The sequence below is a fragment of the Janthinobacterium pasteuri genome (genome assembly GCF_051380775.1).
GTDB lineage: Bacteria > Pseudomonadota > Gammaproteobacteria > Burkholderiales > Burkholderiaceae_D > Janthinobacterium.
This window is the reverse complement of record NZ_JBNYXS010000013.1, coordinates 1-56,658: the sequence shown is the minus strand read 5'-3', so window position 1 is coordinate 56,658 and position 56,658 is coordinate 1. Positions and strand designations below refer to the sequence as shown.

Genomic DNA, 56,658 nt, shown 5'->3' with positions numbered 1-56,658 from the left:
CTCGACTTCATTCGGGCCCGTTTGCGCGCCGATGACTTGTGCCTCGGCATCGCGCAAGCCTTCCAGGCGCGTATGCAGGCGGTTCAGGGCGCTGTCCAGGTCTTCGTGGGCGGCGGCCAGCAGCTGGCGCGCCAGATGGTCGGGCACGGGGCGGGCCGTGCTGTTTTCCAGCGGCATGGCGCGGCGGCGGAAATGCCCGGCAGTATGGCGCTTGCGCAGGAACGATTCGAATAAGCGGGTGAAGAGATTCATGGCTCTTCCTTTCACGGCGAGGTGTTGACGGGCGGCGCAGCCGCAGGCAAGACTTGCGTGCCGCCAAGACACAATAGTGCTGGCGGGCAATCCGGGTCAGTAGCCGGTCGCGATCGGAAAGAGGGGGAGGCGCGCGGCCAGACTGGCCGCGCGAGACACCGCACCTTGCTCAGCAAGGCACGGAAGAAAGGAAGTTCCGCGTTGCTTGCTGTTTAGCTGCCGAGGCAATCACCGATACAAGATCGGCTACTGTCACTAGAACAAGTACCCACGTGGGACTCCGTAAATGAATAATGGGGGCATCTTATGCACGTGCTGCAAGAGTGTCAACTGAAGAAATCTTAGGTTTCCAAAGTGTAATGTGGGTGCGGGCGGACATGCTAGTGGGGGCCGGAAGCGGCCCTTCGCGTTGCTGTGACAATGTGTGATTCTTTCTGCTTGGCAATCCGTTATGCTCGGGTACGCTGATGGGCTGGCAATAGCCATGGTGAACACCATGCAGATACAGAAAAACACATGACTATGGAATTCATCGTTGGGGCAGTCATAGCAGGACTTGTTGTCATGTTCTTTGTCGGCAAGTATTTTTCTAAAAAACTGCCCAAAGAAACACACTTCGAATGTGCCCGTTGCGGCACGGTTGCACGCCATACCGATCGCACCATCGACGCCTGGCGTAACAACAAAACCACATTCTTTTGCCAGTCCTGTCATATCAAATGGGTACGTGCCAGGGCGCCACGCGAGCGTGCGCGTAGCGCTTCTCCTGCCGGTTCAAGATCTGGATGCCTTGGCGTTGTTGTGCTGTTTGCCGTCGTTCCGCTTGCTGGCTTTCTACTGATGCACGCGTATGCCTGACCCATTTTTGGCGTGGTGCGCCTTGTCAAATACCCCTCGTTCCCTGCAAGCTTCCACGATGTTGCTGCTCAGTACGTCTGGAAACCGGCGGATGACTGTTTTGCGGCGAGCACTATTGGCATCGACGGACGTCTGTCAGCCTGTTGTGTTGAAAATGTTGAACGGGAGGAATTTCCGGAGGTCTTGGATATCCAATCAGCCAGTGATCGATCACTGGCGACGCTACTCGCCAGTCCAGGCTGGCAGGGTTTCTATCTAAAGGTCAAGGTACCCGAGTTTTTCCACACTATAAGGCGGTAGCTGCCCTCGACAGCAGTTGGCCAAAAGCCGACGCTCGCCGTGGCCGCAAACAACTTGTAGTCGGATAGAGGTTTGAAGATGCGAAAACCATGCAGTATATGCAGTCGAAAACTGGACCAGAAAGATGACCCTCTATCAGTTGACTGTGGTGGCGACTGTCGGGGCTGCATCGGTGAAATTGAAGCAGACATGGGCGACGAGTATTCGTTAACCAAGGTCAGGGAGGAGTTTGCGAAAGGACTCCGCCCACGAAGGGTTGATACGAGCTCCAATTTATCATCAGAGGTTAAGATATAACAAGACGGCAACCGGCCACAACCAGTCGTTCATCTAGCAGTATCGATTCGACTTCTGATCAGAACGCCTCCCGCCAATGCGATTTATCCTGAAATGAAAGCAACCATGCCCGGCATAGCAATTGAAATCAATGGCAGTCACTTCATAACAATCGACCTTGCGGGAATGGATGTCGTAGATGTATCTGTGCATGGTGCGCTCGATCAGGCGCAGAAAGCAGTGCTGGATGCAAGCGGTGGCATTTACTCTGATGGGGGATGCGGCCATTTGATTTGGGTCGCCGAACAGTCAATTTTGCCCGGCGAAGCGTTGAGCGTGAAGCTGATCGAGGCATGCGGCATTACCGCACGTGGCCGGACAATTCAAGAGCTATACCCGGATGACGAGCCGGTCTCCCAGACAGATTTCACAATAAGTGAGGAAATGGCTGCAGAAATACGGGCCCGTCCACGACTGCATGAGGCATTTTCCGTGGAGGCCGCGACCTCAAATGGCCAGCTGGCGGCAGCGATCAGTAATGAGCTCAATACGAGTTTCACCTTTGGCGTCTTATGGGATTTCACACGCCCAAATCAGGCACGCGTTCGTCTAACTACGCATTGCATTGACGACGTGCTTGCACGCAAGGCGGGCACCAACTACTTAGAAGCCGTTCTTTCGCTCGGCGACAGCGCCTCGTTCTCTCTGAATTCATAAGGGTGCTTGCAAGCGAATGTCCGCTATGGGGCGGAACCTGCCGACGACTGCACCGGCCAAAAGCAGACCTATTGCAAGGCTACGCCTTAACTCGTCGTGTAGTCTGACATCGCATTCTCATTGTTCGTTGTTCGACTTCAGAGATAATCATCAGTAACCCCAGATTCAGCATCCTCCAAACGTAGCAAGAAAGGATTCAATGCGCCGTCTCGTCACCTTAATTCCCCTGATGTTTTGCACACCTATGGCCATTGCTGCCGTACCACTGAATATTCACGTTCCACCTAATGTGCAAGCGTGCACTCGTGCGCAACCATGTCCAGTTGCAATCCTTAGCCCAGGATATGGGCTTTCCGGTTCAGACTACTCATTCGTCACACAGAATCTCAACCGAATGGGTTACTTGGTTGTCGCGTTGCAAGATAGCTCTGGCGGCATAAAGTTAGATCGAGACGCGCCGATTACGAAGCAACTAAAGGCGATGGCCCGCGTAGCTTCACGGTCGATTTCCACCGTGATCGACGGGACCGCAGTACGCTATCCTCAGTTCGATTGGCGACACTTGCTTCTCGTCGGGCACTCGCTCGGTGGCGACAGTTCGGCTCAGTTTGCCGCTGACAACCCGAGCCGCGTATCCAGCATTATCAGCCTCGACAGCCGTCGGGTCGCGTTGCCCCGCTCAGCTGGCATCCACGTCCTGACAATTCGTGCCAGTGACACCACTGCCGACCGCGGTGTACTGCCGAATGAGGAAGAGCGCAGCCACTACGGTACATGCGTGGTCCACATCAAAGGCTCGCGCCACAAGGATATGCAAGATGCTGGTAGTGAACAATTGAAGGCCAAAATTGTATCCGCCATCGATACTTTCCTCGCTCCAGCGCAGCACCCTAAATACGCTTGCGACCGAGACTCAAAGCTCGAATAATATTCAGGCGATCATTTTGATATTGCAAAGTCCGCTATGGGGCGCAAGCGGAACATCCCATGCGAAAAATCCGCCAGCAAGCCGTACCACATTTGAATATGGCAAACCGGTGCTTTTGAAGAGTCGATAGCGGCTTGTGTCAGACCTGTTTGCCGTTCAGCGTGTGGCTGCAGCCTATACCGCATCAGGCCGATTCTGCCGCCATCGCCAGCGAATCGGAGAGGATATGCCACAAGGCCGCGTGACGCTGCTGCAGGGCGGCGCCGCCCGCGTAGATCAGTTCCACGTGCAGGCTGTCGACGATGCCCAGGTAGGCTTGCGCATACAGGTCGATGCGTTGCGGCGCCAGGGTGGGCGCCAGGCGGCCCAGGCTGGCCACGTAGTGTTGCTGCAGCTGTGCCAGCAAGGATTCATAGCCTGTGCCGACTTCGATGCGCAGGCTGGCGGGCGGCAAATACGCCGTGCGCAGCAAGAAGCGCAAATGGGCCGAATCGCCGTAGCGCTGGGCCATGCGGTCGCAGTACAGGGCGCCGGCCAGTTGCCCTCCGGGTGCCGTCATTGCCGCCTCGTCGGTGAAGCAGGCATCCATGAAGGCTTGCTCTTCGGCCAGCGCGTCGGCAAACACGTCCAGAAACAGGGCGTCCTTGCCGGCGAAGTGGGAATACAGCGAGGCCTTGCGCATGCCTGCCTGTTCGGCGATGTCGCTGAGGGACGAGGCATCGTAGCCGTGTTCTGAAAAGTGCACGACGGCGACGGCACAGATGTTATCGGCCGAGGCCGAGCGTTTTTTCATCATTGAGGTGGTTGTGGGTGAGGCGTCAGTGCGCCCCCAGGCGGGTGGCGGGTGCCGGATGGACGCGCGCAGTTGCCAGGGTCAGCCATGATACCAGCAGGCCGGCCACGGTCAAGAACAGCAGCCAGGGCATTGGCCCCCATTCGGACAGACTGGCCGCCAGCGGCGTGGCCAGCGACGACAAGGTCATCTGGATGGCGCCCAGCAGCGCGGCCGTGGAGCCGAGCGCGCGCTGTTGTGAACCCATGGCCATGGCCATCAGCGCCGCTTCGGCGATGCCCAGGCCAAACAGGGCCACGAACATGCCGGGCACGACGGCGATGATGCCGAAGCCCGCCCAGGCGCCGAGAAGGGCCAATCCCGCGCCGCCCAGCATGGCCACGCTGCCCGCCACGCAGAGGCGCGCCACGCCGTGCTGTTCCACCAGGCGGCCGCTGGCCATGGCGCCAAGCAGCACAGCCACGCCCGTGGAACCGAACACCAGGCCGAAGCTGCTGGCGGACAGGCCGAAATCGCGCTGGTACACGAGCGACGCGCCGCCAATATACGCAAACAGGAAAAAGAAAGTGGCGGACAGGGCCAGCGCGGGCAGCAGGAAGGCGCGGTCCAGCGCGATGCGCGCATACGTGCGGTGCAGGCCGCGCGGCGAGACGCGGCGTGCGGGCGGCAAAGTTTCCGGCAGGAACAGCGCGCTATTGAGCAGGGTCAAGGCGCCCAGCGCGGCCAGGGCCAGCATCACGGCGCGCCAGCCGTAATGGGCATCGAGCAAGCCGCCCACGGCGGGCGCCAGCACGGGCGCCAGTCCCACGATGGTCATCAACAGGGCAAACAGCTGCGCCGCTTTAACCCCATCTGCCACGTCGCGCACCATGCTCATCACCACGACCAGGGTCAGCGCCGCGCCCAGGCCCTGCAGCAACCGCGCCAGCAGCAGGGTGGTCAATTGATCCGCCTGCGCCGCCCACACGGCGGCAAGAATGTAGACGGCGATGCCGGCCAGCAGCGGACGGCGCCGGCCCAGCATGTCCGTCAGCGGACCGCACAGCAACTGCCCTGCGCCCAGGGCCAGCAGGAAGACGGTCAGGCTCAGCTGGACATTCGCATACGAGGTGTGCAGTTCGCGCGCCATGGCAGGCATCGAGGCCAGATACATGTCGATGCCTGCCGGACCGAGCACGGCCACCAGGGCCAGGGAGGCCGCCAGCCCAAGACTGGCGGCGGGGAGAGTGGTTTGTAGCTGCATTGCGATTCCTTCGTGTCATCAAAAAATCGGGGCATGGACGCCGCCGTGTTTTTTATTGTACACTCACTGCCTACCGGTAGGTAGCCTGTTCAATAATGTGAAAAGGATGAGAGTAATGAAAAAAGAAACAATGACGGGAGAACTGGCATGACAGAAGTGGGAATTTCGCTCAGCGGCGTGGCCGTGGCGTTGCTGTTTGCCGCGTGGAGTTCACACCGCGCCCGCTGCGAGCGGCGCGACGTCGTGTGCCTGACGATACTGGGCACCGTGCTGGGGCTGCCGGGCGCCGTCTTGCTGGCGTTGTAGGGCACCCATGAAAAAACGGCAGACCTTGCGGCCTGCCGTTCTGTATTCCTCTTGCCCGGCTAGCCGGGCAAATCAGGTTTACTCTTCTTCATACGAACTGATCGGAGCGCAGCCGCAGAACAGGTTGCGGTCGCCGTACACGTTGTCGGCGCGGCCCACTGGTGGCCAGTATTTGCGCTGGCGCAAGGAAGCGACGGGGTAGGCCGCGATTTCACGGCTGTACTTGCGTTCCCAGTTGTCCGACATCAATACCTGTGCCGTGTGCGGCGCGTTCTTCAACGGGTTGTCGTCGTGGTCGAATTCACCGCTGGCGACCTTGGCGATTTCCGCGCGGATGGCGATCATGGCGTCGATGAAACGGTCGATTTCCACTTTCGATTCGCTTTCCGTCGGCTCGATCATCAGCGTGCCCGGCACGGGGAAGCTCATGGTCGGCGCATGGAAACCGAAGTCCATCAAACGCTTGGCCACGTCTTCGTTGCTGATGCCGGTGGCGTCCGTGATCGGGCGCAGGTCCAGGATGCACTCGTGCGCGACCAGACCGTCGTGGCCCGAGTACAGCACGGGGTAGTGCGGTGCCAGGCGACGCGCGATGTAGTTCGCTGCCAGAATCGCCGTCTCGGTCGCTGCGGTTAATCCCTCTGCGCCCATCATGGCAATGTACATCCACGAAATCGGCAGGATGCTGGCCGAGCCGAATGGCGCGGCGCTGACGGCACCGATGCCAGCGGCATCGCGCTGATAGCCGCTCGAACGCTGGTTCGGCAGGAATTTCGCCAGGTGGGCGCCCACGCCGATCGGGCCCACGCCTGGTCCGCCACCGCCGTGCGGGATGCAGAAGGTCTTGTGCAGGTTCAGGTGCGAGACGTCGCCGCCAAACGAGCCGGGAGCGGCCACGCCGACCAGCGCGTTCATGTTGGCGCCGTCGATGTAGACCTGGCCGCCGTGCGAGTGGATGATCTCGCACAGTTCCTGGATGCCTTCTTCAAATACGCCATGGGTGGATGGGTAAGTGACCATCACGCAAGCCAGGTTGGCGCTGTGCTTTTCCGCTTTCGCTTTCAGGTCGGCCAGGTCCACGTTGCCGTTGGCGTCGCAGCTGGTAACGACGACCTGCATGCCGACCATGTTGGCCGATGCGGGGTTGGTGCCGTGCGCCGACGATGGAATCAAACAGATGTTGCGGTGGCCTTCGCCGCGCGACTCGTGATATGCCTTGATCACCAGCAGACCCGCGTATTCACCCTGCGAGCCGGCGTTCGGCTGCAGCGAGACGGCGGCGTAGCCCGTCAGTGCGCACAGCATTTCTTCCAGCTGCGCGATCATTTCGCGGTAGCCCACGGTTTGCGCATCCGGCGCGAACGGGTGGATGTTCGAGAATTCGGGCCAGGTGACGGGAATCATTTCGCTCGTCGCGTTCAGCTTCATGGTGCACGAGCCGAGCGGGATCATGGTGCGGTCCAGCGCCAGGTCCTTGTCGGCCAGGCTGCGCAGGTAGCGCAGCATTTCGTGTTCCGAATGGTAGCTGTTGAAGACGGGGTGGGTCAGGTAGGCGCTGGTGCGCTCCAGCTGCGCCGGCAGCGCGCTGGTCACGTTTGCTTCCACGCTGTCCAGGTCCGGCGCGGCAGGCGCGTTGGCCAGGCCGTGCGCGAACACCTTCCACAGCAGCGCGATATCGTCGCGCGTGGTGGTTTCATCGAGCGACACGCCGACATGGGTGGCGTCGATCTTGCGCAGGTTGACGCCGTGCTGCGTGGCCGTTGCGTGCAGTTGCGCCGCATCGGCGACGTTGATGGTCAGGGTGTCGAAGTAGCTCGCGTTGACGACGCCATAGCCGAGGGTCTTCAGATTGGCGGCCAGCACGCCCGTGTAGCGGTGCACGCGCCGGGCGATCTGCAGCAGGCCGGCAGGGCCGTGGTAGACGGCGTACATCGAGGCCATCACGGCCAGCAGCACTTGCGCCGTGCAGATGTTGGACGTCGCTTTTTCGCGGCGGATATGCTGTTCGCGCGTTTGCAGGGCCAGGCGATACGCCTTGTTGCCTTGCGCATCGACGGTCACGCCCACCAGGCGGCCCGACATATTGCGCTTGAATTCATCGCGCGTGGACAAATAGCCGGCGTGCGGGCCGCCGAAACCGAGCGGCACGCCGAAGCGCTGGCTGTTGCCGACAACGACGTCGGCGCCCCATTCGCCTGGAGGCGTCAGCATGGTCAGGGCCAGCAGGTCGGCCGCGACGATGACCATGGCGCCATTCGCGTGCAGTTTTTCCACGCCGGCGCGGTAGTCGCGCACGACACCGTTCACGCCAGGGTATTGCAGCAACACGCCGAAGCAGGCGTCCAGCGACTCGATTTCCGCCGGATCGAAAGTGCGCACCTCGATGCCGATCGGCTGGGCGCGCGTCTGCACCACTTCCAGCGTTTGCGGCAGCACGTCATTGGCGACATACAGCACGTTCGACTTCGACTTGCCCACGCGCTGGATCAGGGTCATCGCTTCGGCGGCGGCCGTGCCTTCGTCCAGCATCGAGGCGTTCGAGATGCCCATGCCGGTGAGGTCCGTGATCACTTGCTGGAAGTTCAGGATAGCTTCCAGGCGACCTTGCGAAATCTCGGGCTGGTAAGGCGTGTAGGCCGTGTACCAGGCGGGATTTTCAAAGATGTTGCGCAACACGACGCCTGGCGTAAACGTGTTGTAGTAGCCCTGGCCGATCAGGGATTTCAATACCTGGTTCTTGCCGGCGATGGCTTTCAGGCGCGACAGCGCTTCCTGTTCCGGCATCGGCTGCGAGTAGGCGCCCAATGGCAGGGCGCCCTTGTTGCGGATGTTGGCCGGCACCAGGGCGTCGATCAGCGCGGCGCGCGATGGATAGCCGAGGGTCGCCAGCATGGCTTGCTGTTCGGTGGAAGAAGGGCCGATGTGGCGGGCGATGAAGGCATCGCGTGCTTCGAGTTGGGTCAGGCTGGTGCGGGTCATGATATAGAGGCCAAAAAAGACTGAAAAACCGGGAGGCGGCGCGCGGGCGCTGCTGTAATTTATTGCAACCAAAGCAAACGGGCCGCAAACGCGGCCCGTGAGTCAAACGCGATCAGGCGCTGGTGGTGGCGCCATAGGCGGCAGCGTCGAGCAAGCCGTCCAGGGCCGACACGTCGGCTGGCTTGATCTTGAACAGCCAGTTGGCGTAGGCGTCGGCGTTGATCGACTCAGGCGAGTTGACCACGTCATCGTTGACGGCCACGACTTCGCCGGCGATCGGCGCATAGATGTCGCTCGCTGCCTTGACCGATTCCACCACGGCGGCGTCGTCGCCGGCGCCATAGGTATTGCCTACGCTTGGCAGCTCGACGAAGACGATGTCGCCCAGGGCGTCCTGCGCGTACTCGGTGATGCCGACGGTGATGGTGCCGTCGCCTTCAAGGCGTACCCATTCGTGGGAAGCGGTGTACTTCAGGTCTGCAGGAATGTTCATGTGTGGCTCCAGATAGTAAGTGTTCGTTATAAATTATGTTTGTTCGGTCTTGCGGGCGGTGGCTCTCTATCGCTAATCGCTTACGCAACCAGGATTTTACCGTTACGCACGAAAGGCAGCTTGACGACAGAGGCGGCCAGTTGCTTGCCGCGGATTTCCACGTGTACGGTGTCGCCCACAGCTACGCCGTTGGGTACGCGTGCCAGGGCAATCGCTTCCTGCATGGTCGGGCTGAAGGTGCCGCTGGTGATTTCGCCCGTGGCTTCGTTGCCGGCGATGATGACTTTTTGATGGGCGCGCAGCACGCCGCCTTTTTCGCGCAGGATCAGGCCCACGAATTGAAAGTTCTGGCCTTTGGCCAGCAGGGCGGCCTTGCCGATGAAGTCACGTTCGCTGACCAGATCGATGGTCCACGCCAGGCCCGCGTCGAGCGGGTTGACGGTTTCATCCATGTCCTGGCCGTACAAGTTCATGCCCGCTTCCAGGCGCAGGGTGTCGCGCGCGCCCAGGCCGGCCGGCTTGACACCGGCAGCGATCAGGGCGTTCCACAGGGCTTCCACCTGGGTCGCGGCCACGCCGATTTCAAAACCATCTTCGCCCGTGTAGCCGGTGCGCGCCAGCATGACTTCGCCGAATGGCGTGTCCTTGACGATGACGACATTGAACGGCTTGATGGCTTCGGACGCGGCTTGCGTCTGCGGCAGCACTTGCCATACCTTGGCGCGCGCGTTCGGGCCTTGCACGGCCACCAGGGCCATGGCGTCATTGCCGTCGCGGCGCTCGGTAATCGTCAGGCCGCTGTTGGTGGCTGTATTTTGCTGCTGCATCCACGCCACGTCTTTTTCCGCCGTGCCCGCGTTGACGACCAGGCGGAACCAGTTTTCGTTGAAGAAGTAGACGATCAGGTCATCGATGACGGTACCTTCGGCATTCAACATGCACGAATACAGTGCCTTGCCCGATACTTGCAGCTTGTCGACGTTATTGGCCAGCAGACCGCGCAAAAAGGCGCGCACGTTCGGGCCTTCGATATCGACCACGCACATATGGGACACGTCGAACATGCCGGCATCGCTGCGCACGGCGTTGTGTTCTTCGATTTGCGAGCCGTAGTTGACGGGCATGTCCCAGCCGCCGAAATCGACCATGCGGGCGCCGAGGGCACGGTGGGCGTTGTTGAGTGGGGTCGCTTTGAGCGTCATGGATTCCTCGGGACGAAGGTAAAGGGGAAGTTAACAGAACACACAGAGCCAAACACGGCTTTCCGGCGTGATCACTGACCCCCCTGTCCTTTGTACCTGAGAGATTACGGGGGCTTGCCCCGCGCGCCCCTTCGGTGGGTCGCCGGCAATCGCCGCGGCCGCTCTCCAGAGTTGAGCTAAAAATGTTGCGTAAGCAATATCTTCAGTCCGCCTGATCGGTCCTTTTGCCTGAGAGTTTTTGGGTAGTGCCCCTTCGGCGGCAACGCTGGGTTGCCCTCTCCCGATCAAGTGGGAGGAATATATGCCAGCAGGGTCTTTCTGTCAATCTGAAAAGACGTTGCCAAATTGCTGCAAAAGCCGCAGTTTGCGGGGCTGGACGGCGCTGCGCTCCAGCGCAAGAGGGCGCCGTGCCGTGCGCGAATGCGCTATGATGAAATTCTGGCTTTCTTGCGGGTGGCTGCCATGAACACGACACAGAGCGGGACACAACACGAGACACAAAACAACACCGAGCAGCACGGTTATTTCACTCTCTCGGGCGACGTCAACAGCGACATGGTGCGGCGCGTCTTCAACGCCGTCGCCGACATCACGGAAGACAAGCTCACCACCGCGCACATTTTGATCCAGTCTAACGGCGGCTATGTCAGCGATGGCATTTGTCTGTACAACTTCCTCAGCAAGTTGCCGTTCGATATCATTACCTACAACGCAGGCGCCGTGGCGTCCATCGCCGTTACCCTGTTTCTGTCGGGGCGGCACCGCCACGCCAGCGACACGGCCCGCTTCATGGTGCACAAATCGCATGCGACAGCTTCGCCCGGTTCGCGGCCCGATGCGCTCAGCATCATCGTCGAGGGCTTGCGCGCCGACGACATGCGTACCGAGCGCATCCTGCGCGCCCACGTCAACCTGACGCAAGAGCAATGGCAGGTGCATGCGTATTCCGACTTGCACCTGACGGCCGACCAGGCGCTGGAAGTGGGCATGATCGAATCGATCCGCGATTTCGCGCCACCCAAGGGCAAGCGCCTGACGAATATCTGACGCGCGCCAGGTGCTGGTCAGGCGGATAGTTTTAGCGCGAAAATTTTGTAATCGAATGTAATTCTTCGCTGCAGCACAGCAAAAGCCGCGCGGAACAGGCCAGAGTCGTGGCATAGTGCACGCTGATCATGAAATAAGTGCAGGCGCGATGACTTGGTGGAATGGGATTTCTTTTGCGGCCGATATGTCCGTCATGGGGCCGGCTGGGGTGGCGATTGCCCTGTGGCTGCTCGTCTCGCGCCAGTGGCGCCTGGTGCTCAGCTGGAGCCTGTGGTACGGCGGCGGCCTGGCTCTCGTGGTGCTGTCGAAGCTGGCTTTCATGAGCTGGGGCGTGGGCAGCAGCGCGCTTGATTTTACCGGTTTCAGCGGCCACGCCATGCGCGCCGGCGCCGTGTTTCCCGTCCTGATGTATGTGTTGCTGCAGCGCGCCGAACCGCGCTGGCGCCATGCCGGTGTTCTCGTGGGTGTGGCGTTTGCCGTGCTGGTGGCCATTTCGCGTGTCGTCGTGCAGGCGCACAGCGTGTCGGAGGCGGTCAGCGGCGGCGTGCTGGGCCTGGCGCTGGCGCTGGGCTTCATGTGGAATGCACGCGGCGCCGTGAATTTCGCCGTCAGCCATGCGCTGGCCTTGGCCAGCCTGGTGCTGATGGTGGCGCTGAGCTTCAAGGCCGAGCCCATGCCGACCGAGCAGTGGCTGCAAAAACTGGCCATGGTGCTGTCCGGTCATGAGCGCGTTTTTTCCCGTGAAGACTGGAAACTGGCGCAAGATGGCCACCGAGCCCCTTGAGATGGCGCTGGCCAGCACTTGATGCTGCTGTTTTTTGGCCAGAAAAGCATCGGGAAATGGTATGATGAACCACTTTTTTGCGGTGAGCGGCCAGGCTGTCATCGCAATGGTGCATCTGAACTGAATATGAACCGGGTTCACCGATCTCAACCGCCAGCATAGGCCAGGAACTCTAAAACACGTGCGTCTCTCTTCCATCAAGTTGTCGGGATTTAAGTCTTTCGTCGATCCCACCAATTTCCAGGTGCCAGGCCAGCTCGTGGGCGTGGTCGGGCCGAATGGCTGCGGCAAGTCGAATATCATCGATGCCGTGCGCTGGGTGCTGGGCGAATCGAAAGCGTCCGAACTGCGCGGCGAGTCGATGCAGGACGTCATCTTCAACGGTTCCACCCACCGCAAGCCCGCCGGGCGCGCTTCCGTGGAACTGGTGTTCGACAATAACGACGGCAAAGCGTCCGGCCAGTGGGGCCAGTACGCCGAGATCGCCGTCAAGCGCACCCTGACGCGCGACGGCACTTCCACCTATTACATCAACGGCCAGCCCGTGCGCCGGCGCGACATCCAGGATATTTTCCTCGGTACGGGCCTTGGCCCGCGCGCCTACGCCATCATCGGCCAGGGCATGATTTCGCGCATCATCGAATCGCGCCCCGAAGAATTGCGCGTCTTCCTGGAAGAAGCGGCCGGCGTGTCGAAATACAAGGAACGCCGCCGCGAGACGGAAAACCGTCTGCAGGATACGCGCGAGAATTTGCTGCGCGTGGAAGACATCTTGCGCGAACTCAATGCCAACCTGGAAAAGCTGGAAGCGCAGGCGGCCGTGGCCACGCGTTTCCACGCCTTGCAGGCGGACCAGGAAGAAAAACAGAAACTGTTGTGGCTGCTGCGCAAGAACGAGGCGCAAAACGAGCAGACGCGCTATTTCCGCGAAGTGGAACAGGCGCAGACAGACCTGGAAGAACAGACGGCCAAGCTGCGCAACGTGGAACTGACCCTGGAGCAGATGCGCCAGGCGCACTTTGCCGTGGGCGACCGTTTGCATACGGCGCAGGGCCATCTGTACCAGACGAATGCGGAAATCGGCAGCCTGGAAGCGCAGATCAAGTTCGTCATCGAATCGCGCGCCCGCCTGCAGGCGCAGCTAGCCACCTTGACGGCCCAGCGCGACCAGTGGAACAGCCAAGGCAGCGAATACCAGGAACAGATCGAAGAGGCAGAATTCCACCTTGAAGAGCTGGCTGCGAAGGTCGAGCAATCGCAAATGATGGCCGAACAGAAGGGCGAGCAATTGCCTGAACTGGACGCCGCCTGGCGCGCCGCGCAAAACAAGAGCACGGAATCGCGCGCCCGGATTATGCAGGCCCAGCAGCAGCTGGAACTGGAATCGGCGCACCAGCGCAATGCTTCGAACATCCTGGCCAGCCTGTTGACGCGCCGCGAGCGCTTGCAGCAGGAAAAGAACAGCCTGAGCTTGCCCGACAGCAGCCACCTGGAAAACCTGAAACTGCAGCTGGAAGAAAAGCAGCAAGCGCTGGAAGAACAAGGTTTCTACCTGGAAGAGGCGCTGGAGCAGCAACCCAAGCTGGAGCAGGAAAGGATGGAGGCGCAGGCGCAGGTCAATGCCGAGACGGCCGCCAACGCGCAGCTGGAGGCGCGTCTTTCCGCTTTGAAACAATTGCAGGAACGCGTACAGACGCAGGGCAAGGTCCAGCCGTGGCTGAAAAAGCACGAACTCGATACTTTGCCGCGCCTGTGGCAAAAGCTGCAGATCGAAGCGGGCTGGGAAGCGGCCATGGAATCGATCCTGCGCGAGCGCACGTCGGCCCTGCAACTGTCGAATATTGACTGGGCCAAGGCTTTCTTTGCCGACGCGCCGCCAGCCAAACTGGCCCTGTACGCGCCGTCCACCGTGGCGCCGCTGCCCCTGCCGGAAGTGGCGGGCCTCAAGCCGTTTTTGAATTTGTTGAAACTCAACGATCCTGGCTTGCGCGGCTTGCTGCAGGATTGGCTGTACAACGCCTACGCGGTGGAAGACGCGGCCGAGGCGCTGGCCGAGCGTAGCAAGTTGCCGCCGGGCGGCTATTTCGTCACGCGCGCGGGCCATGTGGTCACGGCGTCCAGCGTGCGCTTTTATGCGGCCGATTCGGAGCAGGAAGGCATGCTGGGGCGCCAGCAGGAAATCGAGAATATCGGCAAACAGTTGCGCGCACAGCAATTGCTGGCCGAAGAGGCGCGCGCCCGTTCCGTGCGGGCCGATGCCGCCGTGGGAACTTTGACGCGCAACCTGTCGGATTTGCGCCTGCGCATACAGCAACTGACGTCGTCCGTGCATACTTTGCAACTGGACGTGGTGAAACTGTCGGAAGTGGAAGCGCGCTTCAACCAGCGCAGCACGCAGATCGGCGCGGACCTGGCCGAGATCGCCGCGCAGGAAGCGGAACAGATGCAGACCAAGCTGGAATCGGAAGAAAAATTCGAACAGCTGGACATGGAACTGGGCAACTTGCAGGAAGCGCACGAAGACGGCCATACCGATTTCTTGCAGAAGGAACAGCGCCTGGCCGAGGCACGCGAAGCCTTGCGCGACCTGGAGCGTGCCGCCAAGGATACGGAATACGCGGAAAAAGCCCACCGCGCGAAGATCGAGGAATTGCGCCGCAACATCGCCACGGCCAGTACGCAGGCCCAGCAAGTGACTGCCAGCCTGCAGGCGGGCGAACTGGAACTGGCCAACCTGGAAAGCGGCGCGGCCGCCGACGGTTTGCAGGACTTGCTCGAGCGCCGCACCACGCAGGAGCGGGCGCTGGCGGATGCGCGCCATGAACTGGACCAGATCACGCAGCAGCTGCGCCTGTCCGAAGATGCGCGCACGCAATCGGAGCGCAGCTTGCAGCCGCAGCGCGACAAGATCATGGAAATGCAGCTCAAGGAACAGGCCGCGCGCCTGAACCAGGAGCAATTTGCCCAGCAATTGCTGGAATCGGGCGCCGATGAAGCTGTCTTGAGCGAAAAGTTACACCCGGACATGCGACCATCGTATCTGCAGGGCGAAGTGACGCGTTTGACGAATGCCATCACGGCGCTGGGCGCCGTCAACCTGGCCGCGCTGGACGAACTGGCGCAGGCGTCCGAGCGCAAGAATTTCCTCGATGCCCAGAATGCCGACTTGACGGAAGCGATCAATACGCTGGAAGACGCGATCCACAAGATCGACAAGGAAACGCGGGACTTGCTGCAAGATACGTTCGACAAGGTCAATCACCACTTTTCCGAGCTGTTCCCCATCCTGTTTGGCGGCGGCCAGGCCAAGCTGACCATGACGGGCGACGAGATTCTCGATTCCGGTGTACAAGTCATGGCGCAGCCTCCCGGCAAGAAAAATGCCACCATCCACCTGTTGTCCGGTGGAGAGAAGGCGCTGACCGCGACCGCATTGGTGTTTTCCATGTTCCGCCTGAATCCGGCGCCGTTCTGCCTGCTCGACGAAGTCGATGCACCGCTGGACGATTCGAACACGGAACGCTTCTGCCGCATGGTCAAGCGCATGTCCGACCAGACCCAATTCCTTTTCATTTCGCATAACAAGATTGCGATGGAAATGGCCCATCAATTGATCGGTGTGACGATGCAGGAGCAGGGCGTATCGCGCATCGTGGCGGTGGACATGGAGTCCGCCGCAAATTTTGCTACCGAGGCACAAGCAGCATGACAGACTTACAAATTACCTTGTTCGGCGCCGGCGGCGTCTTTATCGTCGGCGTTTTCTCGTACAACAAATGGCAGGAATACAAGGCCAAGAAAAGCGTGGAGCGGGCCTTTTCCACTGACCACGACGACGTGCTGATGCGCGAGGGCGACGCCCCTGCGGCGGATGTTCAGGAACCCGTCTTGCGCCAGGAACCGCGCTTTGATGCCGCGCCCGCCGCCAAGGCCGAACCGTCGTTCGGCGCGCCGCCGACGGCACCCGTGTGCGACGCCCCCGTGCATGCGGAACCGTCGCTGGGGGATGCCCCTGCTGAGCCAGTCTCTGCACCAGCGGCCGAGCCCGTGCAAGAAGTCAGCGCCGCCAGCGAGCAGGCGACCAGTCTGGTCGACCCGCTGATCGATTGCCTGCTGCCCCTGTCGCTGGAAGCGCCCGTGCGTGGCGACAAGATTCTGCCCGTGTTGCAAACCCTGCGCCTGGTGGGTAACAAGCCCGTGCACTTCATCGGCTTGCACGTGAATGGCGATTGGGAACCGATCACGCATGGCGGTGTCTATACCAAGATGCAGGGCGGCGTGCAGCTGGCCAGCCGCAGCACGGCCTTGAATGAACTGGAATACTCGGAACTGGTCACGCGGCTGCGCGGCGTGGCGGACGAGATCGGCGCCGAGCCGGAAGTGCCCGACATGATGGAAGTGATGGCCGAGGCGCGCAATCTGCACCGCTTCGTTGCCGGCCACGATGCCCAGCTAGGCGTGAACCTGCACACGAACGGTGCACCGTGGGCTATTTCCACCTTGCTCTTCGCCTTGGAAAAGCAGGGTTTTGACGTGCGTCCGGACGGCCGTTTCGTCATGCCGGACGGCGATGGCAGTTATCTGTTCTCGCTGTCGACGAATGTCACCCTGGCCGAGGAAACCACGCCCCGCTTGACCCTGCTGCTGGACGTGCCATGCGTGGCGCCCGCGCGCGACGGTTTTGGCGCCATGGTCGCCTGTGCCAAAGCGCTGGTGGGCCGCCTCGACGCCACTATCGTCGACGATTACAACCAGGCCCTGTCGGACGCGGCGCTGGCCGAGATCGCCGGCCAGGTGCAAGAGTTTTACCAGGAAATGGACGCGGCCGACATTCCCGCCGGTTCCACCCGCGCCCTGCGTTTATTTAGCTGAAGAATCCCGCAACAATGACTGATCCGATCAACCAGGACGCCGCCCAGCGCGTCCTGGCACTCACTGCCGAACTCAATCGGCATCTGCACGCCTACCACGTGCTCGACAATCCCACCATTCCCGACGCCGAGTACGACAAGCTGTTCGTCGAACTGCAGGCGCTGGAAGCGGCCCATCCTGACTTGCGCACGCCCGATTCGCCTACCTTGCGCGTGGGCGCGGCGCCCTTGCCGCAATTCGAGCAAGTCACGCACACGGTGCCGATGTTGTCGCTGAATAATGGTTTCACCGATGACGATATTGCCAACTTTGACCGCCGCGTGCGTGAAGGCCTGGACCTTGACGGTGCAGAAGTCGACTATGCTGCCGAAGTGAAATTCGATGGCCTGGCCATCAACCTGCGCTATGAAAACGGCCTGTTCGTGCAGGCGGCCACGCGCGGCGATGGCGCCACCGGGGAAGACGTGACGGCGAATATCCGCACCATCGCCGGCATCCCGCTGCGCCTGCAGGGCGACAGGATTCCGGCCGTGCTCGATGTGCGCGGCGAAGTGATGATGTTCAAGGCCGATTTTGCCCGCCTGAACGAACGCCAGCGCGAAGCAGGGCACAAGGAATTCGCCAATCCCCGCAATGCGGCGGCCGGCAGCCTGCGCCAGCTCGATTCGCGCATCACGGCGCAGCGCAAGCTGCGTTTCTATGCGTATGGCATCGGTACCCTCGATGGCGCCGCCATGCCGGCCTCGCATTCGGCCTTGCTGGACTGGTACGACACCCTGGGCATACCCGTGTCGAAGGAGCGCAGGGTGGTGCAGGGCGCGCAGGGCTTGCTCGATTACTACGCCGATATCGGCACGCGCCGCCCCGCTTTGCCCTATGAAATCGACGGCGTGGTCTACAAGGTGAACGCGACGCAAGACCAGCAGGAGCTGGGCTTTGTGTCGCGCGCGCCGCGTTTTGCGCTGGCGCACAAGTTCCCCGCCGAAGAGGCGCTGACGGTGGTGCTGGGCATCGACATCCAGGTGGGTCGCACGGGCGCCATGACGCCCGTGGCGCGTCTGGCGCCCGTGTCCGTCGGCGGCGTGACGGTGACCAATGCCACCTTGCACAATGAAGACGAAGTGCTGCGCAAGGATGTGCGCGTGGGCGATACCGTCGTCGTGCGCCGCGCCGGCGACGTGATTCCCGAAGTGCTGTCCGTGGTGCTGGAAAAACGGCCCGAACCGGCGCCGCTGCCGTTCAAGATGCTGGAGCGCTGCCCGGTCTGCGACTCGCACGTGGTGCGCGAAGAAGGCGAAGCGATTGCCCGCTGCTCGGGCGGCCTGTTCTGTTCGGCCCAGCGCAAGGAAGCGTTCCGACACTTTGCCGGGCGGCGCATGATGGATATCGAGGGGTTGGGCGAACGTTATATCGATACCCTGGTCGAACTGGAATACGTGCATGGCCTGGCCGACCTGTACAGCCTGACCCTGGACAAACTGCTGGAAATGAAGCTGCGCGCCGACGAGCGCGATGGTTCCACGCCGGAAACAGTGCAACAAGGCAAGATTCCCACCAAATGGGCGGAAAACTTGCTGGCCGGCATAGAAGCAAGCAAGCGCCCGCCGCTCGAGCGTTTCCTGTTTGCGCTGGGCATCCGCCATGTGGGTGAATCGACGGCCAAGACCCTGGCCGAATGGCTGGGCAGCCTGGACTATGTGCGCCGCGCGCCGGCGGCCTTGCTGCGCGTGCTGCCCGACATTGGCGGCACCGTGGCCGTGTCGATTGCCGATTTCTTTGCCGAAGAAAAGAACCAGCAGGCGCTGCAGGCATTGCTGGATGCAGGCGTCACGCCGCAGGGCGAACACGCACCCAGCGCCAAGCTGCGCTTGCAACTGGAGCAAACCAAGCTGCTCGCGGCGATCGGTATCCCCAAGCTGACGGAACCGCGCAGCAAGCAGTTGGTGGAGCGGGGCGTAACCCTGGCCAGCCTGGCAGCGCAGGGCGCGAGCTTCCACGCCGGCTTGCCCGCCGCCGTGGCTGAATCGCTGGCGCAATGGCTGGCCAATGACGGCAATGTCAAGCTGCTTGCTCAACTGGACGCCTTGCGAAATGAATTGCTGTCACAATTGCCTGAAATGCCAGCCGCTGGTGGCAAGCTGGACGGCAAGACTTTCGTCCTGACGGGCACCTTGCCCAACATGAGCCGCGACGAGGCTGCAGAGCTGATCGAGGCGGCCGGTGGCAAGGTCAGCGGTTCTGTGTCGAAGAAAACCGCTTACGTCGTGGCCGGATCGGACGCCGGCAGCAAACTGGCCAAGGCGCAGGAACTGGGCGTGGCCATACTCGACGAGGCTGGCCTGCTGGCCTTGCTCGCACAGGACTAATCATTAAAATATTATAGAAGACCCATGAAAAAAATCAGAAAAGCAGTCTTTCCCGTCGCCGGCCTGGGCAGCCGCTTCTTGCCTGCGACCAAGGCGCAACCGAAGGAAATGCTGCCCATCGTCGACAAGCCATTGATCCAGTACGCGGTGGAAGAAGCGGTGGCGGCGGGTATCACGGAAATGATCTTCATCACGGGTCGTAACAAGCGCGCCATCGAAGACCATTTCGATACTGCCTATGAGCTGGAATCGGAGCTGGAAGCGGCCGGCAAGCGCCAGTTGCTCGAGATGGTGCAAAACGTTATTCCCAAGCACATCAATTGCATTTACATACGCCAGTCGGCGCCGCTGGGCCTGGGGCATGCCGTGCTGTGCGCCCGTCCCGTGATCGGCGACGAACCGTTTGCCGTCTTGCTGGCCGACGATTTCATGGATGTGGAAGAGGGCGTGCGCCCCGTGCTGGCGCAGATGGCCGATGTCTTTCAGTATGAAAATTGCTCGCTGCTGGCCGTACAGGATGTGCCGCGCGCAGAAACCAAGCAGTACGGTATCGTGTCGGCAAAGAATTATCAACCAGACCTGGAACTGGTCTCGGCTATCGTGGAAAAGCCCGCGCCTGAAGACGCGCCATCGACCCTGGCCGTGGTGGGCCGTTATGTGCTGACCAGCCGTATCTTTAACCACCTGGAAAATATCGGCACGGGCGCCGGCGGCGAAATCCAGTTGACGGACGGCATCGCCGCTCTGATGCGCGAAGAGCGCGTGCTGGCTTACCGCTACCAGGGGCAGCGTTATGATTGCGGCTCCAAGCTTGGGTATCTGAAGGCAACGACGGCGATGGGCATGAAACATCCGGAAACGGGCGCAGCCTTCCGCGCTTATCTGCAAGAACTGCAATTGACACTGGAAGCAAAATGACGGTACGTGAAATTCTGAAGATGGGCGATCCGCGCTTGCTGCGCATGGCCGAGCCAGTGCGTGAATTCGATACGCCCGAATTGCATGCCTTGATCACCGATATGTTCGACACCATGCATGCCGCCAATGGCGCAGGCCTTGCGGCGCCGCAGATCGGCGTCAACCTGCAGTTGGTGATCTACGGCTTCAAGCAGAATCTGCGCTATCCCGATGCGCCGCAAGTGCCGGAAACCGTGTTAATCAACCCTGTGCTGACGCCGCTGTCGGAGCGCAAGGAAGAGGGCTTTGAAGGCTGCCTGTCCGTGCCTGGTATGCGCGGCAGCGTGCCGCGCTGGAGCGAGTTGCACTATGAAGGCGTGGACCAGTTTGGCCAGCCCATCAGCCGCGACTGCGACGGTTTCCATGCGCGGGTGGTACAGCATGAAGTGGATCACTTGCATGGTATTTTGTATCCGATGCGTATCGTTGATTTTACGCAATTCGGTTACACCGAGGTCATGTTCCCGGACCTGGATCCAAACGACGATGACTAATCAGATAACGTCCGGGGTCAGACCCCCGGATGCGTCAGCGCAGAGCTATGTGTTGGCAGTGTTGAGGGTCTGACCCCAGTATTGCGCGAAGCTAAGCTAGCGCACCTTGCGGCTGCTGCCCAGGTTATCCAGCAGCGCCTTCAACTCATCCTGCATGGCATCCGTCAAGTTCAGGAAGCGGCAGCCGATCTGCACCTGCTCGCCCAGCAGGAAGGAGCGGAAGGTGCGCGACAGGCGGATTTCCAGGTCGGCGATCATGACCTTGTCCGGGCCCAGTTCCAGGCGCACGCGCGACAGCTTGCGCCCCACGTACAGGCCAACCGTATCGCGCGGGTGGGCGCGCATGCCGATGCCACCGGCCGAGAAATCATACAGCTGCAGTTCATACGGGCGACCCTCGAGCACGAAGGCTGCCAGGTAGTACACACCCAGCGGTGTTTCCAGGCGCTTCGATTCGCGCCGTTCCAGCACCAGGCAATGGCTGGGGAAGTTCGTCAGGTAGACGTTTGGCCGCTCGGAATAGGCCTCCCATTCGCCATTGATGGTAAATTGCAGCTTGGCACTTTGCACCCACGACACAAACGTGGCGCCGCCTTCGGGCAGGCTGGCACCTTCATTGAGTTCCAGAAGGAATTGCGGCAAGTCGTCGTCGACGGACAATATGCGCGCCATGATGACGTCTTCACCATTCGTCGGGTAGATGGAAATGGCGTCGCCGTTGTCAGCCAGGCTGCACAGGGTTTCGCCGATATCCCACGGATCGCTCATATGGTGCGGCTTGGTGCCTGGCTCCATCGGCTCGGCCACGTCGGCCAGACTGGGCGCGCCTTTGCGCAGGGGGTTGGGGATGGGATCGTTCACGACAGCGTATCTCTTTTGTTCTAATGGGGAATAGTGTATAGGTTTAAGGCAATATTTGCTAAGTAAATCACAATAATTGATTTTATATCACTATATTCGCTTATGTAGCCTGGCATGCCGGGGCGTATGCCATCTTGATGCAGTCGCTTAAAACTGTTCGTCCGCGCTCAGATAGCGCCATTGGCCCGTCGGCAAGTCGCCCAGCTTGACCTTGCCGATGCGCACGCGTTTCAGTCCCAGCACCTTCAGGCCGACAGCTTCACACATGCGGCGGATCTGGCGTTTTTTGCCTTCGCGCAGGGTAAAGCTCAGCTGGTCTTCATTTTGCCAGCGCACCTTGGCCGGCAGCAGCGGCTTGCCGTCGAGCCACAGGCCATGGTTGAGCTTTTTCAGCTCGCTATCGGGCAGGGTGTCGCCCTTGGTGTAACTCACGCGCACCAGGTATTCCTTGTCGATATCGGTATCGTGGCCGATCAGCTGCTTGGCCACGCGCCCATCTTGCGTCAAGACCAGCAAGCCGACGGAATCGATGTCCAGGCGCCCGGCTGCCACCAGGCTGCGCAGTTGGGTCGGGTGAAACTGTTCCGGGCTGCGGTCTTCCGCCCAGCGGTTTTCCGCCTTGATCAGCGCCACGGCGGGGGTGTAGCCGTCTTCAGCCTGGCCGCTGACATAGCCGACGGGTTTGTTGATCAATACGGTGACGCGCTTCGACTGCTCGGCTGCCGCCTGGCGTTCCACGGTAACGCGCTGGCTGGGAGTGACTTTGCTGCCCAGCTCGGACACCACCTTGCCATCCACGCGGACCCAGCCGCGCGCGATCCATTCATCGGCTTCACGGCGCGAGCACAGGCCCAGTTCGGACATGCGTTTGGACAAGCGTAATAATTCTTCGGTCATGTTGTTTCAGTTTCAGTAAGGGTAGGCGCTGCGCGGAGGTTATTACACTTTCAGCGCATCGAGTAAATCGGTTTCCAGCAATATCTGGTTGCGGGCATTATTGAGCGCGGGACCGTCGACGAGGAAGACGTCTTCGACCCGCTCGCCCAGGGTCATGATCTTGGCCGTGTGCAAGTTGATGCGGTACTTGGCCAGCACATTGGCGATTGCATACAGCAGGCCCGTGCGGTCGTTGGCGGCCACCGACAGCAGGTAGTACTGGCCCTTTTCATCGGGCCGCAAATCCACGGTCGGCTGGAAGGGGAAGGTGCGCGACAGCCGCGACAGCCGTCCCTTGCCCGGCGGCGGCAGCGGCGTTTGCGACTGCAGCAGTTCGCCCAGCTCATGCTCGATCAGGCTGATGATGTCGCGGTAGCTCTTGGCAAAGTTCTGCTCGGTGACGAGAAAAGTGTCGAGCGCATAACCATTCCTGGTCGTGTGGATCTTCGCGTCGAGGATGCTGAAATTCTTGCGGTCGAAATAGCTGCAGATGCGCGCGAACAGGTCGGGCTGGTCGGGAATGTACACGGCCACCTGCAAGCCTTCGCCGATGGGCGCCAGACGGCATTTTACCACCGGCAACTTGCTGTCGAGCTTGTCATACAGCGAACGCGTCTGCCAGGCGATGTCGGAGGCGTCGTGGCGCAGGAAATACGCCACGTCCAGCTGCTGCCACAGTTTCAGGTGCGCGTCTGGCGGCAAACCGTACAGGCGCAGGGTGGCCAGCGCTTCCTGCTGGCGGTTTTTCAGCTCGCGGTCAGCCGTGTGCGGCTCGCCGCCCAGCACGCGCAGGGTAATCTTGTACAGGTCTTCCAGCAGCTTGCCCTTCCAGGCATTCCACACTTTCGGGCTGGTGCCGCGGATGTCGGCCACCGTCAGCAGGTACAAACCCGTCAGGTGGCGCTCGTCCTTGACCACTTTCGCAAAGGCCTGGACGACGTCGGGATCGGACAGGTCCTGCTTTTGCGCCACTTGCGACATGGTCAGGTGATTTTCCACCAGGAAAGCGATGAGTTCCGTATCCTCGGCCGACAGGCCGTGGTCCTGGCAGAACTGGGTGGCGTCGGCCACGCCCAGCTTCGAGTGGTCGCCGCCGCGGCCCTTGGCGATGTCGTGGAACAGGGCCGCCACGTACAGCAGCCACGACTGGGAGAAATCGGCCATCAGCTGGCTGCAGAACGGGTATTCGTGCGCGTGTTCGCTCATTGTGAAGCGGCGCATGTTGCGCACCACCATCAAAATATGCTGGTCGACCGTGTACACGTGGAACAGGTCATGCTGCATCTGGCCCACGATGCGGCGGAAGTTCGGCAGGTAGCGCCCCAGGATGCTCATCTCGTTCATGCGCCGCAGCGCGTGGATGATGCCCACGGGCGCCTGCATGATGCGCAGGAAGAGGGCGCGGTTGACGGGGGCCTGGCGGAAGGCGGCGTCGATCTTGAAGCGCGCGTGCCACAGGGCCCGCGTGGCATGCGACGTCATGCCCTTCAGGGCCGGGCGCTCCGTCATCAGCACGAAGATTTCCAGCATGGCTGACGGGTATTGCTCGAACGTATCGTCGGCGCTGATATCGATCAGGCTGTTGACTTCATTGAAGCGTTCGTTGATGGGCACGGCCACATCGTCTTGCGGAAACAGCCGTGCTTCGATATTTTGCAGCAGAATCGTGTTGAGCTGAGTCACCGTCTTGGCGGCCCAGTAATAGCGCTGCATGAGGAATTCGCTGGCGCGGCGCATGTGCGGTCCGCTGCCCGTGGCCTGCAGGCCCAGCGATTCGGCGATTGCCGTCTGCACGTCGAACACCAGGCGGTCTTCGCGCCGGCCCGCATGCAGGTGCAGGCGCACGCGGATATCCTTGAAGGCGCGCTCCTTTTCCATCAGCTGGCGTGCTTCCGTCAGGGTGATCAGGCCGCCTGTGGCGAGGGTGCGCCAGGAATTGGCCAGGCCGGCCGCCTTGGCCACCCACAGGATGACCTGCAGGTCGCGCAGGCCGCCCGGGCTTTCCTTGCAATTCGGTTCCAGGCTGAAGGCCGTGTCTTCGTATTTGGCGTGTCTCTGGCGCATTTCCGCCGTTTTTGCCTGGAAAAACGCCTGCGGGTCCATGGCCGCGTCATAGCGCTGCTGCAATTGCGCGAACAGGTCCGCGTTGCCGCACACGAGGCGCGCTTCGAGCAGGCTGGTTTGCACGGTGATGTCGGCTTTCGATTCGACCATGCATTCCTCGACCGTGCGGATACTGTGGCCGATTTCCAGGCCCAGGTCCCACAGCAGTTGCACCAGTTCCTCGAGTTTTTCCTGCGTCGCCGCGTCCGGCGCCTGCTGCAACAGGATCAGCAGGTCGACATCGGAATACGGAAACAGTTCGCCGCGGCCGTAGCCGCCCACGCCCACCAGGGCCGTGCCGGGCGGCAGTCCCGCTTCCTGCCAGGCGCGCGCCAGCACCCCATCGACGCTGTGGCGTAGGCTGCGCAGCAGTTTTTCAGGCTTGCCGTCGGCCTGGAAGGCCGCAATGACGACCTGGCGGTCGGCTTTCAGTTGCTGTTTCAGCTGTTCCCGAACTTGCTTTTTCATCTGGGCCCTGGGGTGGCGGTGCGTTTGGCTGTGGGGGTGGCGGGATCAGGCTTTGTTCGTGATGAAGTCCGGCGGTGGCGGCATGCCGGGCGAGACGGTCAGCACTTCATAACCGGTTTCCGTCACCAGCACCGTGTGTTCCCATTGCGCCGAATGGCTGCGATCCTTGGTCTTGATGGTCCAGCCATCGTTCATTTCGCGGATCTCGCGGCGGCCGGCGTTGATCATCGGTTCGACCGTGAAGATCATGCCCGCTTCCAGGCGTTCCAGGGTGCCCGGTTTGCCGTAATGCAACACTTGCGGCTCTTCATGGAACACCTTGCCGATGCCGTGGCCGCAGAATTCGCGCACTACGCTGTAGCCCGCCTTTTCCGCGTGCTGCTGGATGGCATGGCCGATGTCGCCCAGGTGGGCGCCCGGCTTGATCTGGTCGATGCCCAGCCACATACATTCATAGGTGATTTCCGACAGGCGCTTGGTCAGGATGGTGGGCGTGCCAACCAGGAACATGCGGCTGTTGTCGCCGTGGTAGCCGTCCTTGATGACGGTGATGTCGAGGTTGACGGTATCGCCGCTCTTGAGCACCTTGTCGCCCGGAATGCCATGGCAGATGACGTCGTTGACGGAGGTGCAGATGGCTTTCGGGTAAGGCGTGTAGCCGGGCGGGCAGTAGTTCAGCGGGGCAGGAATGGTGCCCTGCACGTTGACCATGTATTCGTGGCACAGTCGGTCCAGTTCGCCGGTGGTGACGCCGACCTTGACAAAGGGAGTGATGTAGTCGAGTACTTCGGCGCCGAGCTTGCCGGCAATGCGCATGCCTTCGATGTCGGCGGCGCTATTGATACGGATGGTGGACATGGTGTAATTCGCAATCTGCAAGATAGTCGGCTGAAAAGCACGGGTGAAAAGCACAGACGAGTCCTGCGGTACGGGGAAAAGTCTGCAAATATGTCGAAATTATAAACGAGGTGCCCTGAATCCGCCGCCTCCTTCCTATGGCCGGGCAGGGATTTGTCGGGGAAATGGGGATGCGGCGGCGGCGCGGCTACGCCTTGCACCAGAGTGGTGCATCGGGCGGTTCCGCAGGGCGCGCGATTTGCAGTGCGGACTTGATGTGGCGGTCATTTCGGTGTAGAATCCCGGGTTGCTTGAATTCTCTTTTGAGCAATGCAGTAAAACAGTGTCTTTAATTTATATAAACACGCGAATCCGGTCGACAAGGGTGCCTGTATGGTGACTGATCGGATTCCAGACCCAACCCTGGAGTTAATAATGTCCGTAACAATGCGCGAAATGCTGGAAGCCGGTGTCCACTTTGGTCACCAAACCCGTTTTTGGAATCCAAAAATGGCACCGTTCATCTTCGGCCATCGCAACAAGATCCACATCATCAACCTGGAAAAAACCATGGCGATGTACCAGGACGCAATGAAGCACGTGCGTCAACTGGCTGCAAACCGTGGCACCATCCTGATGGTTGGCACCAAGCGTCAAGCTCGCGAAATCATCGCTGCTGAAGCACAACGCGCTGGCGTGCCTTTCGTTGATCAACGTTGGTTGGGCGGCATGCTGACCAACTTCAAAACGATCAAAACCTCGATCAAGCGTCTGAAAGACATGGAAGTCATGGTTGAAGACGGTTCGATCGAGAAGCTGTCGAAAAAAGAAGCGCTGATGTTCTCCCGTGAAATGATCAAGCTGCAAAAATCGATCGGCGGCATCAAGGACATGGGCGGCATTCCTGACGCAATCTTCGTTGTGGACGTCGGCTACCACAAAGGTGCGATCACCGAAGCAGCTAAACTGGGTATTCCGGTCATCGGCGTTGTCGATACCAACCACTCCCCAGAAGGCGTGAACTTCGTGATTCCAGGTAACGATGACTCCTCGAAAGCCATCATGTTGTACGCTCGCGGTGTTGCTGATGCAATCATCGAAGGCCGTGCAGCTGCCGGTAACGAAGTTGTTGAAATGGTTAAAGCAGCCGCTGGCGACGAATTCGTCGAAGTGAACGAACAGGCTTAATGGCCAGGCTATCGCGAGATAGCCGTTTGTAAGCGCAGCAGTAAGGGAAAAGGGGTGGCAGCAGCTCCCCCTTTTTTTTAACAAAAAAACGATAGGGACCGCTGGCGAGGCATGCATGCCCGGCCGCGACTATCGACTCACCGAATCAGGAGAAACACATGGCAGCGATTACAGCAGCGATGGTAGGCGAATTGCGCGGCAAAACCGACGCACCAATGATGGAATGCAAAAAAGCACTGACCGAAGCCGATGGCGACATGGCACGTGCGGAAGAGATCCTGCGCGTCAAACTGGGCGGCAAGGCATCGAAAGCATCGGCACGCATCACCGCTGAAGGCGTCGTGGCAACCTACATCGCCAATGGCGTAGGCGCCCTGGTCGAAGTGAACTCGGAAACCGACTTCGTTGCGAAAAACGACGATTTCCTGGCGCTGGCCAACAACGCTGCCCGTCTGGTAGCAGAACACAACCCGGCTGACGTAGCTGCCCTGCTGGCCCTGCCACTCGATGGCAAGACCCTGGATGAAGTGCGCGCTGCCCTGATCGGCAAAATCGGCGAAAACATGACCATTCGCCGCTTCCAGCGTTTCGAAACCAGCAGCAAGCTGGCGTCGTACCTGCACGGCTCGCGCATTGGCGTGATCGTCGAATTCGACGGCGCCGATGAGCAAGTCGGCAAAGACGTGGCCATGCACATCGCTGCCATGAAGCCAGTGTCGCTGTCGTCGAACGAAGTTCCTGCGGAACTGATCGAAAAAGAGCGTTCGGTTGCACAGCTGAAAGCTGAAGAAGACGCAGCCAAAGCGGCCGCCGAAGGCAAGCCAGCGCAATCGCCGGAAATCCTGGCCAAACGCCTGGAAGGTTCCGTACAGAAGTTCCTGAAAGAAGTATCGCTGCTGAACCAGGCTTTCGTGAAAAACGACAAGCTGTCGGTTGAGCAAATGCTGAAGGCGGCTAACACCAGCGTCAAAGGCTTTGCCATGTACGTGGTAGGCGAGGGCATCGAGAAGAAGCAAGACGACTTCGCAGCAGAAGTCGCAGCACAGATGGCTGCCTCCCAGGGAGCGTAAGTCAAGCGGGCCGAGAGGCCCGTTTTTTTGGCCCGCCCGCACCTGTCGTGCCGGGCGGCGGCATGGGCAGCCCCGCGCGCCTATCCGGCGCTGCAAGGCGCTGCGCCATGTCATACTCGAATAACCTCATTTATGGAGCCCCAGCTCATGTCAAAACCAGCCTACAAGCGCGTCCTCCTCAAGTTGTCCGGCGAAGCCCTGATGGGCGATGATCCCTACGGCATCAACCGCGCCACGATCGAGCGCATGGTTGCCGATGTGGCCGAGGTGGCGAAGTTGGGTGTGGAACTGGCAATCGTGATTGGCGGCGGCAATATCTTCCGCGGCGTCGCGCCTGGCGCGCAAGGCATGGACCGTGCCACCGCCGACTACATGGGCATGCTTGCCACCGTGATGAATGCACTGGCCCTGGCCGATGCCATGCGTCACGTCGGCATCGTCGCGCGCGTCATGTCGGCCATCGGCATCGAGCAAGTTGTCGAGCCGTACGTCCGTCCGAAAGCCTTGCAATACCTGGAAGAAGGCAAAGTGGTTGTCTTCGCCGCCGGCACCGGCAATCCGTTCTTCACCACCGACACGGCAGCCGCCCTGCGCGGTTCCGAGATCAGTGCCGAGATCGTCCTGAAGGCCACCAAGGTCGACGGCGTCTACACGGCCGATCCGAAGAAGGATCCGAACGCTACCCTGTTCCACACGATTACGTTCGACGACGCCATCGCCAAGCACCTGCAAGTGATGGATGCCACCGCATTCGCCCTGTGCCGCGACCAGAAACTGCCGATCAAGGTGTTTTCGATCACGAAACCAGGCGCCCTCATGCGTGTCATCATGGGCGAAGATGAAGGCACTCTGGTGCACGTATAGAAATAAGGAGCACCGAGAAACCGTCCATGGCTGCGTTGCAGCGCCTCGCCGTACATTAAGTACTGTCTTCGGCGCCGCGCCTTGCCCTGAACGGTTTTCGGCACTCCCGACTGAGCTAGTGTTTTCATCGCAAGCGAAGTAGAAATATTCATTATTATCAAGACAAGGAGTACAGTAATGTCCTTAGCAGACGTTAAAAAGAACACCCAGGAACGCATGACGAAGTCGCTGGAAACACTGCGGGCCGACCTGGCCAAAGTGCGTACCGGTCGCGCCCATACGGGTATCCTGGACCACGTGATGGTCGACTACTACGGTTCGCCGACGGCGCTGACCCAGGTGGCCAACGTGACCCTGATCGACGCGCGCACCATCGGTGTGCAGCCGTACGAAAAAAAGATGGCCAACACCATCGAAAAAGCCATCCGCGACGCCGACCTGGGCTTGAATCCATCGGCGCAGGGCGACCTGATCCGCGTCCCGACGCCGCCGCTGACGGAAGAGCGTCGCAAGGAAATGGTCAAGTTGGTCAAGACCGAAGCGGAAGACGCGAAGATTGCTGTGCGTAACATTCGCCGCGATGCGAACGAGTCGCTGAAGAAACTGGTCAAGGAAAAAGCCTGCTCCGAGGACGATGAGCGCCGCTCGTCGGAAGAAGTACAGAAGCTGACGGACAAGTTTATTGCCGATATCGACAAGATGGTGGTCGACAAAGAAAAAGAAGTGCTGACAGTCTAGTTTTCAGTCCTCTGGCGCTGCCCGGGAAAGCATGGCTTTTCCGGGCAGTGCTATTTGGCGCATAATAGTTATCTTTTATTTTTGGTATTCGTGTTTTCATGATCTATTCGAGTTCGACAACGGCAGTACCTGAGGTGGGCACGGTGCCGCGCCATGTGGCAATCATTATGGATGGCAATGGCCGCTGGGCAACCAAACGCTTCCTGCCGCGCGTGGCTGGCCACGTCAAGGGCGCTGACGCCGTGCGCGGTGTCGTCGAGACCTGCCTCGAACGGGGCGTCGAATATCTGACCCTGTTTGCCTTCAGCTCGGAAAACTGGCGCCGCCCGGAAGAAGAAGTGTCGATGCTGATGCGCCTGTTCGTCACCATGCTGGAACGCGAAGTGGTCAAGATGCATGCCAACGACATCCGCCTGAAGGTGGTGGGCGACCTGTCGCGCTTCAACGACGAGCTGCAAACCCTGATCGCCAATGCCGAACGCAAGACGGCGCGCAACACGCGTCTGACGGTGACGATCTGCGCCAATTACGGCGGCCGCTGGGACATCATGCAGGCAGTCAACAAAATGACGGCCGAGGCTGCCGCCAACGGGCAGCCTGCCGGACAGGCTTACACGGAAGAACAACTGGCGCCGCACCTGGCCATGGCCTATGCGCCCGAGCCTGACCTGTTCATCCGCACGGGCGGCGAGCAGCGCATTTCCAATTTCCTGCTGTGGCAACTGGCGTATACTGAGTTGTTTTTTACCGAGACTTTCTGGCCCGACTTCAATGACGAGTGCCTCGACGCGGCAATCGCGTCTTACCAGCAGCGCGAACGGCGCTTTGGCCGTACCAGCGCGCAATTAACTGAAAAGACAAACTGATGCTGAAAACACGGATAATCACCGCCCTGGTCCTCTTGGCGGTCTTGCTGCCGGTTCTGTATCTGAATTATTTCCCCGCCTTCGCCGTGATCGCCACGGCGTTCTTCGGCGCCGCCGTCTGGGAAAGTTTCCGCATTTTTAAAAATCGCCAGGCGCTCTTGATTGCTGCCGTCTGGACTGCCGCCTTCGCGTATACGTTTTTTGTCGGTAACGGCATGGCGCAGCTCAATTTCTGGTTCGCCCTGTGCGTGGCCATCTGGCTGATCCGTTTCGTGCCCTCGCTGGCGACGGGCTTGCCGCCCACCGAAGGCCTGGGCAATACCTTGCTCAGCCTGGTGTACCCGGTGACCATCGTCGGTTGCTTCGTCGCCATCATCGCCTTGTTCTTGCATAGCCCTTTGTTCCTGCTGTCCGTGATGGCGCTGGTATGGATCGCCGATATCGGCGCCTATTTCTCGGGCAAGGCTTTCGGCAAGCGCAAGCTGGCGCCAAGTATTTCCCCTGGGAAATCCTGGGAAGGTGCCATCGGCGGCGGGATTGCCGTGCTGCTCATCGCCGCCATCAGCATCGTTGCCGCGCCCTCGCTGCCGGTGCTGCAAGACACCTTCGCCGTGCAGCTGCAATTGCGCCGCGGCTGGCTGGTGGCCTTGCTGGTGCTGCTGCTGGTCGTCGCTGCCAGCATCGTCGGCGACCTGTTCGAATCCCAACTGAAGCGCCGCGCCGGCATCAAGGACAGCAGCAACCTGCTGCCTGGCCATGGCGGTGTACTCGACCGTATCGACGCGCTGATCCCGGTCCTGCCATTTGCCGCCCTCGTGGCCAGCTGGCTTTAAGGAAACTCATGCAATACATCACCATCCTTGGCGCGACCGGTTCGATCGGCGTGTCCACCCTGGACGTGCTCGCGCGTCATCCCGAGCAATACAGCGTGTATGCGCTGAGCGCGCATAGCCGCGTGGCCGAACTGGCCGCGCAGTGCCTGCAGTTCCGTCCGCAGCGCGCCGTCGTCGGCACGGCAGACGCCGCCCTTGAACTGACGCGTTTGCTGCGCGGGCAGGGCGTCGCTACGCAAGTCGAGTACGGCGTGGAAGCCCTGTGCGCCATCGCCAGCGCGCCACAAGTGACGGGCGTGATGGCGGCCATCGTCGGCGCGGCCGGCCTGGCGCCCACCCTGGCGGCGGCGCGTGCCGGCAAGAAAGTATTGCTGGCCAACAAAGAAGCGCTGGTCATGTCCGGCCAGCTGTTCATCGATGCCGTACACGATAACGGCGCCGTGTTGCTGCCCATCGACAGCGAGCATAACGCCATCTTCCAATGCATGCCGCATGCGCATGGCCGCACGCCAGGTGCCGCAGGCGTGGCGAAAATCGTGCTGACGGCTTCCGGTGGCCCTTTCCTCACGCGCGACGTCGAGACGCTCGACACGGTCACGCCGGACCAGGCGTGCAAGCATCCGACCTGGGCCATGGGACGCAAGATTTCCGTCGATTCGGCCACCATGATGAACAAGGGCCTGGAAGTGATCGAGGCCCACTGGCTGTTCGGCGCGCCGGCCGAGCAGATCGAGGTGCTGATTCATCCGCAAAGCGTGATCCATTCGATGGTGTCGTATATCGACGGTTCCGTGCTGGCCCAGCTGGGCAACCCGGACATGCGCACGCCGATCGCGCATGCGCTGGCGTATCCGCAGCGCATCGCTTCCGGCGTGGCGCAGCTGGACCTGGCGCAAGTGGCAACGCTGCAGTTCGAACGTCCCGATTTCCGCCGTTTCCCCTGCCTGGCACTGGCCTTCGATGCCTTGCGCGCGGGCGGAACGGCGCCGGCGCTGCTCAATGCGGCCAATGAAGTGGCCGTGCAAGCCTTCCTCGACGAGCAGATCGGCTTCCGCCAGATCGACCGCGTCATCGCGCAGGTGATCGAGACGGTGCCGCATGGCGCCGCCTCCAGCATCGAGGCCGTGATGGAGCAGGACCGCCTGGCCCGCGTGGCCGCGCACGCGTATATCGCCCAGAGGCTGGCCGCATGACCTTGATTACCACCTTGCTGGCGTTTATCGTCGCGCTGGGCTCTTTGATTACCTTGCACGAGCTGGGTCACTACCTGGTGGCGCGCTGGTGCGGCGTGAAAGTGCTGCGTTTCTCGATTGGCATGGGAAAAGTGGTGTATTCGCGCAAGTTTGGCAAGGACCAGACAGAATGGGCAATTTCCGCGCTGCCGCTGGGCGGCTATGTCAGCATGCTCGACAGCCGCGCGCAAGACCTCAGCGACTTGCCGGAAAGCGAATTGCGCCGCGAATTCACGCGCCAGAGCGTGTGGCGCCGCATTGCCATCGTGGCAGCCGGCCCGCTGGCCAATTTCCTCGTCGCCATCGTGCTGTACGCGGGTCTGTTCATGCACGGCATCGAAGAGCCGTCGAGCAAGCTCGGTCCCGTGGCCGAGCAGACGGCCGCCTATGCGGCTGGCTTGCGCAGCGGCGATACGGTCGAAGCGGTGAATGGCAAGACCGTGGCCAGCTGGTCCGAGTTGCGCTGGGAACTGATCCAGGCCACCCTCGACAAGCAGGTGGCGCGCATCGAAGTGCGCCGTCCCGACCGTGGCCAGCAGGAAGCGACCTTGCCGACGGCCAGCCTGACGGAAACGGACCTGGAAGGCGACGTGCTGGGCAAGCTGGGCCTGACCCTTGCCCGTTCTGCGCCCACCCTGATGGAAATCATGCCCGATGGCGCCGCAGCGCGCGCCGGCTTGCAGAAAAACGACCAGATACTGGCCATCGACGAGCAGCCCGTGCACGACGTGGCAGTCGTCATCGCCACCCTGAGCCAGGCGCCCGGCCGGACCTTGCAATTGCAACTCTTGCGCCAGGGGCAGGATATGACCTTGCCCATTACGCCGGATGCCGTGCCGGGCGCCGGGGCAGAGGGAGCTGTAACAGTTGGTAAGATCCAGGCAAAGCTGGGGCAGGTGCCGGATATGATCACCGTGGCCTCCGGACCGTTCTCTGCCGTGGGCAAGGCGTCTGTCAAGGTATGGGATACCAGTCTCATGAGCCTGAAAATGCTGGGTAAAATGATTACCGGCCAGGTTTCGCTGAAGAATGTAACGGGGCCCATTACCATCGCCGATTACGCGGGTCAGACGGCGCGGATCGGCCTGGTAAGCTACCTGAGCTTCATCGCCTTCATCAGTATCAGTCTGGGCGTGATGAATTTGCTACCCATTCCTGTTCTGGATGGCGGGCATTTGCTGTATTATTCGCTGGAAGTTTTGACCGGACGCCCCTTGCCGGAGCGCGTAGGCGAGATTGCCCAGCGCCTGGGGATCGGTTTGTTACTGACCTTGATGGTGCTTGCCGTCTTTAATGACGTGTTGCGATTGCTGAATTAGGGCGGTGGTTGATGCCATTGCGTGAGTCGCACAAGCAATCTTTTGTGTATGTTGTCCATTGATTTACCCATTGAATAACCCCAATGAAATTACATTCTGCTCGTTTTGCCTTGCCTTCCTTTCGTCGCAGCCTGATCGGCGCCGCCGTCATGGCCTTGTGTGCCGGCCATGCGCTGGCCGTTCAGCCATTTACTGTCAAGGATATCCGGGTCGAAGGGATCCAGCGTACTGAAGCGGGTACTGTTTTCAGCTACCTGCCAGTACGCGTCGGCGAAACGTTCTCCGACGAGAAGAGTATCGCCGCCATCAAAGCTCTGTACGCAACGGGTTTTTTCAAGGATGTGCGCCTGGAAGTCGATGGCGACGTGCTGGTGGTGCTGGTCGAAGAACGCCCGGCCATCGCTGCCGTGGAATTCACGGGCACCAAGGAGTTTGAGAAAGATGTGCTGGTCAAGGCATTGAAGGAAATCGGCGTGGGCGAAGCCAAGATTTTCGACAAGGCTTCGGTCGACCGCGCGGAACAGGAGCTCAAGCGGCAGTACCTGTCGCATGGCCTGTACGGCGTGAAGATCACCACCACCGTCACGCCGATCGAGCGTAACCGCGTCAACGTGGTGTTCGCCGTCGACGAGGGTGACGTAGCCCGCATCAAGCAGATCAACATCGTCGGCAACAAGGCCTTCACCGACAAGGAACTGCGCGATCAGCTGGCCCTGAACACGGGCGGCTGGTTCAGCTGGTACACCAAGGCCGACCAGTATTCAAAGACCAAGCTGACGGGCGACATCGAGTCGCTGAAGTCCTACTACCTGGACCGTGGCTATATCGAGATGCAGGTCGACTCCACGCAAGTGTCGATCACGCCCGATAAAAAAGACATCTACCTGACGATCAATATCACCGAAGGGGAAAAGTACAAGATCGCCGGCACCAAGTTCGAAGGCGAGATGTTCGGCCGCGAAGAAGAGCTGAAGGCCCTGAACCTGATGCGCGAAGGCGAGATCTATTCGGGCGCGCGCCTGACGGCCACGAACAAACGCATCCAGGATCGCCTGGCCACGTTCGGCTATGCCTTCGCCAACGTCAACGCCAACCCGGAAATCAACCGTGAAAAGCATGAAGTGGGTTTTACTTTCTTCATCGATCCGGGCAAGCGCGTGTACGTGCGTCACATGAATATCGCCGGTAACACCACCACGCGCGATGAAGTCATCCGCCGCGAATTCCGCCAGTTCGAGTCGTCCTGGTATGACAGCAACAAGATCAAACTGTCGCGCGACCGCGTCGACCGCCTGGGCTACTTCAAGGATGTGACCATCGACACGCCGGAAGCGCAGGGCACGACCGACCAGGTCGATGTCAACGTGACGGTGGTGGAAAAACCAACGGGTAACTTCCTGATCGGTGGCGCGTTCTCGCAATCGGAGAAGTTCACCCTGTCGGCATCGATTTCGCAGGCCAACTTCGCCGGTAGCGGCAACACGGTCGGCATCGAACTCAATACCAGTCATTACAGCCGCACGATTGCGTTTTCGCAAACCAATCCGTACTTTACGGACGATGGCATTTCGCGCAGCTTTGAAGTTTACCTGCGTACGACGGAACCGCCGGCGCTGAACATCGGTAGTTACAAGATCAAGCAAACCGGTGGCCGCGTCAGTTTCGGCGTGCCTTTCTCGGAAGTCGACACGGTCTTCTTCGGCATCGGCGCCGAGCGCTCGCGCATCGAAACCGACATCACCAGCCCGGTCCGCTTCAAGCAGTACGTGATCGACAATGGCGGCCCGTCGGACGGTATCGGTTCGGCCACCACGAATGCCATCCCGCTGACGGCGGCATGGCAACGCGACAGCCGCGACAGCGCCCTGACGCCATCGATCGGTCGTTACCAGCGCGTCAACCTGGAAGCTGACGTGATCGGTAACCAGAAATATTTCCGTGCCATCTATGAGCACCAGTATTTCCGTCCGCTGTTCAGCAAAGTCACCCTGGCGCTGAAGGGCGAGATCGATTACGGTCACGGTATCGGCAAGCACGTGTATCCGGTCTTCAAGAACTTCTACGGTGGCGGCATCGGCTCGGTGCGCGGCTACCTGAGTTCCTCGCTGGGCGCGGTCGAGCCGAGCACCAACGATGCGTTGGGCGGCGCTTCGCGCCTGATCGGTAACGCCGAACTGCAGATGCCATTCCCCGGTTCGGGCAATGACCGCAGCCTGCGCTGGTTCGGTTTTCTTGACGGCGGCCAGGTCTACCAGGAAGGCGAAAAAATGCGGATCTCGCAATTGCGCTATTCTGCTGGCTTGGGCATCAGCTGGATCTCACCGGTGGGCCCGCTCAAGCTGAGCTATGCCAAACCGCTGAACGCCAAGCCGACAGACCGCCTGGAGCGCTTCCAGTTCCAGATGGGCACCGGTTTCTAACCGGCCATCTGAACCGGGGCGCCAGCTTTTACCTTTTGACCATGGAGTATCATGAACACCGCATCCGCTACCCTGCCCAAGTCCCTTGCCGTGATCGCATTGTGCTGGAGTTCGCTGTTGCCGGTGCAGGCGCAGGCTCAGGAGTCGAAGATCGCCTGGATCAGCAGCGAACGTATTTATAACGAATCGAGGCTGGCCAAGGCGGCCAGCGCCAAGCTGGCCGAAGAGTTCCGCTCGCGCGAAAAAGCCGTGCAGGAACTGGCCAGCCGCTTCAAGGTGGCCAACGAAGCCCTGGAAAAGGACATGCCCACCCTGAGCGAGGCCGAGCGCGCCAAGCGTCAGCGCGAGTTTTTCGAGCTGGACAAGGAGCTGCAACGCCGCCAGCGCGAATTTCGCGAAGACTTGAGCCAGCGCACAAACGAAGAGCGCAGTGCCATCGCGGAAAAAGCCAACACCATCATCCAGCAGATGGCGCATATCGAAGGATATGACATCGTGCTGCAGGAAGCCCTGTGGGCCAGCCCGCGCATCGACATTACCGACAAGGTCTTGAAGGCGCTGGACAAGTAACTGTAATAGTTTTACGCCTGACAGTGCCGTAGCGAGCGGATGTGAGTTGTGGTTGAGAAGCGGAGCTGTGCTAAAGCACGGGGCCGGCCGAGGCAGTGAGCATCGGAGACTGCAAATCGCGCCGCGCAGTAGGCATAGTCAGGCGTTTTTATAAGGGTATATCGATGGGCACTCGACTAGGAGATTTGGTCGAACGCTTCGGTGGACAGTTGGCGGGCGATCCGAACCTGGAAGTCACAGGGATCGCACCGCTGGCCGATGCCGGCGCTTCGCACATCAGTTTTCTCAGTAATAGCAAATTTCGCGCACAGGCCGCCCAGAGCGGCGCTGCCGCGCTGATCCTCACGCCGGCTGACGATGCGCTGATCGGTGCCGAGTACGCCGGTGCGCGCATCGTCACTCCGAATCCCTATGTGTATTTTGCGCGCGCGGCGCAGTTTTTCGCCGCCCTGCATGAGATCAAGGCACCGGTGGGCATCCATCCGAGCGCCTTTGTCGACGCCAGCGCGCAGGTCGATGCCAGCGCCTCTGTCGGCGTGCATGCGGTGATCGAGGCGGGTGCCGTGATTGGCGCCGGCTGCGTCATCGGCCCAGGCTGCGTGGTGGGGCGCGATGCCATCATCGGCGCTGGCACGCAATTGCTCGCCAACGTGACCTTCCACGCGCGCTGCGTGATCGGCCAGCGCGGCATCATCCATTCGGGCGCCGTGATCGGCACCGACGGATTCGGCTTCGCCAACGAAGGTGGCGTGTACATCAAGATTCCGCAAACGGGCAGGGTGGTGATCGGTGACGATGTCGATATCGGCGCCAATACCACCATCGACCGTGGCGCGCTGGCCGATACCATCATCGAAGATGGCGTCAAGCTCGATAACCAGATTCAGATCGGCCACAACTGCCACATCGGCGCGCATACGGCCATGGCTGGCTGTGTCGGCGTGGCCGGCAGTGCCGTCATCGGCAAGTACTGCACCTTTGGCGGCGCCGCCATGGTGCTGGGCCACCTGACCATTGCCGACCGCGTTCACGTGGGCTCGGGCAGCATGGTCTCGCGCTCGATCGCGGAACCGGGCCAGTACACGGGTTTTTATCCGCTGGCCAAGAATGCCGACTGGGAAAAGAGCGCCGCCATCGTGCGCAACCTGTCAAGCATGCGCGAGAAGATCCGCACGCTTGAAAAAACAATTAAAACACTGACCACGCAAGACGAAAAATGACTACTGAAAAAAAGACCCTCGACATCCTGGCCATCAAATCGCTGCTGCCGCACCGCTACCCGCTGCTGCTGGTTGACCGCGTGCTGGACTGGGAAGCGAACAAAACCATCACCGCCATCAAGAACGTGACGGTCAACGAAGAGTTCTTCCAGGGCCATTTCCCGCACAAGCCGGTCATGCCCGGCGTGCTGATGATCGAAGCGCTGGCGCAAACGGCGGCCTTGCTGTCGTTCCTGTCGATGGGCGTCAAGCCCGACGAAAATTCGGTGGTGTACTTTGTCGGCATCGACAATGCGCGCTTCAAGCGTCCTGTCGAACCGGGCGACCAGCTGAAGATGGATGTGGAAATCCTGCGCGTCTCGCGCGGCATCTGGAAATACAAGGCCGTCGGTACGGTCGACGGCAAAGTGGCGCTGGAAGCGGAATTGATGTGCACCATCCGCAGCGCGCAGGATGCGAGCCAGTCTGCGAGCCAGCCAGCGGGGCAGTGATGGCGGCCATCCACTCTACGGCACTGATTGACCCGAAGGCTGAGCTAGACAGTTCGGTCGAGGTGGGGCCGTACACCATCATCGGGCCGCACGTGCGTATCGGCGCCGGCACCAAGGTCGGCCCGCACGTGGTCATCGATGGCCACACGACGATCGGCAGCGACAACCACCTGTTCCAGTTTTCCTCCATCGGCGCGCAGCCGCAGGATAAAAAATGGTCGGGCGAGGCGACGCGTCTGGAAATCGGCGACCGCAACACCATCCGCGAATTTTGCACCTTTAACACGGGTACCGTGCAGGGTGGCGGCGTGACGCGCCTGGGCAATGACAACTGGATTTCGGCGTACGTGCACCTGGCGCACGACTGCCTGGTGGGTAATAACACGATCTTTTCGAACAATGCCCAGCTGGCGGGCCACGTGGAGATCGGCGACTGGGTCATCATGAGCGGCTTCGCCAATGTGCACCAGTTCTGCAAGATCGGCGCGCATGCCTTTGTCGGCATGAGCACCAGCCTGACGCAGGACGTGCCGCCTTTCGTACTCCTGAACGGCAATCCGGCGCAGGCGCATGGCGTCAATATCGAGGGCTTGAAACGCCGTGGCTTTACGCGCGAGCAGATCAACGGCATCCGCACCGCGTATAAACTCATCTACCGCGCGGGACTGACCCTGGAAGAATCCAAGGCAGCCCTGTTCGAAGAAGAAGCGGCATCGTCGCCCGAGGTGGCGCAACACATTCGCGCCATGCGCGAATTTTTGGGCGTGGCGTCGCGTGGCATCGTCCGCTGACCAGGCCAGCGACCTGTCGGTCGCCATCGTCGCCGGCGAGGTGTCAGGCGACCTGCTGGCCAGCCGGCTGCTGTCCGGCCTCGTGCCGCAGCTGCCTGGCGCGCGCTTCCACGGCATCGGCGGCGAGCACATGGCCAAACAGGGTTTCGTCTCCGACTGGCCGCTGGACAAGCTGACGGTACGCGGCCTGTTCGAGATCATCCCCCGTTACCGCGAAATCAAGGGCATCCAGAACGCGCTGCGCGACCAGCTGCTGGCAGAGCGGCCCGCCGTCTTCATCGGCGCCGACTATCCCGGCTTTAACCTGGGGCTGGAGCAGCAGCTCAAGGAAGGCGGCATCCCCACTGTGCACTACATCGGGCCGCAGATCTGGGCCTGGCGCGGTGGACGCATGAAAAAAATCATCAAGGCTGTCTCGCACATGCTGGTGATCTTCCCGTTCGAGCAAGAGATCTACCGCAAGGCGGGCGTGCCCGTCACCTATGTCGGCCATCCGCTGGCTGAAATGATTCCCCTGCAGCCGGACGAAGCGGCCGCACGCCGCACCCTGGGCTTGCCGGAGGACGCGAATGTCGTGACCCTGATGCCGGGCAGCCGCATGGGCGAACTCAAATACAATGCGGTGGCTTTCGTGGCCGCCTGCAAGCTGCTGCTGGCGCGCGACCGCTCGCTGCGTTTCGTCGCGCCCATGGCCGGCGAGAAGCAGCGCCAGTACTTCCTGCAGCTGATTGCGGAAGCAGGCTTGCAGGATGTCGAGATAGTGCTGACCGATGGCGGCTCGCACACGGCCATCTGCGCCGCCGATGCGGTGTTGGTAGCATCAGGCACGGCGTCGCTGGAAGTGGCGCTGTACAAGAAGCCCATGGTCATCGCCTACAAGATGATGCGCGCGTCGTGGGAAATCATGCGCCACATGGGCTACCAGCCGTGGATAGGTTTGCCAAACATCCTGGCGCGCGACTACCTGGTGCCCGAGCTGCTGCAAAACGCGGCCAGCCCCGAGGCCCTGGCCGACGCCATGTGGCAGCAGCTGAGCGACGTGCCCGGGCGCCTGCGCCTGGTGCAGCGCTTCACGGACATGCACCACAGCCTGCTGCGCGACAGCGCGCGCGAGAGCGCCAACGCCGTCATGCAAGTCATCGCCGCCAACCGCAAGTAAGCCCCGATCACCGCTTCAACCGCATTACCAACCAAAGATTCAACGTGAAAAATATCTATCCTGGCCTGTTTGACGACTTGCCTTTCTCGCTCGATGAAATCATCTGTGGCGTCGACGAGGCAGGCCGCGGTCCGCTGGCCGGCCCCGTGTTCGCCGCCGCCGTGATCCTCGACCCGCAGCAGCCGATCGACGGCTTGCGCGATTCGAAAAAACTCACCGAAGCCAAGCGCGACTTGCTGGCGCCGCAGATCAAGGCCAAGGCCCTGGCCTGGGCCATCGCCGAAGCGTCGGAAGAGGAAATCGACCGGCTGAACATTTTGCAGGCGTCGATGCTGGCCATGCGCCGCGCCGTCGAGGCGTTGAGTACCGTGCCGACCCTGGCCCTGATCGACGGCAACCGCTGCCCCGTGATGCCGATACGCGGCATGGCCATCATCGGCGGCGACGACAAGGTCGATGCGATTTCCGCCGCCTCGATCCTGGCCAAGACGGCGCGCGATGCGGCCCTGGTGCACCTGCATGCGGCCTATCCCGAGTACTGCTTCGACCAGCACAAGGGCTATGGCACCAAGCTGCATCTGGAACGCTTGCATCTGCACGGCGCCTCGCCCGTGCACCGCCGTTCGTTCGCACCCGTGCGCAATGTGATCGCGCTGTTCGGCGCGCAGGAGGTGGTGGCATGAAGACGATTACCTCGCGCGACAACGCGCAATACAAGGAGCTGCTGAAGCTGGCGGGCAGTTCGCAGGCGCGCCGCAAGTCGGGCCGTACCTTGCTCGATGGTGTGCACCTGTGCCAGTCCTACCTGCAGCTGCGCGGCATGCCGGAGCAGTGCATCGTCAGCGAAAGCGCCTTGCGGAACCCTGAAGTGGCGGACATCGTCGGCCAGCTGGAAAGCGACCGCGCGCACGTACTGGGCTTGCCCGACGCGCTGTATAACGCGGTGAGCCAGGTCGAGCATGGCGTGGGCGTGATGTTCCTCATCGAGACGCCGGAACGGGCTGTCACCGCACCGCTGAGCGTGTCGGCCGTGCTGCTCGATAACCTGCAAGACCCGGGCAACGTGGGCTCGATCCTGCGCAGCGCGGCCGCTGCCGGCATCACGCAGGTGTACTGCAGCGCCGGCACGGCCTTCTGCTGGTCGCCGAAGGTGCTGCGCGCGGCGATGGGCGCGCACTTCGTGCTAGACATCTTTGAAAACGTCGACCTGGCGGCGCTCGTTTCCGACGCCAAGGTGGCGACCCTCGCCACCAGCGGCTACGCTACCCAGCGCCTGTACGACGTCGACCTGCGCCAGCCCGTCGCCTGGCTGTTCGGCCATGAAGGGCAGGGCGTGGCAGACGACCTGCTGTCGATGGCGACGCACCAGGTGGTCATTCCCCACCTGGGCCAGATCGAATCGCTGAACGTGGCCGCCTGCGCCGCCGTCTGCTTCTTCGAGCAGCTGCGCCAAGGCCAGTCCTGAACAGGGTCGCCATGTCTTTCCCTGTGCTCGCCGACGGCGCCGTACGTGACGAGGCATGGTGGCATCAGGTCGCCGCGTTTTATCCCAAGCCGCCGGACGGCATCGCCAATCTGGAGCATGGCTATTTCGGCGCCATGGCGGCGCCCGTGCAAGCCGCCTTTGAGCAGGCCGTGCGCTATACGAATGAACAGCTGAGTCCTTTCGTGCGCGGCGAGTTTACACGCACGCATGTGGATATCCTGCGCCGGCGCGTCGCCGCGCTGATCCAGGCGGAGCCACACGAGATCCTGCTGACACGCAGCGGCACCGAGTCCATGCAGGTACTGATCACGCAATACCATGGCCTGTCGCCCGGTGATACCGTACTGTGGAGTAATCTCGACTATCCGGCCATGCGGACGGCCATGCGCTGGCTGGCGCAGCGCCGTGGCGTCACCAGCACGCAAGTGACATTGAGTTTGCCCATCAGCGATGACGAGATCATCGCCAGTTACGCGCAAGCCATGCGCCAGGCCGTCAAGCCCAAATTGCTGCTGCTGTCGCAGGTAACGCCAGCCAATGGCCAGCAACTGCCGCTGAAGGACATCATGGCGCTGGCGCGCGAACATGGCATCGACGTGCTACTCGACAGCGCCCATGCGCTGGGACAGGTCGACGTGGACGTGCAGGCCATGGGTATCGATTTCGCCGGTTTCAATCTGCACAAATGGCTGGGGGCGCCTGCGGGACTGGGTGTCGTGTATATCCGCGCCGCGCAGCTGCACAAGATCGAGCCGCATTTCGGAGACGACGATTATCCGCTGGACGATATCCGCTGTCGTCTGCACATGGGCATGCCGCCGATCAGCGCCATCATGGCCGCGCCCGCCGCGCTCGACTTTCATGAACGCCTGGGCGGCACGCCGGCCAAGATGGCACGCCTGGCCTGGCTAAGGGATTACTGGGTCAGCCGAGTCGCGCAATTGCCTGGCGTACGCCTGCTCTCGCCGCTGGACGCGGTGCGCGCCACGGCGCTAGTGGCGTTTGCCGTCGATGGCATGCACGCAAGCGCGCTGCAGCAGGCTTTGCTGCAGCGTTTCGGGGTCTTTACCGTGCAGCGCAATATCGGCGACACCGATATCGTGCGCGCCACGGTGGCCGTCACGACGCAGACCAGCGAACTTGATCAGCTGGTCGCCGCGCTGACGGTGCTTTCGAGAGAAACGAACACCTGACAAAACCGACGCGCAGCAGGTTTGGTCAGGTGTTCTAGTACTCGCGGCGGTTCGGCTTAATCTCTTGCAGGATCGTCGTGGAGATCTCTTCGATCGACTTGGTGGTCGAAGAGAGCCAGCGAATACCTTCGCGTTTCATCATTTTTTCCGCCTCGTTGACCTCGTACCGGCAATTTTCGATGGCCGCATACTTGCTTCCAGCGCGTCTTTCGTTGCGTATTTCCGACAAACGTTCGGGCGTAATGCTCAATCCAAAAATTTTATTCTTAAATTCCAGCAGGGCGGAAGGTAGCTTGTCGCGCTCGAAATCGTCGGGAATCAGCGGATAATTGGCCGCCTTGATACCGTATTGCATGGCCAGATACAGGCTGGTCGGGGTCTTGCCAGAGCGAGAAACACCCACCAGAATGACATCGGCCGAGGACAGGTTTTTGTGCGACTGGCCGTCGTCGTGCGCCAGCGAATAGTTGATCGCCTCGATGCGGTTCTTGTACTCCTCGCTGTCGACGATATTGTGCGAGCGCCCGATGGTGTGGGTCGACATCACGCCCAGTTCGTGCTCCAGCGGGGCGACAAAGGTCTGGATCAGGTCCATGTGCATGCCGCTGGACTTGCGGATCACGGCCGACAGGTCGTTCTTCACCAGGGTGGAGAAAATGATCGGGCGCTGGCCATCGGCGGCGAAGGCTTCGTTGATCTTGCGCGCCGCCTCGTAGGCCTTGTCCATGGTATCGATGAAGGGCAGGCGGATCTGGCGGAAGCGCAGATCGAACTGCGTCAGCACCGAATGGCCGAAAGTCTCGGCGGTGATGCCGGTGCCGTCGGAAACGAAGAAGACGGTGCGGGCCGCGGAGGGCAGAGGGGGGCGTGGATCTTGTGTCATGGGTTTTCGGATCAAGATTGTGCGTCGTCAATTTGCGCCGCACAAGGTAAAATGGCTGCAACGGTATGATTGTGCTGCACGACGCCAAGAATAACAAGAAGACTGTCTGTGCGCCTCGCGTAAAGATTTCTATCATCAGTAAGGGTGTCATTATGACCAACGCAGTATCGCAACAGCAGGAAGACAAGGACGCGGTGTATGTTGCCTCGTTCGAGCATTTGCGCATGACGGATGTCGAATCCGTCGGCGGCAAGAACGCCTCCCTGGGCGAAATGATCAGCCAGCTGGCGGAAGCCGGCGTGCGCGTGCCCGGCGGCTTTGCCACCACGGCGCAGGCATTCCGCGATTTCCTGTCGTATAGCGCCAATGGCGGCTTGCCGCTGGCCGAACGCATCGCCCAGCGCCTCGAAGGCCTGAACATCGATGACGTGCGCTCGCTGGCGCAAGCGGGTGCCGAGATCCGTCAGTGGATCGTGGAAACGCCATTCCAGCCACGCCTGGCCGCCGAAATCGACCAGTTCTACGCCAAACTGGTGGCCGATTCCGATACCGAAATGTCGTTTGCCGTGCGTTCCTCTGCCACGGCGGAAGACTTGCCGGACGCGTCTTTTGCTGGTCAGCAAGAAACCTTCCTGAACGTGGTCGGCATCGACAACGTGCTCGACGCCATGAAGCAGGTGTTCGCGTCGCTGTACAACGACCGCGCCATCTCGTACCGCGTGCACAAGGGTTTTACGCACGCTGAAGTGGCCTTGTCGGCTGGCGTGCAGCGCATGGTGCGTTCCGACCTGGGCGCGGCCGGCGTGATGTTTACCATCGATACCGAGTCGGGCTTCAAGGACGTGGTCTTCGTCACCTCCAGCTATGGCCTGGGCGAAACCGTGGTGCAGGGCGCCGTCAATCCCGACGAATTCTATGTGCACAAGCCGATGCTGGAAAAAGGCAAGTCGCCTGTGATCCGCCGCAATATCGGCTCGAAACTGCTGAAGATGGAATTTACGAACGAAGCGAAAGCTGGCCGTTCCGTGAAAACCGTCGACGTGCCCGTCGAAATGCGCAACCGCTACTCGCTGAACGACAGCGAAGTGGTGGAGCTGGCAAAGTACGCCGTCATCATCGAGAATCACTACGGCCGTCCCATGGACATCGAGTGGGGCAAGGATGGCCGCGACGGCAAGCTGTACATCTTGCAAGCGCGTCCTGAAACCGTCAAGTCGCAGCAAAAGGCGACCGATGTGCAGGAACGCTTCAAGCTGAAAAGCACCGGTACCGTGCTGACGTCCGGGCGCGCCATCGGCCAGAAGATCGGCGCCGGCCCCGTGCGCGTGATCCACGACCCGGCCGACATGGAACGCGTGCAGCCAGGCGACGTGCTCGTTGCCGACATGACGGATCCGAACTGGGAACCGGTCATGAAGCGCGCGTCGGCCATCGTCACCAACCGTGGCGGTCGTACTTGTCACGCGGCAATTATTGCGCGTGAACTGGGCGTGCCGGCCGTCGTCGGCTGCGGCAATGCCACCGACGTGCTGAAAGATGGCACGTTTGTCACCGTGGTGTGTTCCGAAGGCGACGAGGGCAAGATCTACGATGGCTTGCTGGAAACGGAAGTGTCGGAAGTGTCGCGCGGCGAATTGCCGAAGCTCGACACCAAGATCATGCTCAACGTGGGCAATCCGCAACTGGCGTTCGACTTCCAGTCCGTGCCGAATGCCGGCGTGGGCCTGGCGCGCCTGGAATTCATCATCAATAACAATATTGGTGTGCACCCGCGCGCGATCCTGGAATACCCGAACATCGATGCCGACCTGAAAAAAGCCGTGGAATCGGTGGCGCGCGGTCACGCTTCGCCGAAAGCGTTTTACATCGACAAGCTGGCCGAAGGCATTGCCACCATCGCCGCCGCGTTCTGGCCGAAAAAAGTCATCGTGCGCCTGTCCGACTTCAAGTCCAACGAGTACAAAAAGCTGATCGGCGGTTCGCGCTACGAGCCGGACGAGGAAAACCCGATGCTGGGCTTCCGTGGCGCGGCGCGCTACCTGTCGGCCGACTTCTCCGAAGCGTTCAACATGGAATGCGAAGCGATGAAGCGCGTGCGCAACGACATGGGTCTGACGAACGTGGAAATCATGGTGCCATTCGTGCGCACCCTGGGCCAGGCCGAGAAAGTCATCGACCTGCTGGCGAAAAATGGCTTGAAGCGCGGCGAGAACGACTTGCGCGTCATCATGATGTGCGAAGTGCCGTCGAACGCCATCCTGGCCGACCAGTTCCTCGATCATTTCGATGGCTTCTCGATCGGTTCGAACGACCTGACCCAGCTGACCCTGGGCCTGGACCGCGATTCCGGCATGGAATTGCTGGCGGCCGACTTCGACGAGCGCGATCCGGCCGTCAAGGCTTTGCTGTCGCTGGCCATCAAGGCTTGCCTGGCGCGCGGCAAGTACATCGGCATTTGCGGCCAGGGTCCTTCGGATCACCCTGACTTCGCCGTCTGGCTGATGGAGCAGGGCATCGAATCGATGTCCCTGAATCCGGACTCGGTGATCGACACCTGGCAAAAGCTCGCTGCGTTGAAAGCGTAAGCATCTGCCCTCTGAAAGCCCGCTGCCGTTGACCTGGCAGCGGGTTTTTTTACGCCTGCCCAGCGGCGCACGGCAGTATTTGATGCGCTTGCGCCAGATCAGCTAAAATGATTCCACCAATACATTGAAACGGGAGTTCTCATGGCAAGCAAGAAACCGAGCAAAGTGGCAAAGATCGACATCGGCATTTCCGAGGCGGACCGCGCGAAGATCGCGGAAGGCCTGTCCGGCCTGCTGGCCGACAGCTATACCCTGTACCTGATGACGCATAATTTCCACTGGAACGTCAAGGGACCGATGTTCAATACCCTGCACCTGATGTTCATGACGCAATACACGGAGCAGTGGGGCGCGCTGGACCTGATCGCCGAGCGTATCCGCGCCCTCGGCTATCCGGCGCCGGGCACCTACAAGGAATTCGTCAAGCTGGCCACGATCAAGGAAATCGACGGCGTGCCGCCGGCGCTCGACATGGTCAGTCATCTGGTGTCGGCACAGGAAGCGACCGCGCGCACGGCGCGTCGTTTGTTCCCGCTGCTGGAAAAAGCCAATGACCAGCCGACGGCCGACCTGATCACGCAGCGCCTCGATTTGCATGAAAAGACGGCGTGGATGCTGCGCAGCCTGCTGGAAGAATAAATGCGGGGCCGGCGGCGTCAATTCGCTCCCGGCTATTGACGCCATCAGGAATTGCGTTAGACTGCTTGTATATAGGTGTCTGGCAAGAAGAATATCAGGCTGTACTGCGCATTAAACCCCGTCGCTTATATAGGCTGCGGGGTTTTTTATTTTTGTAATCGCAAGGATGGAGGCATCATGGCTGAATGGGTAGGCTGGTTCGTGGCAGCTGGCGCGGTATTAATCCTGGAACTGTTTACTGGCACCTTTTATCTGCTGATGATCGCCATCGGTATCAGTGCCGGAGGATTGGTGGCGCTGGCGGGCGGCAATGGCAGCTGGCAGGCCGTGACGGCTGCCATTGTCGGCGTGGCTGCCACGCTGTTATTGCGGCGCAGCCGTTTTGGCAAGGCGGCGCGGCGCGATGTGGCGCAGGACCCGAATGTGAACCTCGATATCGGTCAAAGCGTGGCGGTCGCGCATTGGGTCGATGGCGCGGCGCGCGTGATGTATCGCGGCGCCTTGTGGGATGTGGAGCTGATTCCCGGCAGCGATGCGCAGGCCGGTCATTACACCATACGTGCCGTGCGAGGCAGCCGTTTGATTGTTGGATAACCTGGAGAATAAATTATGGAAGTAAGCATCGGAAGCATGTCGCTGATCTTGTTATTGCTGGCATTGGTATTTGTCTTCAAGACGGTCAATGTGGTGCCGCAGCAGCATGCCTGGGTGGTGGAGCGCCTGGGCAAGTTCCATGCGGTGTTGGGTCCTGGTCTGAATATCGTTGTGCCGTTCGTTGACCGCATCGCTTACAAGCATGTACTCAAGGAAATTCCACTCGACGTTCCGCCGCAGGTGTGCATTACGCGTGACAATACGCAATTGCAGGTCGATGGCATTCTGTATTTCCAGATTACCGATGCCATGCGTGCTTCGTATGGTTCGTCGAATTATATTGCCGCCATTACGCAGCTGGCGCAAACGACCTTGCGTTCGGTGATCGGTAAAATGGAACTCGACAAGACATTTGAAGAACGCGACCATATTAATACGGCCATCGTGAATGCCATCGATGAATCGGCGGCGAATTGGGGTGTCAAGGTATTGCGCTATGAAATCAAGGATTTGACGCCGCCGAAGGAAATTTTGCATGCGATGCAGGCGCAGATTACAGCCGAGCGCGAGAAGCGCGCGCTGATTGCTGCATCAGAAGGGCGCAAGCAGGAGCAGATCAATATTGCCAGCGGCGAGCGCGAAGCGAACATTGCCCGCTCGGAAGGCGAGAAGCAGGCATCGATCAACCGCGCCGAAGGCCAGGCCACGGCCATCGTCGCGCTGGCGCAAGCCAGTGCCGAAGCGCTGCGCCAGGTGGGCGCCGCCATTCGCGAGCCGGGCGGTGAGGATGCCGTCAATCTCAAAGTGGCCGAGCAGTATGTGGGGGCGTTCGCGCAATTGGCGAAAACGAATAACTCGATTATCGTGCCGGCCAATCTGGGCGATATGAGTAGTTTGATCGCCACGGCGATGCAGGTGGTGAAAACGCAGAAGCCGAAAGGCAGCGTGACGCTGCCCTGATTACCTGACTGACTGGCTGGGTGAATAGCAAGCCCGTAGCAAGGTCTCGTCAATACTGCCCGCTGTATAGCGGGCAGTTTGCATTTGCGTCACCCCAATTATGTGGTAGTGGCAGGGCTGGATTATTGGTGGCTGAATGAATTGCGTTGAAAATATTTTCTTCATGCTATGCTATGCGCACTTTGGGGATTATATGCTGTCTTACGATGCTTATTTCTTTGATTGGCGTAACATCTTCCGCGCAGGATTCCGCGTAGCGTTTGCAGGCGATGCGCGATTGTCGATAGTATCGGACCCATGTCTATTTTGAATTGCAATTTATAATTACTATAAATTGCAATGAAGCAGAAAGTACTGCAAAATAAATACAGCCAATGGCGCTGTATTGGAAGGCAGCCGTACAAAGCAGAGGTATCGCACAGGCGGTCCATGTGCGATACCCGCCCCCTTGATTGAAGACTTGCATCGCTTGAAAGCCGGGGAAGCAGGGTTTTTGGTAAAAGAATTGAAAAAAACAATCAAATCTTAAGAAAAATCACCTCAGTCGCGTTACAATTGGATAGAATTTAACTGTTCAGTTATATTTTTCAACTCACACAAGGAAATATCATGGATCTGTCGAGCTTATCCCTGTCCGAACTGCGCACCTTGCAGGACGATATCAAGAAGCAAATGAAGAAACGCGAACAGGATGATCTGTCCAAAGCGCGCGAGCAAATCCTGGCCATTGCCCAGAGCGTCGGCGTTTCCGTGAAAGATCTGGTTGGTACAGGTATTCGCGCAAAAACGGGTACGGTTGCAGTGCGCTATCGCAATCCTGATGATGCGACGCAGCAATGGACTGGCCGTGGCCGTCAACCGAAATGGGTCAAAGAGTGGACCGATTCGGGCAAGTCGCGTGATCTGCTGAAGGTGTAATACACCGTTCATTCGGATGCTTGTCCTGTGGAGTGGTACAGGTGCAGTACAAGGCAGTATGCAAGCATCCGGAACTTTGTCGATTCGTTCTCGTTGGCCAAGCCGGCCAGGCTGATTCACTTCGGCTTCTTCTTACGGTATTTTTGATAATGCCAGTCTTTTTCCCGCCTTATCCAATTCATTCCCTGTTTTAGTCCCGTCGCGCCCGGCTTTTTCTGCTTGCCGCAGATAGTGGCAAAATAAAACCCGGCATATAGCCGGGTTTGTTGATGAGCACGCAGCACGCTGCGCGTCATGGCGGATCAGCGGCGGTGAGACTTCATCGCCGCCTGCACTTCGCGCGCGCCATCGCGGTCGCGCTCTGCAGCACGCTTGTCGTGCTGCTTCTTGCCCTTGGCCAAGCCAATTTCGCATTTCACGCGCCCGCCCTTGTAGTGCAAGTTGAGCGGCACTAGCGTATAGCCGGAGCGCTCCACCTTGCCGATCAGCTTATCCATTTCCGTACGGTGCAGCAGCAGCTTGCGCGTGCGTACAGCTTCCGGATGGATATGGGTGGAGGCGGTCGGCAGGGCGCTGATATGCGCGCCGAACAGGAAGAGTTCGTCGCCGCGGACGACAACGTAGGCTTCCTTGATTTGTACGCGAGCGTCGCGGATGGCTTTGACTTCCCAGCCTTCCAGCACGATGCCCGCTTCGTAGCGATCCTCGATAAAGTAGTCGTGGAAGGCTTTTCTGTTGTCTGCTATGGTCATGAGATGGTAAATGTGCGCGGGTCGGTTAAACTACTGTCTCGCGCAAGCGCGATAAAATCAAATGTATCCAACATCATAGCAAATGGTTCTTCAATGGCAGTAGTACATAAATCAGTTTTTCTCGGCTACAGCGCCGAACAAATGTTCGCGCTGGTGGCGGCGGTGGAGGATTATCCCAAATTCCTGCCCTGGTGTGGAGCGGTCGAGGTTCGCGAGCGGGGCGAGAACACGGTTGTCGCCAGCGTGGGCATACATTACCACGGCGTGCGCCAAAGCTTCACCACGTCCAACGAGAACGTGCCGCCGACTTCCATCAAGATGAATCTGGTGGACGGTCCTTTCAAGACCCTCGACGGCGTGTGGACCTTCAAGGCCCTGCGCGAAGATGCCTGCAAGATCGAACTGGACCTGCATTACGAGTTTTCCAGCCGCGTGCTCGAACAGATCATCGGCCCCGTCTTCGGCATGATCGCCAATAGCATGGTCGATTCCTTCTGCAAGCGCGCGGAGACGGTGTATGGCTGAAGCGGACATCACGGTGCAGGTTTGCCACGCGCTGCCGGACAGCACGTTCCTGCGCTCCTTGAGCGTGCCTGTGGGTACTACCATCGAGCAGGCGGTGGCGCAGAGCGGCTTGCTGCAGGCCATCCCCGGCATCGACCTGAGCATCAATATGGTGGGTATCTATGGCAAGAAGAAGCCGCTCGATACCGTATTGCATGAGCATGACCGGGTGGAAGTGTACCGGTGCTTGCAGGCGGACCCGAAGGAGGCGCGCCGGCGCCGCGCCGCCTGCAAGCCTGCCAAAGGTTGAGTGGCAGGGCGGAGGCGTGACCGCTGTCTGGCGAGAGTGATTTTCTGCTATTTTCAAATATCTTTTCTATGCTGCAAGGACGGAGGGCACTTTTTTCTGTATAATCTGCTTTTGCGCCAATAGGAAATGCTATGCGTCTACTTCAAAAAGCACTCACATTCGATGACGTGCTGCTCGTCCCAGCCTACTCCAACGTTCTGCCCGCCGATACGTCCCTCAAAACTCGCCTGACCCGCAATATCACCCTGAATATTCCCTTGCTGTCCGCAGCCATGGATACGGTGACGGAAGCCCGCCTGGCGATTGCGATGGCCCAGGAAGGTGGCATCGGCATTATCCACAAGAATTTGAATCCGAAGGACCAGGCACGTGAAGTGGCCCGCGTAAAACGTTTCGAAGCTGGCGTGCTGCGTGATCCGATCACGATTCCACCAGAAATGAAAATCCGCGACGTGATCGCGCTGACGGAACAATACGGCATCAGCGGTTTCCCCGTCGTCAAGGGCAAGGAAGTCGTCGGCATCATCACCAACCGCGATTTGCGCTTTGAAAAGGAACTCGACGCGGAAGCCTCCGCCAAGATGACCCCGCGCGAAAAGCTGGTGGTCGTCAACGAAGATGCCGATACGGCCGAAGCCAAGCGCCTGATGAACAAGCACCGCCTCGAGCGCGTGCTGGTCGTCAATGACGCTTTCGAATTGCGCGGCCTGATCACCGTCAAGGATATCCAGAAGTCGACCTCGCACCCATTCGCGTCGAAAGACAGCCAGGGCAAGCTGCTGGTCGGCGCTGCCGTCGGCGTCGGTGCCAAGGATGAAGAGCGCATCGACCTGCTGGTCGCCGCCGGTGTCGACGTGCTGGTGGTCGACACGGCCCACGGTCACTCGCAAGGCATCCTGGACCGCGTACGCTGGATCAAGACCAAGTACCCGCAAGTGGAAGTGATTGGCGGCAATATCGCTACCGCCGCCGCCGCCAAGGCGCTGGTGGAATACGGCGCCGATGCGGTCAAGGTCGGCATTGGTCCTGGCTCGATCTGCACCACGCGTATCGTCGCCGGTGTGGGCGTGCCGCAAATCACGGCCATCTCGAATGTTGCCGAAGCACTCGAAGGTACAGGCGTGCCATGTATCGCCGACGGCGGTATCCGCTTCTCGGGCGATATTTCCAAAGCGCTGGCCGCTGGCGCTTCGACCGTCATGATGGGTTCCATGTTTGCCGGTACGGAAGAAGCACCGGGCGAAGTGATCCTGTACCAGGGCCGCAGCTACAAATCGTACCGCGGCATGGGTTCGCTGGGTGCGATGTCCGATGGTTCGGCAGATCGCTACTTCCAGGACGCCACCATGAAGGCCGACAAGTTCGTGCCTGAAGGTATCGAAGGCCGCGTGGCTTACAAAGGCAGCGTGCTGGCGATCATCTTCCAGCTGGTGGGCGGCGTGCGTCAATCGATGGGTTACTGCGGTTGCGCCACCATCGACGAACTGCGCGAAAAAGCGGAATTCGTGGAAATCACCTCGGCCGGCATGCGCGAGTCGCATGTCCATGATGTGCAGATTACCAAGGAAGCTCCCAACTACCGCTCTGAATAAGCCGTAGCGATAGTCCAGACCGGCGCCTAGTGCGCCGGTTTTGTAATGACCCCAGATAAAGCCCCCATCATGCATTCTAAAATCCTCATTCTCGATTTCGGTTCCCAAGTCACCCAGTTGATCGCTCGCCGCGTGCGCGATTCCGGCGTGTTTTCCGAAGTCTTCCCGTATGACGTCAGCGACGAATTCGTACGCAACTACGGTGCCGCCGGCGTGATCCTGTCGGGCAGCCACAATTCCACCCTGGACGGCGATTCGCCGCGCGCGCCGCAAGCCGTGTTCGAGCTGGGCGTACCGGTGCTGGGCATCTGCTACGGCATGCAAACCATGGCGGCCCAGCTGGGCGGCAAGGTAGAAAACGGCTTGGTACGCGAATTTGGCTACGCCGAAGTGCGCGCCCGCAGCCACACCAAGTTGCTTAACGGTATTGCCGACTTCGTCACCGACGAAGGCCACGGCATGCTGAAAGTGTGGATGAGCCACGGCGACAAAGTGCTGGAAATGCCGCCAGGATTCAAGCTGATGGGCAACACGCCTAGCTGCCCGATCGCCGCCATGGCTGACGAAGAGCGCCAGTTCTACGGCGTGCAATTCCACCCGGAAGTGACGCACACGGTGCAGGGCAAGGCCATGATCGGCCGTTTCGTGCATGACATCTGCGGCTGCAAATCGGACTGGAACATGCCCGACTACATCAGCGAAGCGGTGGAAAAGATTCGCGCGCAAGTGGGTACCGACGATGTCATCCTGGGCCTGTCCGGCGGCGTCGACTCGTCCGTGGCCGCTGCCCTGATCCACCGCGCCATCGGCGACCAGCTGACCTGCGTCTTCGTCGACCACGGCCTGCTGCGCCTGGATGAAGGCAAGATGGTGATGGATATGTTCGCCAAGAACCTGGGCGTGAAAGTCATCCGCGTCGATGCGGAAGACCAATTCATGGGCCACCTGGCCGGCGTTACCGACCCCGAGCAGAAGCGCAAGATCATCGGCCGCGAATTCGTCGAAGTGTTCCAGGTCGAGTCGGGCAAGCTGGTCAACGCCAAGTGGCTGGCGCAAGGCACGATTTACCCGGACGTGATCGAATCGGCCGGCAAGGGCAAGAAAGGCCAGACCATCAAGAGCCACCACAACGTGGGCGGCTTGCCGGACACCATGAAGCTCAAGTTGCTCGAACCTTTGCGCGAACTGTTCAAGGATGAAGTGCGCAAACTGGGCGTGGCCCTGGGCTTGCCGCATGACATGGTCTACCGCCACCCATTCCCGGGTCCGGGCCTGGGCGTGCGTATCCTCGGCGAAGTCAAGAAAGACTACGCCGACCTGCTGCGCCGCGCCGACGCCATCTTCATCGAAGAACTTCGCAACACGCCGTACGAATTCGTTGCCGGCCAGGCAGTCGACCCGGACGCGCTGCCAGCGAACTGGTACGAAGCGACGAGCCAGGCCTTCGCCGTCTTCCTGCCCGTCAAATCGGTGGGCGTGATGGGCGATGGCCGCACCTACGAATACGTGGTGGCCCTGCGCGCCGTGCAAACGCAGGACTTCATGACGGCCCACTGGGCGCATCTGCCGCACAGCCTGCTGGGCAAGGTCTCCAACCGCATCATCAATGAAGTGCGCGGTATCAACCGCGTCGTCTACGATATTTCGGGCAAGCCGCCGGCGACCATCGAGTGGGAGTGATGAGTTTGCTTTAACTGTTTGAATTTAAAGTGAAAAATAGATGGCCGTTGATAATTCAAAAAGAATTATCAATGGCCATTTTTTGGTTAGCTTCGAGGCCTTGACGCGCGAGATCCAGCAGCTCTATTTCTACGGTGCTGCCATTTTGCATGGACAGGCGCTTCACGGCGGAGGCCAGCACGGGTGGAAGTTCCAGAAAATTCAGGACTAGCGCCCCTCCGGCCGGCACTGGCGGGTCGATTTGCGCCCCTCTGGCGATGGGCAATGTCCCATGCACAAGCCAGGCGGTGCTGACGTCGAGGGCCGCGGCAATCTTATCTGCCGCGTCCATAAGTAGTTTGGCTTTGCCTGATTCATAGCGATACAGTTGCGTGGGATTGATGCCCGCCATTTCGGCAAGCCGCACTTGTGAGATATGAAGATTCTCGCGGCAGCTTTTGAGGCGCTCAGAAACATGGGTGTTGCCAGACATACATATTGCCTTTCAATATACAACGTTCGTGAATGACCGGCTGTGACGCAGTTGTCTCCACAATGATGAAAGGAACGAGAGCGTTTTGCTAACCACAGCCTGGTCAACAGCAATGATTTTACCGCTCGGGAGCGGCATGGCGGCATCCCTTGTTTCGTATTCCTTCCGGTCGACACCGCGAGAGTCCGGGGGCCGCCATTTGTACACGATCTCAGCTTTAGTTATCTCTATTTGCGGCAAGTTGCGCTTTATTAAATGCCGATACCGCCCGACTGACTGTCTTGCTCGAGACGTGAAAAGCGGCGGCGATGTGGGACATGGTAAAAGCGGTAGACAGATAAGCGCGTGCCATTGCCTCGTCTCTGTCGCTATAGCGGACCTGATATTGCGCGAGTGACAGTGTGACCGTGCGGCGCTGCTGCCTTGGCGTATCTTTGAATGCATCGGAACGCTGCGATTGCTGATGTGCCGAAACCAAGGCGTCATCGCCCAGAAGCATCTGGTAGCAGGTATGGATGAGCGGACTAGTTTCGCCCATCCCGGCCGCGACAAACCGAGAATAGTTGGCGACCGCCTCGTCGCGCGTGGCGCCAAACTGGCTCAAGAGCCAGTCACGCGACAACCAGCATGGAGGGATTGCATCGTCCAAAACGTAGTGATGGCTGCTCCAGTACCAGTCGTCGGGTGATGTCACCATGTGCGCCCGGACTGGATTCAAGACGATGTAGCGGGCCAATTCCAGCAGATAGTTCTCTTTCTGCACCAAGATGGCTTTGTAGCGGCCTTGCAATACGTGCCCGACAAGCTTCTGGCGTCGATTGAAATGCTGGATATATACGCCATTGAGTTGGCGCATGCCCTGCGACAGATTCGCCTCGACCGTTTCAACGAGCAGATGATAATGATTGCTCATCTGGCAGAAACTGTGCACGACAAAATGATGCCGTTCACACACAAGTTCCAATGCTTCTTGCCAAGCAAGGCGATCGGTATCGTCCTGATAAATTGCGCCACGCCGGTCGCCCCGCGAAGTAACTTGGTAGAGGGCACCGGCGAACTCAAGTCTAAGTGGTCGCGTCATGCGGTAGACGATACCTGAGCTATGTGCATTGGCGCTGAGATTGCGCAGAGGTTTGTACATTGATATGGCTGAGGTCGTGTCGGAATGGCGGGGGGGGGGGGGGGGGGGGGGGGGGGGGGGGGGGGGGGGGGGGGGGGGGGGGGGGGGGGGGGGGGGGGGGGGGGGGGGGGGGGGGG

At 60.2% G+C, this 56,658-nt stretch carries 52 protein-coding genes and 2 riboswitches (1 of these 54 only partly in view); of the genes, 37 read left to right on the top strand and 15 right to left on the bottom strand.

The window, feature by feature from the left end; all coding sequences use genetic code 11:
- Positions 1–252, bottom strand: partial view of a magnesium-translocating P-type ATPase gene (gene mgtA, locus ACQ4WN_RS14675; RefSeq protein WP_436552205.1) — the beginning only. It extends 2,433 nt beyond the left edge of the window; 252 of the gene's 2,685 nt are visible here — the first part of the coding sequence; its start codon is at positions 250–252; its stop codon lies off the left edge, out of view.
- Positions 253–768: 516 nt separating this feature from the next.
- Between mgtA and ACQ4WN_RS14670 the strand changes: the two genes are divergently transcribed.
- From ACQ4WN_RS14670 to ACQ4WN_RS14660, 3 genes are all read left to right on the top strand, one after another.
- Positions 769–1,110: a hypothetical protein gene (locus ACQ4WN_RS14670; RefSeq protein WP_436552204.1), complete on the top strand. Its 342-nt coding sequence runs from the start codon at positions 769–771 to the stop codon at positions 1,108–1,110.
- 690 nt (positions 1,111–1,800) lie between these two features.
- Positions 1,801–2,403, top strand: coding sequence for a hypothetical protein (locus ACQ4WN_RS14665; protein WP_436552203.1), 603 nt, complete (start codon positions 1,801–1,803; stop codon positions 2,401–2,403).
- Positions 2,404–2,602: 199 nt separating this feature from the next.
- Entirely contained in the window at positions 2,603–3,331 is a 729-nt protein-coding gene (locus tag ACQ4WN_RS14660) for an alpha/beta fold hydrolase (RefSeq protein WP_436552202.1), read from the top strand.
- A gap of 184 nt (positions 3,332–3,515) precedes the next feature.
- Here the strand turns inward: ACQ4WN_RS14660 and ACQ4WN_RS14655 are convergent, their stop codons facing one another.
- Both ACQ4WN_RS14655 and ACQ4WN_RS14650 read right to left on the bottom strand, forming a co-directional pair.
- Positions 3,516–4,127 carry a TetR/AcrR family transcriptional regulator gene (locus tag ACQ4WN_RS14655; protein WP_436552201.1) on the bottom strand — a complete coding sequence of 204 codons (612 nt, stop codon included), beginning with the start codon at positions 4,125–4,127 and terminating at the stop codon, positions 3,516–3,518.
- A gap of 22 nt (positions 4,128–4,149) precedes the next feature.
- Positions 4,150–5,367, bottom strand: coding sequence for a Bcr/CflA family efflux MFS transporter (locus tag ACQ4WN_RS14650; protein WP_436552200.1), 1,218 nt, complete (start codon positions 5,365–5,367; stop codon positions 4,150–4,152).
- 147 nt (positions 5,368–5,514) lie between these two features.
- On the opposite strand from ACQ4WN_RS14650, the gene ACQ4WN_RS14645 reads away from it, so the two are divergent.
- Positions 5,515–5,673 (top strand): hypothetical protein, encoded by a 159-nt coding sequence (locus tag ACQ4WN_RS14645; protein WP_175533428.1) that lies wholly within the window; start codon positions 5,515–5,517, stop codon positions 5,671–5,673.
- Between the two features lie 78 nt (positions 5,674–5,751).
- On the opposite strand, the gene gcvP is transcribed toward ACQ4WN_RS14645, so the two are convergent.
- From gcvP to gcvT, 3 genes are all read right to left on the bottom strand, one after another.
- Positions 5,752–8,652, bottom strand: a complete 2,901-nt coding sequence (gene gcvP / locus ACQ4WN_RS14640; RefSeq protein ID WP_436552199.1) for an aminomethyl-transferring glycine dehydrogenase — start codon at positions 8,650–8,652, stop codon at positions 5,752–5,754.
- A gap of 112 nt (positions 8,653–8,764) precedes the next feature.
- The gene (gene gcvH / locus ACQ4WN_RS14635; protein WP_436472893.1) at positions 8,765–9,145 is read right to left on the bottom strand and encodes a glycine cleavage system protein GcvH; all 381 of its coding nucleotides are present in this window, start codon (positions 9,143–9,145) and stop codon (positions 8,765–8,767) included.
- Between the two features lie 80 nt (positions 9,146–9,225).
- Positions 9,226–10,347: a glycine cleavage system aminomethyltransferase GcvT gene (gcvT, locus tag ACQ4WN_RS14630; protein ID WP_436552198.1), complete on the bottom strand. Its 1,122-nt coding sequence runs from the start codon at positions 10,345–10,347 to the stop codon at positions 9,226–9,228.
- Positions 10,348–10,420: 73 nt separating this feature from the next.
- Positions 10,421–10,526: riboswitch (glycine riboswitch) on the bottom strand.
- Between the two features lie 27 nt (positions 10,527–10,553).
- Positions 10,554–10,640, bottom strand: a riboswitch (glycine riboswitch).
- A 169-nt stretch (positions 10,641–10,809) separates the two neighbouring features.
- Here gcvT and ACQ4WN_RS14625 point away from each other — a divergent pair.
- From ACQ4WN_RS14625 to def, 7 genes are all read left to right on the top strand, one after another.
- A complete protein-coding gene (locus ACQ4WN_RS14625) occupies positions 10,810–11,394 on the top strand; it encodes an ATP-dependent Clp protease proteolytic subunit (protein WP_436552197.1) in 585 nt (194 codons plus the stop codon).
- A 148-nt stretch (positions 11,395–11,542) separates the two neighbouring features.
- On the top strand, positions 11,543–12,178 hold the full coding sequence (locus ACQ4WN_RS14620; protein ID WP_436552196.1) for a phosphatase PAP2 family protein: 636 nt from the start codon (positions 11,543–11,545) through the stop codon (positions 12,176–12,178).
- A 181-nt stretch (positions 12,179–12,359) separates the two neighbouring features.
- Positions 12,360–15,887 carry a chromosome segregation protein SMC gene (gene smc / locus ACQ4WN_RS14615; protein WP_436552195.1) on the top strand — a complete coding sequence of 1,176 codons (3,528 nt, stop codon included), beginning with the start codon at positions 12,360–12,362 and terminating at the stop codon, positions 15,885–15,887.
- Positions 15,884–17,050 carry a cell division protein ZipA C-terminal FtsZ-binding domain-containing protein gene (locus ACQ4WN_RS14610; RefSeq protein ID WP_436552194.1) on the top strand — a complete coding sequence of 389 codons (1,167 nt, stop codon included), beginning with the start codon at positions 15,884–15,886 and terminating at the stop codon, positions 17,048–17,050. Before smc ends, ACQ4WN_RS14610 begins: the two co-directional genes overlap by 4 nt.
- Before the next feature lie 14 nt (positions 17,051–17,064).
- Positions 17,065–19,416 (top strand): NAD-dependent DNA ligase LigA, encoded by a 2,352-nt coding sequence (gene ligA, locus ACQ4WN_RS14605; protein WP_436552193.1) that lies wholly within the window; start codon positions 17,065–17,067, stop codon positions 19,414–19,416.
- Between the two features lie 24 nt (positions 19,417–19,440).
- A complete protein-coding gene (gene galU, locus ACQ4WN_RS14600; RefSeq protein ID WP_436552192.1) occupies positions 19,441–20,334 on the top strand; it encodes a UTP--glucose-1-phosphate uridylyltransferase GalU in 894 nt (297 codons plus the stop codon).
- Entirely contained in the window at positions 20,331–20,867 is a 537-nt protein-coding gene (def, locus tag ACQ4WN_RS14595; RefSeq protein ID WP_436552191.1) for a peptide deformylase, read from the top strand. The genes galU and def overlap by 4 nt, the downstream gene beginning before the upstream one ends.
- Positions 20,868–20,963: 96 nt before the next feature.
- Here def and ACQ4WN_RS14590 read toward each other — a convergent pair whose 3' ends face one another.
- The 4 genes from ACQ4WN_RS14590 to map form a co-directional block, all read right to left on the bottom strand.
- Positions 20,964–21,728, bottom strand: a complete 765-nt coding sequence (locus ACQ4WN_RS14590; protein ID WP_436552190.1) for a flagellar brake protein — start codon at positions 21,726–21,728, stop codon at positions 20,964–20,966.
- 147 nt (positions 21,729–21,875) lie between these two features.
- Positions 21,876–22,625, bottom strand: coding sequence for a pseudouridine synthase (locus tag ACQ4WN_RS14585; RefSeq protein WP_436552189.1), 750 nt, complete (start codon positions 22,623–22,625; stop codon positions 21,876–21,878).
- Between the two features lie 42 nt (positions 22,626–22,667).
- Positions 22,668–25,235 (bottom strand): [protein-PII] uridylyltransferase, encoded by a 2,568-nt coding sequence (locus ACQ4WN_RS14580; RefSeq protein WP_436552188.1) that lies wholly within the window; start codon positions 25,233–25,235, stop codon positions 22,668–22,670.
- 45 nt (positions 25,236–25,280) lie between these two features.
- On the bottom strand, positions 25,281–26,093 hold the full coding sequence (gene map / locus ACQ4WN_RS14575; RefSeq protein ID WP_436552187.1) for a type I methionyl aminopeptidase: 813 nt from the start codon (positions 26,091–26,093) through the stop codon (positions 25,281–25,283).
- Positions 26,094–26,507: 414 nt separating this feature from the next.
- Here map and rpsB point away from each other — a divergent pair, with 414 nt between their 5' ends.
- The 17 genes from rpsB to ACQ4WN_RS14490 all read left to right on the top strand — a co-directional run bounded on the left by rpsB (position 26,508) and on the right by ACQ4WN_RS14490 (position 43,512).
- Complete coding sequence (gene rpsB, locus ACQ4WN_RS14570; protein WP_071077760.1) at positions 26,508–27,260, top strand: 30S ribosomal protein S2; 753 nt, start codon at positions 26,508–26,510, stop codon at positions 27,258–27,260.
- 158 nt (positions 27,261–27,418) lie between these two features.
- Positions 27,419–28,330, top strand: coding sequence for a translation elongation factor Ts (tsf, locus tag ACQ4WN_RS14565; protein WP_436552186.1), 912 nt, complete (start codon positions 27,419–27,421; stop codon positions 28,328–28,330).
- Positions 28,331–28,477: 147 nt separating this feature from the next.
- Positions 28,478–29,194 (top strand): UMP kinase, encoded by a 717-nt coding sequence (gene pyrH, locus ACQ4WN_RS14560; protein ID WP_071077758.1) that lies wholly within the window; start codon positions 28,478–28,480, stop codon positions 29,192–29,194.
- Between the two features lie 177 nt (positions 29,195–29,371).
- Positions 29,372–29,932 (top strand): ribosome recycling factor, encoded by a 561-nt coding sequence (frr, locus tag ACQ4WN_RS14555; RefSeq protein WP_102122155.1) that lies wholly within the window; start codon positions 29,372–29,374, stop codon positions 29,930–29,932.
- A gap of 98 nt (positions 29,933–30,030) precedes the next feature.
- Positions 30,031–30,798, top strand: coding sequence for a polyprenyl diphosphate synthase (gene uppS, locus ACQ4WN_RS14550; RefSeq protein WP_436552185.1), 768 nt, complete (start codon positions 30,031–30,033; stop codon positions 30,796–30,798).
- Complete coding sequence (locus ACQ4WN_RS14545) at positions 30,798–31,631, top strand: phosphatidate cytidylyltransferase (protein ID WP_436552184.1); 834 nt, start codon at positions 30,798–30,800, stop codon at positions 31,629–31,631. The genes uppS and ACQ4WN_RS14545 overlap by 1 nt, the downstream gene beginning before the upstream one ends.
- A gap of 8 nt (positions 31,632–31,639) precedes the next feature.
- The gene (gene ispC, locus ACQ4WN_RS14540; RefSeq protein ID WP_436552183.1) at positions 31,640–32,824 is read left to right on the top strand and encodes a 1-deoxy-D-xylulose-5-phosphate reductoisomerase; all 1,185 of its coding nucleotides are present in this window, start codon (positions 31,640–31,642) and stop codon (positions 32,822–32,824) included.
- Positions 32,821–34,182: an RIP metalloprotease RseP gene (rseP, locus tag ACQ4WN_RS14535; RefSeq protein WP_436552182.1), complete on the top strand. Its 1,362-nt coding sequence runs from the start codon at positions 32,821–32,823 to the stop codon at positions 34,180–34,182. Before ispC ends, rseP begins: the two co-directional genes overlap by 4 nt.
- 83 nt (positions 34,183–34,265) lie before the next feature.
- On the top strand, positions 34,266–36,602 hold the full coding sequence (gene bamA, locus ACQ4WN_RS14530; RefSeq protein WP_436552181.1) for an outer membrane protein assembly factor BamA: 2,337 nt from the start codon (positions 34,266–34,268) through the stop codon (positions 36,600–36,602).
- Between the two features lie 51 nt (positions 36,603–36,653).
- The gene (locus ACQ4WN_RS14525) at positions 36,654–37,172 is read left to right on the top strand and encodes an OmpH/Skp family outer membrane protein (RefSeq protein ID WP_436552180.1); all 519 of its coding nucleotides are present in this window, start codon (positions 36,654–36,656) and stop codon (positions 37,170–37,172) included.
- A 164-nt stretch (positions 37,173–37,336) separates the two neighbouring features.
- Positions 37,337–38,392: a UDP-3-O-(3-hydroxymyristoyl)glucosamine N-acyltransferase gene (gene lpxD / locus ACQ4WN_RS14520; RefSeq protein WP_436552179.1), complete on the top strand. Its 1,056-nt coding sequence runs from the start codon at positions 37,337–37,339 to the stop codon at positions 38,390–38,392.
- Positions 38,389–38,883 carry a 3-hydroxyacyl-ACP dehydratase FabZ gene (fabZ, locus tag ACQ4WN_RS14515; RefSeq protein ID WP_035818168.1) on the top strand — a complete coding sequence of 165 codons (495 nt, stop codon included), beginning with the start codon at positions 38,389–38,391 and terminating at the stop codon, positions 38,881–38,883. Before lpxD ends, fabZ begins: the two co-directional genes overlap by 4 nt.
- Complete coding sequence (gene lpxA / locus ACQ4WN_RS14510) at positions 38,883–39,674, top strand: acyl-ACP--UDP-N-acetylglucosamine O-acyltransferase (protein WP_436552178.1); 792 nt, start codon at positions 38,883–38,885, stop codon at positions 39,672–39,674. The genes fabZ and lpxA overlap by 1 nt, the downstream gene beginning before the upstream one ends.
- Positions 39,658–40,833 carry a lipid-A-disaccharide synthase gene (gene lpxB, locus ACQ4WN_RS14505; RefSeq protein ID WP_436552177.1) on the top strand — a complete coding sequence of 392 codons (1,176 nt, stop codon included), beginning with the start codon at positions 39,658–39,660 and terminating at the stop codon, positions 40,831–40,833. The genes lpxA and lpxB overlap by 17 nt, the downstream gene beginning before the upstream one ends.
- Positions 40,834–40,877: 44 nt before the next feature.
- Positions 40,878–41,516 carry a ribonuclease HII gene (rnhB, locus tag ACQ4WN_RS14500; protein WP_436552176.1) on the top strand — a complete coding sequence of 213 codons (639 nt, stop codon included), beginning with the start codon at positions 40,878–40,880 and terminating at the stop codon, positions 41,514–41,516.
- Entirely contained in the window at positions 41,513–42,298 is a 786-nt protein-coding gene (locus ACQ4WN_RS14495) for a TrmH family RNA methyltransferase (RefSeq protein WP_436552175.1), read from the top strand. Before rnhB ends, ACQ4WN_RS14495 begins: the two co-directional genes overlap by 4 nt.
- 11 nt (positions 42,299–42,309) lie before the next feature.
- Positions 42,310–43,512: an aminotransferase class V-fold PLP-dependent enzyme gene (locus ACQ4WN_RS14490; RefSeq protein WP_436552174.1), complete on the top strand. Its 1,203-nt coding sequence runs from the start codon at positions 42,310–42,312 to the stop codon at positions 43,510–43,512.
- Positions 43,513–43,546: 34 nt separating this feature from the next.
- On the opposite strand, the gene ppsR is transcribed toward ACQ4WN_RS14490, so the two are convergent.
- Entirely contained in the window at positions 43,547–44,395 is an 849-nt protein-coding gene (gene ppsR / locus ACQ4WN_RS14485; protein ID WP_436552173.1) for a posphoenolpyruvate synthetase regulatory kinase/phosphorylase PpsR, read from the bottom strand.
- A gap of 152 nt (positions 44,396–44,547) precedes the next feature.
- On the opposite strand from ppsR, the gene ppsA reads away from it, so the two are divergent.
- From ppsA to ACQ4WN_RS14460, 5 genes are all read left to right on the top strand, one after another.
- Positions 44,548–46,980: a phosphoenolpyruvate synthase gene (gene ppsA, locus ACQ4WN_RS14480; RefSeq protein WP_071078407.1), complete on the top strand. Its 2,433-nt coding sequence runs from the start codon at positions 44,548–44,550 to the stop codon at positions 46,978–46,980.
- Positions 46,981–47,121: 141 nt separating this feature from the next.
- Positions 47,122–47,619 carry a Dps family protein gene (locus ACQ4WN_RS14475; RefSeq protein ID WP_436552172.1) on the top strand — a complete coding sequence of 166 codons (498 nt, stop codon included), beginning with the start codon at positions 47,122–47,124 and terminating at the stop codon, positions 47,617–47,619.
- Positions 47,620–47,796: 177 nt separating this feature from the next.
- Positions 47,797–48,213 (top strand): NfeD family protein, encoded by a 417-nt coding sequence (locus ACQ4WN_RS14470; protein WP_436552171.1) that lies wholly within the window; start codon positions 47,797–47,799, stop codon positions 48,211–48,213.
- Positions 48,214–48,228: 15 nt separating this feature from the next.
- Positions 48,229–49,173 (top strand): SPFH domain-containing protein, encoded by a 945-nt coding sequence (locus tag ACQ4WN_RS14465; RefSeq protein WP_436552170.1) that lies wholly within the window; start codon positions 48,229–48,231, stop codon positions 49,171–49,173.
- Positions 49,174–49,782: 609 nt separating this feature from the next.
- Entirely contained in the window at positions 49,783–50,091 is a 309-nt protein-coding gene (locus tag ACQ4WN_RS14460; protein WP_010397665.1) for an H-NS histone family protein, read from the top strand.
- A 116-nt stretch (positions 50,092–50,207) separates the two neighbouring features.
- Here ACQ4WN_RS14460 and ACQ4WN_RS14455 read toward each other — a convergent pair whose 3' ends face one another.
- Together ACQ4WN_RS14455 and smpB are read right to left on the bottom strand one after the other, a co-directional pair.
- Positions 50,208–50,387, bottom strand: coding sequence for a hypothetical protein (locus ACQ4WN_RS14455; protein WP_436552169.1), 180 nt, complete (start codon positions 50,385–50,387; stop codon positions 50,208–50,210).
- A gap of 6 nt (positions 50,388–50,393) precedes the next feature.
- On the bottom strand, positions 50,394–50,843 hold the full coding sequence (gene smpB / locus ACQ4WN_RS14450) for an SsrA-binding protein SmpB (protein ID WP_034752217.1): 450 nt from the start codon (positions 50,841–50,843) through the stop codon (positions 50,394–50,396).
- A 93-nt stretch (positions 50,844–50,936) separates the two neighbouring features.
- On the opposite strand from smpB, the gene ACQ4WN_RS14445 reads away from it, so the two are divergent.
- From ACQ4WN_RS14445 to guaA, 4 genes are all read left to right on the top strand, one after another.
- The gene (locus ACQ4WN_RS14445) at positions 50,937–51,368 is read left to right on the top strand and encodes a type II toxin-antitoxin system RatA family toxin (RefSeq protein WP_436552168.1); all 432 of its coding nucleotides are present in this window, start codon (positions 50,937–50,939) and stop codon (positions 51,366–51,368) included.
- Positions 51,361–51,657 carry an RnfH family protein gene (locus tag ACQ4WN_RS14440; protein WP_436552167.1) on the top strand — a complete coding sequence of 99 codons (297 nt, stop codon included), beginning with the start codon at positions 51,361–51,363 and terminating at the stop codon, positions 51,655–51,657. Before ACQ4WN_RS14445 ends, ACQ4WN_RS14440 begins: the two co-directional genes overlap by 8 nt.
- Positions 51,658–51,788: 131 nt before the next feature.
- Positions 51,789–53,249: an IMP dehydrogenase gene (gene guaB / locus ACQ4WN_RS14435; RefSeq protein WP_099377100.1), complete on the top strand. Its 1,461-nt coding sequence runs from the start codon at positions 51,789–51,791 to the stop codon at positions 53,247–53,249.
- A gap of 69 nt (positions 53,250–53,318) precedes the next feature.
- A complete protein-coding gene (gene guaA / locus ACQ4WN_RS14430) occupies positions 53,319–54,929 on the top strand; it encodes a glutamine-hydrolyzing GMP synthase (RefSeq protein ID WP_436552166.1) in 1,611 nt (536 codons plus the stop codon).
- 55 nt (positions 54,930–54,984) lie between these two features.
- Here the strand turns inward: guaA and ACQ4WN_RS14425 are convergent, their stop codons facing one another.
- Both ACQ4WN_RS14425 and ACQ4WN_RS14420 read right to left on the bottom strand, forming a co-directional pair.
- Entirely contained in the window at positions 54,985–55,401 is a 417-nt protein-coding gene (locus ACQ4WN_RS14425; protein ID WP_436552165.1) for a helix-turn-helix domain-containing protein, read from the bottom strand.
- A 217-nt stretch (positions 55,402–55,618) separates the two neighbouring features.
- Entirely contained in the window at positions 55,619–56,542 is a 924-nt protein-coding gene (locus tag ACQ4WN_RS14420) for a transposase (RefSeq protein ID WP_436552164.1), read from the bottom strand.
- Between the last annotated feature and the right edge of the window lie 116 nt (positions 56,543–56,658).

What these genes read in the sequence shown, in the direction of transcription:
- guaB (WP_099377100.1), top strand. Translation starts at nt 51,789, where the DNA reads ATGCGTCTACTTCAAAAAGCACTCACATTCGATGACGTGCTGCTCGTC.
- smpB (WP_034752217.1), bottom strand. Translation starts at nt 50,843, where the DNA reads ATGACCATAGCAGACAACAGAAAAGCCTTCCACGACTACTTTATCGAG.
- ACQ4WN_RS14465 (WP_436552170.1), top strand. Translation starts at nt 48,229, where the DNA reads ATGGAAGTAAGCATCGGAAGCATGTCGCTGATCTTGTTATTGCTGGCA.
- uppS (WP_436552185.1), top strand. Translation starts at nt 30,031, where the DNA reads ATGATCTATTCGAGTTCGACAACGGCAGTACCTGAGGTGGGCACGGTG.
- ACQ4WN_RS14620 (WP_436552196.1), top strand. Translation starts at nt 11,543, where the DNA reads ATGACTTGGTGGAATGGGATTTCTTTTGCGGCCGATATGTCCGTCATG.
- galU (WP_436552192.1), top strand. Translation starts at nt 19,441, where the DNA reads ATGAAAAAAATCAGAAAAGCAGTCTTTCCCGTCGCCGGCCTGGGCAGC.
- ppsR (WP_436552173.1), bottom strand. Translation starts at nt 44,395, where the DNA reads ATGACACAAGATCCACGCCCCCCTCTGCCCTCCGCGGCCCGCACCGTC.
- tsf (WP_436552186.1), top strand. Translation starts at nt 27,419, where the DNA reads ATGGCAGCGATTACAGCAGCGATGGTAGGCGAATTGCGCGGCAAAACC.
- ACQ4WN_RS14625 (WP_436552197.1), top strand. Translation starts at nt 10,810, where the DNA reads ATGAACACGACACAGAGCGGGACACAACACGAGACACAAAACAACACC.
- ACQ4WN_RS14665 (WP_436552203.1), top strand. Translation starts at nt 1,801, where the DNA reads ATGAAAGCAACCATGCCCGGCATAGCAATTGAAATCAATGGCAGTCAC.
- ACQ4WN_RS14650 (WP_436552200.1), bottom strand. Translation starts at nt 5,367, where the DNA reads ATGCAGCTACAAACCACTCTCCCCGCCGCCAGTCTTGGGCTGGCGGCC.
- ACQ4WN_RS14545 (WP_436552184.1), top strand. Translation starts at nt 30,798, where the DNA reads ATGCTGAAAACACGGATAATCACCGCCCTGGTCCTCTTGGCGGTCTTG.
- pyrH (WP_071077758.1), top strand. Translation starts at nt 28,478, where the DNA reads ATGTCAAAACCAGCCTACAAGCGCGTCCTCCTCAAGTTGTCCGGCGAA.
- ACQ4WN_RS14525 (WP_436552180.1), top strand. Translation starts at nt 36,654, where the DNA reads ATGAACACCGCATCCGCTACCCTGCCCAAGTCCCTTGCCGTGATCGCA.
- guaA (WP_436552166.1), top strand. Translation starts at nt 53,319, where the DNA reads ATGCATTCTAAAATCCTCATTCTCGATTTCGGTTCCCAAGTCACCCAG.
- lpxA (WP_436552178.1), top strand. Translation starts at nt 38,883, where the DNA reads ATGGCGGCCATCCACTCTACGGCACTGATTGACCCGAAGGCTGAGCTA.
- ACQ4WN_RS14610 (WP_436552194.1), top strand. Translation starts at nt 15,884, where the DNA reads ATGACAGACTTACAAATTACCTTGTTCGGCGCCGGCGGCGTCTTTATC.
- ppsA (WP_071078407.1), top strand. Translation starts at nt 44,548, where the DNA reads ATGACCAACGCAGTATCGCAACAGCAGGAAGACAAGGACGCGGTGTAT.
- ACQ4WN_RS14440 (WP_436552167.1), top strand. Translation starts at nt 51,361, where the DNA reads ATGGCTGAAGCGGACATCACGGTGCAGGTTTGCCACGCGCTGCCGGAC.
- frr (WP_102122155.1), top strand. Translation starts at nt 29,372, where the DNA reads ATGTCCTTAGCAGACGTTAAAAAGAACACCCAGGAACGCATGACGAAG.
- ACQ4WN_RS14425 (WP_436552165.1), bottom strand. Translation starts at nt 55,401, where the DNA reads ATGTCTGGCAACACCCATGTTTCTGAGCGCCTCAAAAGCTGCCGCGAG.
- gcvT (WP_436552198.1), bottom strand. Translation starts at nt 10,347, where the DNA reads ATGACGCTCAAAGCGACCCCACTCAACAACGCCCACCGTGCCCTCGGC.
- ACQ4WN_RS14455 (WP_436552169.1), bottom strand. Translation starts at nt 50,387, where the DNA reads ATGACGCGCAGCGTGCTGCGTGCTCATCAACAAACCCGGCTATATGCC.
- ACQ4WN_RS14670 (WP_436552204.1), top strand. Translation starts at nt 769, where the DNA reads ATGACTATGGAATTCATCGTTGGGGCAGTCATAGCAGGACTTGTTGTC.
- ACQ4WN_RS14645 (WP_175533428.1), top strand. Translation starts at nt 5,515, where the DNA reads ATGACAGAAGTGGGAATTTCGCTCAGCGGCGTGGCCGTGGCGTTGCTG.
- fabZ (WP_035818168.1), top strand. Translation starts at nt 38,389, where the DNA reads ATGACTACTGAAAAAAAGACCCTCGACATCCTGGCCATCAAATCGCTG.
- ACQ4WN_RS14475 (WP_436552172.1), top strand. Translation starts at nt 47,122, where the DNA reads ATGGCAAGCAAGAAACCGAGCAAAGTGGCAAAGATCGACATCGGCATT.
- ACQ4WN_RS14585 (WP_436552189.1), bottom strand. Translation starts at nt 22,625, where the DNA reads ATGACCGAAGAATTATTACGCTTGTCCAAACGCATGTCCGAACTGGGC.
- ACQ4WN_RS14470 (WP_436552171.1), top strand. Translation starts at nt 47,797, where the DNA reads ATGGCTGAATGGGTAGGCTGGTTCGTGGCAGCTGGCGCGGTATTAATC.
- ACQ4WN_RS14655 (WP_436552201.1), bottom strand. Translation starts at nt 4,127, where the DNA reads ATGATGAAAAAACGCTCGGCCTCGGCCGATAACATCTGTGCCGTCGCC.
- ACQ4WN_RS14445 (WP_436552168.1), top strand. Translation starts at nt 50,937, where the DNA reads ATGGCAGTAGTACATAAATCAGTTTTTCTCGGCTACAGCGCCGAACAA.
- gcvP (WP_436552199.1), bottom strand. Translation starts at nt 8,652, where the DNA reads ATGACCCGCACCAGCCTGACCCAACTCGAAGCACGCGATGCCTTCATC.
- ACQ4WN_RS14490 (WP_436552174.1), top strand. Translation starts at nt 42,310, where the DNA reads ATGTCTTTCCCTGTGCTCGCCGACGGCGCCGTACGTGACGAGGCATGG.
- ACQ4WN_RS14420 (WP_436552164.1), bottom strand. Translation starts at nt 56,542, where the DNA reads ATGTACAAACCTCTGCGCAATCTCAGCGCCAATGCACATAGCTCAGGT.
- gcvH (WP_436472893.1), bottom strand. Translation starts at nt 9,145, where the DNA reads ATGAACATTCCTGCAGACCTGAAGTACACCGCTTCCCACGAATGGGTA.
- ligA (WP_436552193.1), top strand. Translation starts at nt 17,065, where the DNA reads ATGACTGATCCGATCAACCAGGACGCCGCCCAGCGCGTCCTGGCACTC.
- ACQ4WN_RS14580 (WP_436552188.1), bottom strand. Translation starts at nt 25,235, where the DNA reads ATGAAAAAGCAAGTTCGGGAACAGCTGAAACAGCAACTGAAAGCCGAC.
- map (WP_436552187.1), bottom strand. Translation starts at nt 26,093, where the DNA reads ATGTCCACCATCCGTATCAATAGCGCCGCCGACATCGAAGGCATGCGC.
- rpsB (WP_071077760.1), top strand. Translation starts at nt 26,508, where the DNA reads ATGTCCGTAACAATGCGCGAAATGCTGGAAGCCGGTGTCCACTTTGGT.
- ispC (WP_436552183.1), top strand. Translation starts at nt 31,640, where the DNA reads ATGCAATACATCACCATCCTTGGCGCGACCGGTTCGATCGGCGTGTCC.
- rseP (WP_436552182.1), top strand. Translation starts at nt 32,821, where the DNA reads ATGACCTTGATTACCACCTTGCTGGCGTTTATCGTCGCGCTGGGCTCT.
- bamA (WP_436552181.1), top strand. Translation starts at nt 34,266, where the DNA reads ATGAAATTACATTCTGCTCGTTTTGCCTTGCCTTCCTTTCGTCGCAGC.
- lpxD (WP_436552179.1), top strand. Translation starts at nt 37,337, where the DNA reads ATGGGCACTCGACTAGGAGATTTGGTCGAACGCTTCGGTGGACAGTTG.
- def (WP_436552191.1), top strand. Translation starts at nt 20,331, where the DNA reads ATGACGGTACGTGAAATTCTGAAGATGGGCGATCCGCGCTTGCTGCGC.
- ACQ4WN_RS14660 (WP_436552202.1), top strand. Translation starts at nt 2,603, where the DNA reads ATGCGCCGTCTCGTCACCTTAATTCCCCTGATGTTTTGCACACCTATG.
- ACQ4WN_RS14460 (WP_010397665.1), top strand. Translation starts at nt 49,783, where the DNA reads ATGGATCTGTCGAGCTTATCCCTGTCCGAACTGCGCACCTTGCAGGAC.
- ACQ4WN_RS14495 (WP_436552175.1), top strand. Translation starts at nt 41,513, where the DNA reads ATGAAGACGATTACCTCGCGCGACAACGCGCAATACAAGGAGCTGCTG.